Source organism: Ktedonospora formicarum (assembly GCF_016587355.1).
GTDB lineage: Bacteria > Chloroflexota > Ktedonobacteria > Ktedonobacterales > Ktedonobacteraceae > Ktedonobacter > Ktedonobacter formicarum.
Genome location: NZ_BNJF01000003.1, coordinates 172,819 through 230,489, shown reverse-complemented (window position 1 = coordinate 230,489; position 57,671 = coordinate 172,819). Strand labels below are relative to the sequence as shown.

Sequence of the window (57,671 nt, the reverse complement as noted above, 5' to 3'; positions counted from 1 at the left end):
TGGGAAAAAAATATGAAACGCGGTGAGCCAGGTGCGTAAGAGGAGAGCGAGAGCTGTGGCTGCTTCGCCTGGTGCGTGTGTATTACAGGTAGGAGCTGGAGCGACCTTGGGAAGATCTGCGTCAAGGAGCGTGCCGGCGAAGGGATGCGTGTGCTCCTTGACGCGTGCTCACAGTTGCGTTAGAAGCCCTGAGGGGTGAAGGGGAAGGGGGAGAGTCGTTGAGGAGGCCGAGGCTGATGGTAGAGGTGTGCGCGTCTTCGCGCCAGCGAGAGCGGACGTAGGGTCCCAACTGCACGATATGGAAGATGACCTTATGATACTGGCGTGGGAGGTCGGTAGGTGAGACGCCCTGCAGGAGCAGGGAGACGACCTCGGCAGGAAGGGCCTGGATCAAGGGCATCAGGGATGGGCTGCCCCCGTTCACGCAGGCTCGCCAGGGCTTTGAGGAAGGCATGGAGTTGGGGCGTGACGCGTCGTTTGGGGACAAAGAACACCTCACACCAGCCTGCGGCATTGCTCAGGTGCGCATGGAGTTCAGGGAGGTGGGCTTCACACTGAGCGTGGGCTTCCTGTCACCAGTACCCTACAATTCCAACTTCCAACGAGCTGGTACGTGCGATACTCGCTCAGCTATCGCGATCTGGAAGAGATGATGGTCGAACGCAAACTCTGCGTTTGAAAGCGTGCAATGACTCCTGGAAAGTGGATGAAACGTACATCAAAGTGAAGAAAATCTGGATGTACCTGTACCGGGCGGTGGATTCTGAGGGGAACACACTCGAGTTTCTTTTGAGTCCAACCCGCGATTCCAAGACGGCCAAACGCATCTTTCTCAAAGCGCTGCGTCCCGCTACAGATTCAACACCTCAAGCGCTTCCGCGTAAGGGGCGCATAGCTTCGGCTGACTCCATCACCATGTCAGTTCCTCGTGTAATCAACGTCGATAAAAACGTGGCGTATCCTAAAGCCATTGTCGACCTGAAAGCCACTGGAGTCCTGCCTGGGCATGTGGAATTGAGGCAGGTGAAATATCTCAACAACCTGATCGAGCAAGACCACCAGTTCATCCAACGCTTGACGAAGCCGGGGATGGGCTTCTTTTCCTTCAAAACAGCGTGGCGAACCTTACAAGGCTTCGAGATGATGAATATGCCGCGGAAAGGGCAAGTCAGAGGGGGTGAGCAAAGGAGTCATCAGCAGGCAAATTACCTTCATCGCGCACCAGTTTGTAGTGGCTGCCTAAGCTGAACCGGAAGCGTGGTTCACGTCCCCCTCATGTTTCTCCCAAAGTTTTTGCAACACAGCCCACTAGAGCCAGCCTTCCCACTGATGTGGGAAGGGCTAGAAGTGTGGAGCGACCCCCTGGACCCCCGTTGCTTGAGCACTGTCGCTTCTACACAACTATGCGATCTTGAGCAAGAACACGGAAGCGATGCGCTACAGGTATCTCGTTTTTCCCCACGCGAGAGGTGACAGGCGTTCGGTGAAAACGTCGCGTGTCTCGCCATGCTGAAGGCACATCAGTGTGCATCAAGGGGTGTTTTTTTACCACCTTTCCCTCGCATCATGCTGAGGATCTTTTGCCAACATGCATAGTTGTGTGGAAGTGTCAGTGCTTTAGCACGGGTAGTCCTCAGTAGAGATCCTGAAGCGCTTTCTCGAGGAAGGGATCATAGCCAGCGGCCAGATCTGCCGGCGTGGGATACACCTCATCGTCGGGCGGCACGCCGATGCCAGAGATAACCTCTCCGGCAGGTCCTTGCATAAATGCGACAGGCACCGTTACGACGCTCCCATCGTCGAGAAAGAAGTCACTGGACGGTCCAGAGGCTATGCCCGCCGTTCTTTCTCCTACCAGGTGCCCCAGGTGGAGATCTTGAATATCCATAGCGGTTGCCTCGCAGGCAGACCCGCAGCCGCGATCAATCAACGCAGCCAAGCGCACATGGTACAATGGGATACCATCATCCGTTCTCATCTCGGTGCGTTGCCCCTGCCTGTCAATAGTGGTTGAGATGATCTGGTTGTGGACAAACAGACTGGTAATGCGCCTCTGTTCTCCGGCATCTCCCCCGCCGTTCCCGCGCAGATCGAGAATCACGCCCTTAAGTTGCGCTCCGGCCTGTTGCATGGCGCGGTTGATCTGCTCATATACGCCTCTCTTAAACTGAGTGAAGTGCACATACAGGATGCCTCCAGGCAGCAGACGCGTGGAGACGAGAGGAGCGGCTGGATACGCGGCAGGAGCCAGGCTTACACGTATCGTGCTATCGGCACCAGGATGCTGTATCTGTAACTGGACCGGCCCCGAACCCGAGAGCGGGCTTATTACCGCCTGTACTGGCTTTTGATTGATAAAAGGGGGAAAGCCGTTGATCGTAACGATGGTATCGCCGGGTCGCAAGCCAGCCTGCTCCGCCGGGCTGCCGGGATCAACGCTGCGAATATAAAGCGGAGGCGAGCTTTGCGCGAACTGCTCGGGACTATAGAAAGGGAGATGAATACCCAACCCTGTCCGCGTGCCAGGTGGGGCAGACTCTCCGCCCTTATCCCTCGGGGGTGGCATGTAATTGGCATGGTCATCATGCAAGCCGTCCACCATCCCGGCAATTGCCGCTGCCACGAGGTCTTGCTGGTTCGACGATAGATGAGCGATCATCGTCGTATAGGTCCGCTCAAATACCTGCCAGTCCTCCTGTCGATCACCGGCCAGCGCGGGCAAGACAGCGCTGCGCTGGTCCTGATGCTGTTGAACAAGGTAGTTGACCATCCCGCTCATTGCGTGCTGGAGCAGGCTCCGGGGATCGAGAGCGGTTGGATAATTATCGAGAATACAGTTGTATGCCTGTTTGATGGTATGTATACTACTGGTAGCTGGGTTTTCGACTGACCGGGATTGCGTGCTGCACGATGAGCTTCCCGACACGATGGGAGGTGCCGCTGTCCAGGTGAGATACAGAAAACTTGCCACAAACAGCCCCACCACAATCGCGAGACGCACCAGCCTAGCACTATCCTGCCGCCACCATTGCTTCTCAGGGGGAGATGCCTTCATCTCTCCCCGGGCAAGCGCTGGTTTTTCGCTTACTTTATTCATAAGTATCTTCTCTTCTTACTATGAGACTAGTTCTCTCAAGACTTCTTTCCTTGTGAAGATCTAAGGAATGCCTCCATTATGTTCATATTCATGTCATCCTGATTCATTCCGCGAATAGTCTGGTCTGCCTGTTGCTGTGTTAACACATGCTGTTGTACCAGTGCTGCATGAGCCTGTTGAACCGCTGCAACCTCTATAGCATGGAGCTGCTCCTGTGAAATCCCTTGTGCCTGGGCAAGGTCGTTCAACCATTTTGTCGCCTGGGGTGAAGAGATCTCCGCTCCTCCATGACCGGCAGGAGTTTGCGTTGCAAGAACGGTAGAGTGGAAGTTGTCCCGTACCTGCTGCTCAGTCATATGCAAACCCTGAGCAAACTGCGCTCTCAGGGTTTGCCAGTACACAGCTGGGTAGTTCTCCCAGGGAGCCTCGCCGCTGCTATTGCTGCTCCCTTTTTTGTTTGTGCTTCCATTGTTTTGTGTTCTGCTCGGAGAGGCGCTGTTTGTTGTATACACCCGCCAGGCGACCACGAGCCCAGAGCTCAGGATGACGATCACGCCCAGCAGAAGGAGAAAAAACTTCAAGCGCAGGTCTGCCCGCCGCTGTGGCTTTTGTTGCAATATATTCGCTATTTTTCCTTCTTTTGCTTGTTCTTCATTATTCAGCATATCTTCAATCCTTCCATTTCTTCATCAAACTTCATTCGACCTTGAATAGTGCTGCTAATGTATGTTATTCATAGCGCAGGGCTTCAGCGGGCAAAATGCCGGAAGCGCGTTGAGCGGGGACGACGGCGCACACGAAAGACACCAGGCTGCAGCCCAGCAAGATGCCAAGCGTGGGAAACACCGGGATCGCGAAACTTTTGGAGGTTGCGTAGGCAATCTCTGAGACCAGCCACCATGCCAGTGTCGAGCCGATGACCAGGCTCACTAGCACGACAAAGCCTGTCTCCAGCAAGAACGAGCGCCGCACCAGGGCACGTGAAAAGCCCAGGGCGCGCAGCATGCCAATCTGTTGACGCCGCTCTACGACGGCACGGCTGGCGATCACTCCGATGATCAGTGCCCCAAAGACCATCCCGGTGATCAGATATGCGACCAAAAATCTGGTGATGCTCGTCGTATAGGCATTCTGCGTTGCCGCGAACTGTACGGCAGATGACAGAGAAGTATCGGTTGTCTGCTGCCCGATCCCGAGATTGTTCGTCATGACGAGTATGACCAGGAACAGCACCAAGCTGAGGAGAGAGATGGCGACCCCAGTACGGAAGCGAAACGTCAGCGGATACGCCATGCTGGGACGGCTAATTGGCGCCAGACCTCGCACCTGCCGGATGATGAGATGTAAAGCGGTTGCCAGGCTATCGCTGTTCACCATGACCACCACCACCATGCCAACAAGCGGCACGAGCATACTGAGCAGTACGTCGGGCAGGAAAGCTGAGAACTCGAACTGCTCTGGCGGCAGCGTGGTGGTAAAAATGAGGAGAAGCATCCTGGTCCCTGTCTGAAGGCCATACACAAACCAGCCCAGGCCGATAAGCGTTCCACCAAGCCAGCGGCCCAGTTCCGCTGGGAGACGGAAGGCGCTACTCAGCCAGATGAGCAGCAGCCCAGCGCCACCAATCAGTACCACAATGCTCAAATTCCCCAGCCAGCCCGCGCCCGGACTCTGTCCCAGGTACAGGGCCAGGAGCCCCACCAGCAGGCAAAGGGGGCCACGCACCACAAGTGCCCAGAGCAAACGCAGGATGGCAGCGCCGCGCCGCGTCATCGTTGGCGCGCTCGTCAGTTCGCCCAGAAGCGCCTTGAGATGTGTCTGCCTGGGAAGATCGTCCAGATTGCTGATTGCCGTCACAATGCTGCTATAGCCGATCCGCATGGCTGACAGATAGGTCGCCACCAGCGTCGTCAGCACGCCAAGGCAGACCACGGTCAATACGCTTTGCCAGCTCACCCAGAGCTGGAGTGGCACATTCGCGGACCTGAAGCTCAGGGAGGGTAAGCCGGAGAACGTGAGTAATTCAAGTTCCAGAATACCCATACCAAGCAGCATACCCGGGACTGCCGCCAGCAAGCTATAGCCGCAGCACTCGATCAGCAGGGTCTGGGTCAGGTGATGGCGTTGCAGACCGACCGCCCGCGCTATGCCCAGTTCCACCCGTCGATCCGCCGCCAGGAACAGGCACAACAATACCAGCAGTAATATACCCGCACTGACCAGCAAACCTGTACAGACCGGCAACAGCAGGTCAAATTGCCGCGCGGCAGACGAGTCCATGAAATCGCTTTTCCCAGCCACGGGATTCCAGCGCGCCTCCTCTACCCGCCCAGGGTTGAGTGGATGAATGAGTGTACTCTGAAAAGGAGTGGGAGTCTGAGCATGCGTATCCGTCGGTGTGTGAAAGAATTGCTCTAAGAAGCTGAGCGCGGCCTGACTCTGCTCCGGACCCCCAACGTTCTTGATACAGATAGTGTTTGGGGATAGCTGTCGATGGATGGATTGCTGGCTAAATTGCTGAAGTGTTGCCAGAGGGAGGATTATTTCTGGATAGGCCGCGTCGACAGCGAGTTCGCCACCAGTCACCACTGGATCATTTGAGAGAATAGCTCGTACCGTGACATTGAGCGTCGCGTTCTGCCCATTGAGCGTAATCTGTAAGTGATCACCCGGTTTGATGTCCAGATCCCTTGCGGCTGAATAGCTCAGCAACACTTCGTCGGAACGAAGATCCGTGATGGATACAGGACGTCCCTGGCTGTCTCTCAGCATACCATAGACTCCGTGAAAGTCAGGCGGTGCTGCCATAATATACTGATTGGTTCGGGTGATGTTGTTCCGTCGAACATGAAAGTTCGCCGCGAGAGGATTGAAGTAGACCGCCGTGGCTGCCTGTACGGCCGCTTGCTGCCGAATGTGCGTGAGGGCACTCTCCACCTGATCTTGCGTAAAAGGGCCGGTGACAGACTCATCGACATCGCCGACTTTTGTCAGGCGATCAACCACAATTGAGTGAGAGAAGCTATCTTGCAAGCCAAATGAGGTGGTAAGAAAAGCGGAAAAGAACATCAGGCCGCAGAGCATAATGAGCGTTTGCGCGCGATGTCGCAGGATGTTGCGCACCCCCATTTGCCATAGCAACGGATTGCTGATGCTCAGACCCACAAGTACGAGAAGGGCACCTCCTACCAGCGCGGCAAGCAGCAGGGCCTGTGTTGTGGGGGTGAAGCCAGAAAGGGTCATACTCATCGTTGCGCTCCTCTCTCCCCGAATGTGCTGACGCTTGCTTGCGCCTCAATGGGGATATCTTCTTGAATCAGGCCATCGGCCATGGTGATTACCCGATTGGCCTGGCGGGCAATCTCAAGCGCGTGTGTGACCCAGACAAAGGTCAGGCCCAATTTATGATTGAGAGTGAGCATCAAATCAATAATTTCCTGGCTGGTCACGCTATCAAGCGCACCCGTAGGCTCATCTGCCCACACAATCGAGGGTGTTGTTGCCAGCGCCCGCGCAATCGCAAAACGCTGCCTCTGCCCGCCACTCATCTCCGCCGGGCGATGGCTGGCCCAGTCGCGCAGGCCAATTTGCTCAATGCTTGCCAGCGCGCGGATGCGTGCCTCCCTGGCAGAGACACCGCTGACCAGCAGTGGCAACTCCACATTCTCCAATCCCGTGAGCACCGGCAGTAAGTTATAGGTCTGAAAAACAAAACCCATCTCGCGGGCGCGGAAGAGCGTGAGCTGGCGATCTGAGAGGTCGCGAATATCCTGGTTCGCAATTCTGACGGTCCCTTGCGTGACCCGATCCAATCCGCTCAGGCAATTGAGCAGCGTGGTCTTGCCACAGCCACTCGGCCCCATAATGGCGACAACTTCTTTGCGCTGGATGCGTAGCGTCACCCCCTGTAAAGCCTTCACCACGACCTTGCCAGTATCGTAGTGCTTGTGAACATCAATAGCTTCGATAATGATATTTTTCTGGTGTGTATCGCTGGATTGCTCCAATTCCATGCCTGATACCTCTTTCTTCGAATCCTTTGCTTGAGGCAATTGCATGCCCTGGGCAAAAGTGTAGCCAGGAGTGAAAGAAAAAGCTATCGAGAAACTCTGCACGTTTCTCTCGTCAAAGCCTGTAGTGAGATGTTGCAGAAATGTGCAGCAGATAAATGCAGAAATGTGCAGGCATGTTTGCTGAAATTGACGTGGTGTCCAGAAGCTAGCCATGTTATACTTGAGCAGAGTTTCTCCGCATTTTTGAAAAACGCTCTGAAAGGCGAACCTTGCAAGCACGAAGAGCGAGGAACACGATGACACATATGCTCTTTGATCTCTTCATCGAAAAAGAGGGGAAGAAGCCGGAGCAACAAGATCAGCAGAAGCGGTCGCTGAACTGGTTTCTTTTCTTCTGGCTCGGCTTCATCTATGTACAATATATGTTGCCGCGTACAACCACGCTGTTGCAACAAGAGGATAAAAAACTTTCATCTGTTCCCTCTGTTGAAGATCTCTTCCAAAAAGATACCAGAAGCGCCATCCTCCTAGCTCTTGTTGTTTTTACGCTCTTGATGGCATTTCATGGTAGCTTGCACTGGTTAGTTCTGTTTCGCAATAGCAAGGGGCGCTATCTGTGGCTCTATTTTCCACTCCAGATCGTGTGCATTGGGTTTATCTTCCTCATGGCTGATGGGGGAAGGGGGTCAGGTAATGCCTTTCTGGGATTGTGCCTCATGCTGGCTATTGAGGCCATTATCCTGCTCAAACGGATATCTCTGATCATTGCGGCAGCGGCAGGATGCCTGCTTTTTTACCTCGCTAATCAAGGGATGATCCTGCTGACCGTTGCGCAGCAGAACCTGCCTGTGGTCCCCAAACTAATCGGGGTACTCACGGAAAGTTCAGCCCTCATTCCGTTTGTCTGTGCCAGCGTCATGCTCTACATCCAACAAACCAGGGCTCACCAGAGAGATCAGAAACTCTTGCGCGAATTAGAGACAGCGCATATTCAGCTCGAAGACTACGCGGCACGCATCCAGGACCTGACGTTGACCACAGAGAGACAACGGATGGCCCGCGAACTGCACGATACACTAGCTCAGGGACTGGTCGGCCTAACGATGCAACTGGAGACCATCGACTCGCTCTTGATCAAGCAGCGTTGTGAGCAGGCGCGCACCATTGTTCAGCAGGCAATGACGCGTTCACGAGCCACGATCACCAGCGCGCGCGCCGCCATCACGGACCTGCGCACAGAACCAGCCATGGCGGGCGATATTCTCGCTGCCATTGAGGCCGAGGTGCAGCATTTCACCCTGGCGACTGGCATTCCTAGCACCTGTTGTCTGCAAACGAAGTTGCCAGACGAGTATCATGAGCATCTTTTGCGGATAACTCGCGAAGGGCTGACCAATATCGCGCGCCACGCCCAGGCCAGCCAGGTCTGGATACAGGCCCGTGTTGATAACGCAACGATCATCTTTGACATAGAAGATAACGGGATCGGCTTTGACCCCGCACAGATCACGACTGGTCACTATGGCCTGCTGGGACTACGTGAACGAGCGCGCCTGATGAACGGTTACCTGCTGATCAACAGCGAGCCAGGCCAGGGCACGACCGTACGCCTCAGCATTCCCTATAGAGAGAAGGTGGGACTATGAATGAAAAGCAGGAGGACATTCGCGTGGTGGTGGTTGATGACCATCTTGTCGTGCGCGAAGGACTGCGTATGATGCTGGAAATCGCCGGTGAAGGCTTTGTCCTGCTCGGCGACGCGGCAGATGGGGCCACGGCTCTGCGCGTGATAGAAGAGCTTCAGCCTGGTGTCGTGCTGATGGATCTGCGTATGCCCGGTATGGATGGTCTAGAAGCGATTATCCAGATACGAGAACGTTGGCCGCACATCGCGGTCGTGATCCTGACAACCTACAATGAAGACGATTTGATGCTGCGCGGGCTACGGGCAGGTGCATGCGGTTATCTCCTCAAGGACACCGACCGTGAAACCTTATTCCATGCTATTCGCGCGGCGGCTCGTGGTGATATGCTCCTGCAGCCAGAGACCATGGCTCGCATTCTGGCCCGCACCACTGATATGCCCCGCCCGGCAACATCAAGCGCCGAGGTAGATAAAGATAGCACATTGACCGAGCGTGAGCGCGAAGTGTTACAGGCGGTAGCACGTGGCGAACGCAGCAAAGAGATTGCCTCCCAGCTTGGGATCAGTCTCCGTACCGTCGGTTCACATCTCACGAGTATCTACACAAAGCTTGGCGTGGATTCGCGCGCCGCGGCGGTGGCCGCGGGTATTGAACGCGGTCTGCTTTCGCGATAACCTGAAGAGCAAACGCCTGACTCCCCTCTGGTTTTGCGAAGCAATTGACCAGCCCGCAAGAACCAACCGCCCTCCCAGAAACACTGGCGGAGGATATCCTCTTCTAGCTTTGCAGGACATCGACTCGTATATGCCTTGTCTTATGTGTAGGCTGGAAAAAAGCATCCAAATTACATGCGTCGATGAGAGCCAGTTCTAGCCCTCCTGGACGCCCTTTGGAGTGTTCGGGACGCTTGATGAGAGGAAATGGCGATATGCTTGTGGTGAGCGTCCACATGCACGGGTAAAGACACTATAAAAGTGGCTTAACGAGCCAAAACCGGAATCGGTAGCAATCTCAATAACAGAGCTCTCAGTGGTGGCAAGCAGCCGTTGGGCATGAGCCAGGCGATATTGCGTAATATATTCGACGATACTCACGCCAAAAGTCTTTTGGAAGAGACGCATGACTGAATGAGGGTGTAATCCCAGTTCTTGCGCAAGATCATCAACATGTATCGTGTGTTGATAGTGAGCCGCGATAAAACTTGCGGCACGTTCTGCACGTCGCCAATCAACGAGTGAAGTATGGTGAATACTATCTCCTTCAATGGAGACATCTGATGTTTTGATCTCATGTAGTAGATTTTTGCGTGACCATGCTAATCGACGCAAACAAGCTGCACTCTCTAGAAGCACAATCGCTCGTAACTCTTCACCAGCCTGGTGAAGATCGGTGCGCCAGCGCCGAAAGATACGCTGATCAAAATGGGCACACGCACCTACTTGATCATGTATGAGTATGCCGTCCATGATCTGCCCTGTGAATGAAGTGGGCAAGCTCCATTGCAGAAGATACCCCAGTGGAATGGTCAACCAATGTAATGTGGTCTGTTCTTCTTTCATGACCAGGCGATGAGGAATCGCTCCCCAGAACGCGGCTACTTGCCCAGCTTGAATAGAGATGGTTTTGCCTCCAAAGAGATAGGTGACTGCTCCTTGCTCCGCGAAATTGAGTTCTATTTCCTGATGACGGTGGAGCGGATTATCTCCTACCCCACTGGATGAACCGCTCGCTACACCGAGCACATCGTAGACCACCTGTCGCATAACCATCTTGCCCTTGAAGTGTTTGTGAGAATATCAGAACTATGCTTGTCAATGCAGGAAGATTGTGGCACGGCTTTCTGCTATTGTCAAGGTATCGTTGATTTCGTGATAGCTCAGGAAGGAGTGAAAAAGAATCACCTATGCAATTTACTCTTGACGATGAACCACGTTTCCCAAGAGGAAAACGATCAGGCATCGGGATTATTGGTTGCGGGCATATCGTCCAGACGGCACATTTACCAGCATATGAAAAATATGGCCTCAATATAGTTGGTGTCTATGACATATCTGAGCAAGCCATGCGCACTGTGCAGCAACGTTTTCATGTACGGCATGCGTTTGCCAGCGTGGATGACCTCTTCGCTTCATCGGATATCGAGGTTGTTGATATTGCTACCCACCCGGCAGAGCGAGCGGGTTTGATCCTGAAAGCATTACAGGCTGGCAAACATGTTCTCTCGCAAAAGCCTTTTGCATTGGATATGCACACCGCTCAGGAACTTATTCAGGAGGCAGAGCGTCGCCATCTCACACTTGCGGTGAATCAGAACGGACGTTGGGCTCCCCCGTGGCGAATTACGACGCAATTGGTCCAGCAAGGGGCTATTGGTGAGGTGTTAGCGGTGACACATCTGTTTGATACGCGCTTTGAGTGGGTGACCGGAACAGTGTTTGACACCATTCCCCACTGGGCCATTTATGACTATGGGCTCCATTGGATCGATAGTATTCATTGTTGGCTCGCTGATACTCCGCTTACCAGCATCCGAGCACGTGAATATCGGACTCCAGATCAGCCGATGGAGAGTAAAGCTGACTGGGGGATGTGGTGTGAATTTGTTTATGCGAATGGAGCCCATGCCATGATTAGAAGTGTGGGTTGTTCTCAAACCCAACGTGATGGACATCCCTTCTGGCTCCACGGTACACAGGGAATCATTCGTGGCAGTATTTTGGGCAAAGGGAATGATTTTGTCGAGCTTGAACGCGATGGTATTTCCTCTCGCTACCCTTTGAAAGGTCAGTGGTTCCCAGATGGTTTTGCGGGAACGATGGGGGAACTGCTTTGTGCCATCGAGGAAGATCGAGAACCGTACCACTCGGCTCGCCATACCTTACGCTCACTACAAATGACCCTCGCCGCTTGCCAATCAGCAGAGCACAATGGTGAGGTTGTTCCATATGAGGAGATGAAGAGATGATGACAACTTCCTGGCCTCAAGTAGGCATCTTTACATATGATTTCACCACCTTGCCTGCTCTCATACATTTTTGTCAAAGGCATCGTCTATCCTGTGTTCAACTCGGTGGCCCTCTCCTCGAGCAGGCGGTAGCCGATACCGCTTTCGCTGTCGAGATGCGTCAGCAACTGCAATCGCATAATATCAAGATTACTGCTCTCGCAGGATATCGGAATCTGGTTGTCCCCAACGAGGTAAAACGCATGACCAATCTGACTTTCCTCAAGGAATGCTTACGCCTCGCTCCGCTCCTGGGTACGCCAATCGTTGCGACCGAGACAGGCACCTACTCAAACGAAAGTGATTGGCTTGCATCCTCGGTTAACCAGAGTGTGGAGGTTCGGGAACGTTTATATGTAACGCTTGAAAAACTCCTCCGAACTGCTGAACAATATGGTTCGGTTCTCGCCCTGGAAGGATATGTGAATAATGTGATCCATACCGTAGATGCCTTGGAAGAGGTGCTTGTTCATTTTGCTACGCCACATTTGCAGGTCGTCCTTGATCCCTTTAATTATCTCTCGCGTGACCTGTTACCTCAGAGCGAACAGGTTGTTTGCGATTTTCTCGCTCGTTTTGAGCAGCATTTCACCCTCGCTCATCTTAAAGATGTCAGCGCAGACGGCGCAGAAGTCGACACGCCAGAATTTGGGTATGGCGTCTTTCCTTTCCGCCCGTACTTTACCTTTTTAAAACATCGTCGTCCGGATCTCCCCCTCATTCTGGAGCACTTGCCCATGGAACATCTTTCATCTGCACTGATGCGGCTACATACCCAGATACAAGCGCTGGCCTAGAGCAGTAGACCAAGACGTTTCCAATCAGTAAGAGGGCGAGGAGTCATTGAGCGAGCGATGTGGATGCTGACCATGAAGCAGCAATTATAGTATGTATGTCTCTTTGTTGAGAATTGTTTCCTCAAAGAGACACATGTTTTGCAATCCCACTGTTTCATGACCGTGCGAGCAATCTGGTCAGGGTAAAGGGAGCCTTGTTACGCAAACAACAGGGAAATGTTGGTGGTATGGGCTACTCTTTGGGGATTTGGATGTGATTGATATTGATCACATCACGCCCAGGAGCGAAGATGGAATTCCCAAATAGACACAAAGAGAGCGAGCGGTAGATGTGCTTCACAAAATGGTTTTGAGTTGAAATGGGTGGTTCTTTCTCCTCGAAGTTGGGTTTTCTAATTACTCTGGTAAAAAGTTTGGCGCAAGATGAGCTAGGCCCTCGGTCATGACCAGTAAGAATTGATGCGTCATCTCATCAGCAGACAGGGGAAGTTCACCATGCCTCCACTCCTCTACAAGCCCAAAAAGCGCCCAACTGATTGTTGAAGCAATAAGTTCTGGTCGCACTCCTTGACTCATCGGGAGTCGCTTTGCGGTCTTAAGCCATCCATGGATGAGTGCTGCCAATTCTTGTTGCACTGCTTGTTTGGAAAGCGTTGCAAATCGAACTTCCCCCAGGTTGCACTCTTGGTGTAACTCTTGGAGAGCAAGAAAGATGCCCCGGACTAACGCCTGCAAACTGTGACGATTCCAGCCAGGATTGGGTGGCAGATACGCCGCAATCTCCCGCTGGAATTGCTCACGAACAATGGAATCCATGAGTGCATATTTATCGGTGAAGTGATCATAAAACGTGGCGCGATTGATCATAGCACGCCCGGTGATCTCCTGGATGCTGATACTCTCGATGCTTTTTTCCCTGAGCAGTTCCCGAAACGCGTTTTGGAGGAACTGGCGCGTTCGCCTAACCCGAGGGTCCAGAGGTGGTGTGGTCTGTGACATCTATCTGACTTCCCCAACTTTTTGTCCCTGGTGTTGGTTAACCAACACCAGGGCCACATTGTGTGTTGATCGTTTGCACAAGGCACGGTAGTATTATACCCAACAGTTATGGTTTATACCATAGATGCTGGTCATCCTACACCTGTCGTTGAAAGAGAGAACGATATTCATGGGTATTGCACTTTGGATCAGTCAAGTGACTGTCGCACTTGTTTTTTTCGTGATTGGAGGGCTCAAAACTATTAGGAGCACAAGGCCGGGGAAGAAAACTGGAGACGCTGATGCCACTATTCCTCTTCCCATGCGTTTGCTTGGGGGTGCTGAAGTTTTAGGAGCATTGGGACTCGTTTTGCCAGTTGCAACGGGGATTGTACCAGTCTTAACGATTGCCGCAGCAGTGTGTCTCAGTATTGTGATGGTTGGTGCCACCATTCACCATCTGACCCATAAAGAGTCGCCGGGCTTAACGCTAGCCTTGTTCGTGCTGCTCATCTTTATTGTCATTGGTCATGTGATTTGGGTGCCGTTGGTCTAACAATGCTCTCAAGCTGTGTTCCCACATGTTCCCAGAGATGATGTATAGGTGGCAAGCCCTCAACCGAACTCGTCGAACAAACATTTGGAGGTTTTTCATGGGATGGCTGTATAACATTTCCTACTTCTTCGGGGGGGGCTTTTCTCATCAATGCGCTGCCGCATCTGGTCAACGGGTTAACGGGACGAGCATTTCAAAGCCCCTTTGCGAAACCGCTTGGTTAAGAACTGACGTCTTCAACGGTCAATGTTCTGTGAGGATTGCTCAACCTGGTGATCATGTATTTTCTGCTTTGCCGAGTCGGCATCTTTGATATCCGTGCTCTCGATCAGATCAGTGTCTTGGGCCTGGGTGCGTTGCTTATGGGCCTGCACTTGGGGCGCCACTTCGGGAAGTATCACGAAGGCAATGATCCTCACGGTCGTTTGGTACCAAACGACCGTGCGCAGAATAAAACGGATCTTCCGCAGAGTTGATGAAAAATACAGTTTGATTGCTTATTATCCGAAAATTTAATGCCTCTTTCGTTCAAGCCCTACCTGATCGAACGTTGGAATGATGAGTGTCGTAACGCCTTTGAACTGTACAGAGAAATCGTAGAAAGAGGATATACAGCCTCCATGTCCAATGTGAGCCGTTTCCTCAAGAATTTGCGTACGACAAAAAGGAAACCAAGAGGTTTCAAACGGGTTGGGCCGACTCCAGCAACCATTGCCACCAAAAAGATGCACAAGTGCGTCCGCTACCGACGGCTTTGCAAGTGGTGCGATGGATGACTTCACAGAGGAACAACGACTCGATTGGCAAAATGCCTATCTAGCACGACTGTGTGAAGCCGACCCACTCATTGCTCAGACATGTACTCTGCTTCAAGATTTGCCACCATGCTTCGAGAGCGGCAGGGAGCGCGGGTAGATACCTGGCTTGCGCAGATTGAGCAGCAAGAAGTTTCCGAGTTGAAGAACCTTGCTCGGGGGCTCAAGAAAGATTATGCTGCTGTCAAAGCTGGACTCACCACCTTCGCGACAACACTGGTCAAGAGCGATACCTGGCCTTTTGCCAGGTATTGATCTTTTAGATATGCTGTATCTGCTCTCTTTAAAGCCCCTGTATGAATCAAAATCTTTCTTAAATGGCCCCTTTCACCTATCTGAAAATGGCTCTTTTAACAGGTCCTTTATCAGAATATACTTCTTGGTGTCAGTACAAGACAAGAGCACGAGAGCTGCATTGCAGAAAGAAGAGAAAACAGTGATCGACAAAGAATAACGCATACAAGCGATCGCCATTACCGCCTTTGGCGGCCCTGATCAACTCAAGCTTGTGGATCTGCCTGTGCCACCCTGTAGTCCTGGGCAAGTCCTCATCAGCGTCCAGGCAGCCGGCGTCGGGATGTGAAAGTGCGGCGAGGAAGCGTCGTATTAGATGGGCAACAGTTTCCGCTCGTGCTTGGTTGGGAATCAGCAGGGATCATTGCAAAGGTGGGAGAGGCAGTCACAGGATAGGATGTGGGAACCCACATGATCTGCGCAACCTACTAGGTCGGCATTGGTCATTCTGCTTCTGCCGTGGCTGTCCCTGCGAATCTCGTCGCTTGATGCCCTGCACGCATCTGCCCTTCCCGCCAACGGGCTGACCGCTTACCAGGCGATTTTCGAACAGCTGAAGATCCAACCGGGAGAAACGCTCTTGATTACCGGTGCGGCGGGAGGAACCGGCACGTGTGCTCCAACTGGCTGCGCACGTTGGAGCACACGTCATGGTCACTGCAAGGAGCGAGCACCACCCATACCTTCAGCAACTGGGAGCAAGCGAACTCATTGATTATACGCAAACGGACTTCGCGGAGGCTGTCCACACGGCTCATCCTGAGGGCATCGATGCGGTCCTGGACTGCGTTGGGGGAGAGACAGCGGCAAGAAGTATGCAGGCGGTACGCGAGAGGGGACGGCTCGTCACCATTGTCGACCTTGAGCAGGTGACACCCACCTGTCATATTGACACGCACGTATTCTACATCCGCCCTGATGGGCGACAATTGGCCGAACTGACGAAGCTGGTGGAACCATGGTCAGTTGACGGTTCACCTTGATCAGGTGTTTCCCCTCGCCATGGCCAGGCAGGCTCATGAGCGACTGGAGACGCGGCACCATCAAGGAAAAATCGTGCTCAATGTATCAAGATGAAGACCCTCTATGGTCAAGTCCTAAAAAACCATGTGGAGATATTGTCAACGCAAGGGAAATTGTTGAGTTTATCGTCAGAAATTCAGGAGAGAAGTGGACGCCGGCCCAAAATCTTCTCGGAAGAAAGCCCTCTGAAAGACCTCAAATGAAGGTTCAGTGGTGAAACCTCATCAAGAGAAAAATGGAAGTTGACAATACCCGCGATTGTCGCCTGGGGAGAATGATTCAGGAAGAGGTCCTCAGCCAAGAAGCATTACGCCATCCTATCTCCTCCTACTTTCTCTCTACCGAACAGGAAATCAGCGCAGCCCTTGAGCAGACCCAACGTGCGGGAGCGCTCAGCGAGACCATCGACACGACCGATGTGACGACAACGCTCGTCGCCAGAGTGCAAGGAGGACATCTCGCACTATGACGTTGGATGTATGTGGGCAGTGACTTTGAGCAAAAACAGGGTACGGAAAATATTTCGCATGGCTCAAGAACCCGTTTTCCTTATTTGTTTTCTTGGAGAGGCGGTTTCCCGTTGTAAAGAAGCGCTGCAACGGATAGCCATAAAAGCCGCCCCTGAAATGGCCCAGGAGCAATGAGCATCTTCCCTGGGCCATTTCAGGGAAAAGCACGTATTGCATACACACACTTTTTCATAGCTTGTTACAACCGATGTGGCAGAAGAGGGATCATCTCCATTGCATGATATTTCTTGAGGTTCAAAGCGGGAAAACCTCTTTGCCACCAGGGATGGGGATACGTGAAAGGGAGACAGACAGTATGATGTTCAACCCACAAAGCAGCGAGTCAAGCATGCTCACATCGCGTGAAACGCTCCTCAGCACGCTTGAGGCGCTTCCCGATGCGTTGTTTGTTGTCGATGACGCCACAACGATTGTGTATGCCAATGCGAGCGCGCAGACCATGCTCGGCGCATCACGAGAGCAATTCCTGGGGAACCTCTTCTGGCGCGGTGCTCCACAACTCGTGAGCCCCTCACTCTATCAGGCAGTACTCAAGACCAGGCAGACCCAAGAGCCGACCGAGGTGGAGTATTGGTCTCCCATAACCCAGACCAGGCTGCACGTGCAACTCACTCCGACTATGGGGGACTCACCTTGCAGTTCCACGAAGTGAGAGCACGAGCTCGACGTCAGGAGATGGTTCCCCTCAGCGAACAGCTCTACACTGATATCCTGGAGACTATCGCTGACCAGCTCGTGATCTTAACCCCTGATGGGATAGTCCTGGCCATCAGTCAGCGCCTCTTAGAGGACGCACACCTCAGGCGAGAGGAAGTGGTTGGGAACCCGTTCACCGAAACTCCCTGGTGGTCATATGCTCCACCTGTCCAGCAGCAATTACGCGCGGCGATTGAACAAGCCAGTCGGAGAGAAATCGTGCACTTTGAGACCAGGATACGCCCGCAAGAGGGGTGGTATCTGGATCTTGCAGTGACGATGACTCCACATCTGAATGCTGACAGACAGGTCGAGTACCTCATCTATACAGGACTGGATATCACCGCGCGCAAACGAGCCGAAGAAGGACTCCGTGTCCTGGTTGATGCCATCCCCCAATTCGTCTGGATGAGGCGCCCCGATGGCTCTTCTGAATACGCGAACCAACGCTGGCGTGACTATACCAATATGACCGCCGAACAAGCTCAAGGGAATGGCTGGCTCCAGGCCATCCATCCCGATGACCAACAACGCATTCTGGAGGTGTGGCAGAGCGCCGTCCAGGCAGGCGGGCCCTATGAAGCGGAACTGCGCCTACGCCATGGCACGACCGGAGGCTATCGGTGGTTCCTTGCCAGAGGAGTGCCGTTCAAAGATGCGCAGGGCACGATCCTGAAGTGGTTTGGCACCAACACTGACATTGAGGAGAAGAAACAGGCTGAACTGCAACTCAAAACCAGTGAGCAGAACTTTCGCACGCTCGCCGAAATGGTGCCGCAACTGGTGTGGACCATGTGGCCCGACGGCCGTCTAGACTACACGAATCAGCGTTATCGCGACGTAACGCTGACCAATCTTACCCTCGAAGGAGACGATATATGGCGTCAGTTCGTGCATCCAGAGGACATTGAGCGGACACTGGCGCTCCGTCACCAATTACTTAGAACAGGGAATATCTACGAGAACGAATATCGTCTTAAGGATGGACGGACTGGAGAGTACCGCTGGTATTTAACCCGTGCGCTCCCAGTCCGCGATGAAACGGGTCAGATCATCAAGTGGTTCGGCACTGGCACTGATATTGATGACCAGAAGCGCATCGAGGAAGCTTTACGCCAGAGTCGGGAACAAGCGAACGCCCTGATGAACTCTAGCATTATCGGGATCTTTGTCGGCGAAAAGGAGCAGATTGTGGATGCCAACGACACCTTTCTGCGCATGACTGGCTATACACGAGAAGATCTCCGCGAGGGGCGTATGAACTGGATGCAGATGACCTCTCCAGAGTATCTAGCTCGTACTCAGCAGGCCGAGCAGGAACTTGATGCCCAGCAGTCGCTGACGCCCTATGAGAAAGAATACGTGTGCAAAGACGGCAGTCGCCTTCCCGTGCTCGTGGGCGGGGTCCTCTTACAGCATCACTCATTCCAGGTGATTACCTTTGTGCTGGATAACTCGGCGCGCAAGGAACTCGAACAACGCAAAGATGCCTTTATCAGCATGGCCAGCCATGAACTGCGGAATCCACTCACGGCCTTGAAACTGCAGACCTCCTTGCTGCACCAGCAACTGGTCAAGCAAAGCCTCCAGGCTCCAGCTCTCTCTAGCATGCAAACCCAGATCAACAAACTTATCCGGCTGGTGGAAGACTTGCTGGACGTCTCCAAAATCCAGGCTGGCAAACTGGGGTATCGGCAGGAGAGAGTCGATCTCGACGCCTTGCTCCATGAGGTGGCCGACACGATGCAACAGATCGAGGCGACGCATACCATTGTGGTACGTGGCGCAACTTCCTGCTCCCTGGTGGGAGATAAAGACCGGTTGGGACAGGTCTTCACCAACCTGCTCAGTAATGCGATCAAGTACTCTCCTCATGCCCGGACTATCGAGATGGATCTCTCCGCCTCCGACGAGGCGGTCACGATCCGTGTGCAGGATCACGGCCTGGGCATCCCGCGCGAAAAGCGCGACAAGATTTTTGACCGGTTCTATCGGGTCGCTGATCCCAGGCAGAAAGCGATCCCCGGCCTGGGCGTGGGCTTGTATATTGTCTCGGAGATTGTGAAACACCATAGGGGAACCATCACCGTCGAAAGCGAACCGGGAAAAGGGTCAACCTTTCAGGTGATGCTTCCCCAGAAAAGAACATGAGGAACGCACACGAAGACTACCCAACAACAGGTATGCAGCGAGGTTGTCATTGTCAAGAGTATTCTCATTGTCGAAGATGATCCCGTTCTTGGGAACCTGCTGCCGGAAACGTTCCAGCAGGAGACGGCCTATCAAGGCTATCTTGCTTCAAGTGGCGAGAGGGCGCTGATGATGCTTTCAACCATCACGCCTGCATTGTTTCTGCTCGACTACCAACTCCCCGGGATGAATGGGCTGGAACTCGCCGACCACCTGCGGCGCCGAGAAGGAGGGAAGCCGAGGTTCAGAGAGGAGCAGCTCAGGTTTTTCCCTTTCTGAGTAGATCCTGAGCAGAATCGTTTTGACGCAATGCGTGTGTAACAGAAAAACACACAGTCTTTTCAGATCGCTATAGGTTCAAACGCCCTGTCACCTTGCGTACGTCCGCAAGACCAGATAGGATGATAGGGAAGCTTTACGAGAGAGTGACGAAATCATCCCAACCGCTCCGGTATTGAGGGGAAAGGAGTAGACTATTATGACCACCAATCTTCGGCTCGATGACCAGTTCCCCGATTTTGAACTGCCGAATCACCAGAACGAGCCCATGCGACTCTCCCACTTCACTAAGCCCAGTTTCCTCGACACCCACCTGGGGTTCCAGGACGGGTATCCGCTGATCCTGGTCTTCTTTCGCGGGTTCTTCTGCCCGCGTGACCAGCAGCAGATGCGGCAACTCGTGGAGTTCCAACGCGAACTGGCGGTGAATTATGGCAAGCTCGTGGCGGTAAGCGTGGATCCACCGCTCGTGCAAGCCGCGTTCCGAGCAGGCCTGGGGGCGCAGTGGACGTTCTTGTCGGATGAACAGCAGGTCGTCATCAAACAGATCAACATTCTCGACGAGACGGAAGGCGAGTATGCCTATCGTGCGCAGCCGTACACGTTTGTGCTGCGGCCAGACTTGCGCATCCACACCATTTATAATGGCTGGTACTTCGTGGGTCGCCCCACGACTGAAGAGCTGCGACGGGATCTACGCGCGATCATGGAAACCCGTTCCGATTATCGCTACGAGGCGTATGACACGCCAGAGGTGCGGCGGATTCGTATTCCCCAGCAGGAGTGGCTCAAGGGAAGTCCTGCATTGGGGGAGAACGGCTTGCCGATAGCCCAAGGAGTCGTCCGCTGGTTTGACCCCAACGCGGGGATCGGTATCATCGTGAGAGAAGAAGCAGGCGAGGAGATCTTCTTCCACTTCACGGCGCTTCCTGGACAGGGCTACCGCACGATCAGAGCCGGCGTTCCAGTACAATTCGAAATTGTCGAGGGGAGGGCCGGCCTGGCCGCACGGAATATTCAGCAAATCAATCGGATGTGTCAGAATTGAGAAGGAAAGAGCGAACAACGTGTGTTCGATACACCTCCTCTCCATTTCTCTCTGCTTCAGCAGTTGGCATCAGAGCCTTCAAGGTATCGAGACGTTGGCAAAACATCGTGCGTTGTTGAGAGAGAGACACAGACTGTTTCATCGTCATGCGGACACGGAAGAATTGGCGTAGCTCATCAAAGGCCCGACAAAAACGGCCTGAATCCCTCAACCCATCAAGGGAAAACTTACCAATTGTTTGGTCCCAAGGAGTATGCTTATACTGAGGCATTTGCGAAGGTTTCGGAGATCTTGGGGCAAAACATCGTTTACGAACGAATATCGTTTGAAGCGTTCTACGAGCTAAGGTTAAAGAGGGATTCGCCCTACAAGGCGCAGCATCTCTTTGGAGTTGCACAAGATCACGCGGCGGGCGTTTTCTCCGGCACAGACGGAGTGATCGAACAAATCACCGGGCAGCCGCCTATGGGCCTTGAAGAATTTATCCGGAAACATCGCGCGGCGTTTGAGTAACACACTCAAGGGGTACATGTTATCGAGAACGCACAGGAAAGAGAATGAGAGAGACAATGACCACGACGCGTCGAGGCGAATATACATTCTTACCACAGGAACACATTCTATTTGGAGCTGGGAGCATTCAACACCTGGCGGATGAGGTTCAAAAATATAAGGGGACGAAAGCCCTTCTCATTACCGGAAAAACATTGGCGACAAAGACCGATGTTATCCAACAAGTCTTGCAGGCACTTGGCACACCATCGGCAGAAGTCTTCCACGAGATCGGTGAGCACGCTCCGATGGCAGCGATTCAGAGAGCAATAGAGCTGGCACGAGAAAAACACATCGATCTCTTGATCAGTGTTGGCGGAGGGAGTCCGATTGATGCGGCCAAGGTAGTAGCATACTCGCTCGACGAAGGGCATCATCAGTTCCTGCCACATATTGCCATCCCCACGACACTCTCAGCCGCGGAATTCGCCAAGGATGCGGGCTATACAGATGAAACTCAACAGCGCAAAACGGGGGTGAGCGATCCAGGACTGATCCCCCGCAGCGTCATTCTGGATGCAGAGCTGACGCTAGCAACTCCCCCGCGCCTGTGGATCTCGTCTGGTATTCGCTCCCTGGACCATGCGGTTGAAACACTCTACGCTCCAGGCGTTCATCCCATCAATGATGCGCTGGCGCTTGAGGCAATACGAAAACTCTTTGTCTACCTGCCTCAGTCCCAGGCGCACCCTGAGGATGTAGAGATACGTACTGAGCTACAGTTGGCGGCGTGGATGAGCTTCTTTGGCAGCACAAATGCACCAATGGGACTCAGCCATATCCTCGGGCGTAGCATAGGGGCAACCTATCATGTAGCGCATGGAATCACCTCCTGCATTACCCTCCCAGTTGTCATGAAGGCTATGGTGGAGTCGCATGCCGCACAACTCAGTCGCATTGCCCAGATTCTCCAATTGCCAGGAGACGATCAGGCAACGCAAGCGATACATGCCGCGATGGCTGTGGATGATCTGATCGCTCGCCTGGGCTTACCACGGCATCTCCGCGAGGTCGGTATTGGGCCAGACAACCTGCGTTCGATCGCCATCTACGCAGTCGGAGGCCAAGGGGAAAAAGCAGAATTCGCAGAAAAGATGCTTCAGCAGATGTTCTAGTACGAGTTAGCGGTGCGAAATGACTCCACAGGCCGCTTGAAGCCCTATTTAGGTGTTAAATTGATGGGCTTGGTATTGTCAACTTAACGAATAAATGGAAGAGCTCTTGGGAAAAGAGGAGGAAAAAGCTGAGGATTGGAGAGGAGAAAGAGCGGTTAGGTGACTTTCCCTGCGGTCACCTGGCTCCACACCAGGAAGCGATCCTGCATGCAGGTGCGGTAATCTCTGGCCGCGGGACGATGGCGTTTGGGATGAAAATGATCAAAGATCGGACCAAAGGTGGAAAGGAACCGTTGTACATGCCCAGGAGATTTGAAACGCCGCATGAGGTATTCTCGCTGTCTCGTTGGTTGGTGCGAGCGTTCTGCTCGGTTGTTCAGCCCTTTGTGCTGCAGGTGCTCGACGCTTCGCAAGATCTCGCGTTTGGCCACTCCATAACTCTTCAGCTTATCGGTAATGATCACGCGTGGGACGTATTGGAGCCCTTTGAAGAGCTTGCGAAAAAAGCGTTTCGCCGCGTGTGTATTTCGTCGGCTTTGGACAAGGATATCGAGCACATTGCCATCCTGGTCCACAGCTCTCCAAAGGGAGTGCGTTTTCCCGTTGATCTTTGGGTTCACTTCATCCATGTGCCACTTGTCGCCACAACGAGGACGGCGACGACGCAATTCGTTGGCGTAGGTTTGCCCAAATTTGAAGCACCATTGCCTCACCGTTTCATAGGTCACCACGATCCCGCGCTGGGCCAGGAGTTCTTCGACATCGCGAAAGCTGAACGAGAAGCGGAAATACAACCACACCGCGTGGCTGATAATTTCCGGTGGGAAGTGAAAGCCTTTGTAGTTGTGAGCAGTGGCATTTGTTTTCATGATGCTATTCTAGCACATTGCTCAGCTGCACTACCAAATTGACAATACCTTGGGGGCGCATACCAGAAACAGGCGATGCGGGCATACATCCCTCGAAAGTTATGCACACTCACTTTCTCGCGTGTGGCTCGCTGCACGTTCCCTCTCCCCTGTACCTCAGTACACCACACACATCAGCCCAAACAAACCAGCAGAAGCGGCATCCTCTCCGGGTTCCCCCTTCAATACACGCCCTATCTGTGCATCGGCTTCTTCCTGGGTCTCTTTCACATTTCCAATACCCAACACGCTTTGATGTTCCCTTTTCCCGCCTATTTATTTATACATACGTGTATCTCTCTTTTTCTCATTCCTATGATAGCCTGTTTAATCGCCACTGCGCACTTTTCGCTCTTCTCTTACTCTGCTACTATTTTTTCTTTTGTCTCTCTCTTGATGGATCTCGTTTGCGGGCTGAGGAGTATACGCTTGCGTTGAATGAGAAACCATTCAGCAATGATGAGCGATACGATCCATGAGATCCAGGTACCACTGGCATATATATCAGTGGATGTGACAGGCTCAGGGACGTTCCCTGTTGTGATTTTGAGATAGACTATTCCACCAACAAGCCAGAGACGCAAGGCAACTGCACTAAATGTTAAGGCATAGTTGCGGATCATCCAGAGACGATGCAGTTGAATCTGCCCACGGCGAATCGAAACATACGCTTGAACCGCACTATAGCACCAGATTACAGCTAAGAAAAGAAAACTCGCTTGTGCTACGAAACCAGATGTCGAAACGAGAGCAGAGAAGCATGCAAAGATACTCCCAAGCATAACCGAGAGAAGATAGACACGCCCTATTAGGCGGTGAATAATTGGAGCACGCGTGCGAATGGATGCAACAAACTGAAAAGGACCCAGAAGCAGAGCGAGTCCTCCAGTTAGTCCATGGAGGGCAAGAACGACAAAATGGGAAACCACGCCCCTATTGAGAGGGATGAGACTGACGGTAGGATCAAATGTCACATAGCGGCCTGCCACAAAAATGGCAGTGCTAACAGCCAAGAAGGTCAAGATTCCCCAACCGATATAACGACGAATAGGCCGAGAAGCTGAAGCCAGCGGAGATGTACTCATCCGTTCCTCTTTCTGCATCAGTTGATACTTATTGAGCAGTAACTTACAAATGGTGATCCATTCCATTCCGTATGATTGTGAGTGGTCACTATCATGGAAAACCAACCTCTACTACCTAAGCATTAGTAACCCAGAAGTCGACGAGCCGCTTCGTCTTCAACGGCAAGCTCGGCAAGATCCATTGCTGCTGCAAGCATTCGAAACATTCCTTCAGCATAAAAGAAATGCGCCCTTTCGGTGGTCACGGTTGGCAGATTCTCTATTTGTAAGAAGATCTCTATGCTTGCCCGACGGATAACTTGTCGGATTTGAGGGTCATGACAGGCTGCATACCCCTGAAGTAATATAAGCAGTTCCTCTCGTTGAACCAACAACTGGTTCCAGCTTTCTGCCATCGCCTGCAATGGTGCTTCAGGATGGTTTTTCCCAGTTGCGATCATTTTTCGTTTAATACGCTCGAGGACGCGCTCGATGGACGCAATGAACAGCTCCTTCTTTGTCGGAAATAGGCGAAAAAGATTAGGATGCGAGATATCTGCCCGTTCAGCAATCGTCACGGTTGAGGCACCGTAGAGGCCTTTCTCACTGAACTCAGTGATAGCAGCAGCCAGAATATCTTCCCGCCGTTGTTGTGCAGTTACTCTTGTACGCTTTCCAAATGTCTTTTCCATATTGATAGTGTACACTCACAATCAATATTTGTCAAGACTAGGGGTTCTCTCAAATTCTTGTATAATACGAACATCAGCTTCTGGAGGAAGTGAGGCCGTTCAAATCCTTGCTGGCAGTGACCGCACTCCTGGGATCGACGAAGCCTCAAAACATGCCCTGGCTCACGCTCTGCCTGCCGAGGCCGTCTCCCTGCTCCCACAGGGCGTCTCACCTACCGACCTCCCACGCCAGTATCACAAGGTCATCTTCCATATCGTGCAATTGGGACCCTATGTGCGCTATCGCTGGCGCGAAGACGCACATACATACACCATCAGCCTCGGCCTCCTCAACGACTATCTCCCCTTCCCATTCACCCCTTAGGGCTTCTAACACCTGGGCGAGGTTACGAGAACGAACACGCCGGTACGCCCGACCACGAGCACACGCATCCTTCGCCAACACGCACCTTGACGCAGATCTTCCCAAGGTCGCTCCATCTCCTGCCAGTGATACACACACGTCAGACAATCCCCTCGAACGCGAAAAAAGATTCTTGGTATTGGTACAACACAGAAGCATGTTAAAAAAAGACCCAGTTGACGCTTTCCGCTTCGATTTGGAGAAACTTTACGTCTTCTGTCCCCTGATTTGATGTTGTAAAGAGAACGAATTCTATGATTTCTTTCCCAGGTTTCTCTGACGGAAGAAGACGAGCATCGTGAATTTCATCTTGTTCACAATCAAGAGAACCCGTACTGACGCTATAGTGAGAAACGCCTGTAAACACAAAGGTGAGAGGCATAGGATCGCTCTTGTTTGGGAATGGCCATTGCCCATCATCGCAAATATCCACTTCTACTATCAATTTGCCTTGCTCAGGGAAAAAATGGAGGCTGTTTATCGGACTATCATGTAAACTATAGTGCTCTTGAAATGCACTCAATCTCATCAACATCATTTTTCTGCACATCGAAACGAGAAGCAAGGGTTCAAGAATGTATCACTCGCTCTCACAAAGCTCTGTTTGAGAAGCTTTTCTGGTTCTCGTATCCGCTAGCTTACCAGATAGGTCTACTGCGAACTACTTCTTTACAGCCTCTCAGCCTGACACATGGTAGAAGACGAGCACGCCAGCGCGTGCATCTTGAAGCGGATCTTCTCCAGGTCGCCCCAGCTCTTGCCAGTGACACACACACGCCTGGCAAAGCCGCCGCAGCTCACGCGCTGCCCAGCCTCTTACGCACCAGGCTCACAGCATTTTCAAAACATGTTCCCACCACCACACCGGTCTCACACGCATCAACGCGACGGCTCCAGACCCGCGTCAAGCGCCAACTCACACAAGAGGCTCTCAGAGCGCCCATATCAATGCACGCTGCACCTCCCTCGACCCTGGAGAGCGCCACCGATACGATACATACGGCCCATGCCCACGCACCCTCCGCACGTCAATCTACCCCTCCTCTCGCAGGCCCCTCCCTTGCCCCCACCGCCGCAATTACCGCTTCACGTTACGCACCGTTTCGGAAAGAGCGCATGAGCCAAATATGCTTCACAGGTTCATGATGCCCTCCTCGTCTCAGCCCTCAACTCGCGTTCCGATGGTCTTTGGACTCGGATGGATCGTGATGATCCTCAAGCTCTCCGAACCCGCATTGCTGAACTTGTGAGGCACATTGGCTGGCCCGATCACGGCGTTTCCTGCCTCGACCTCTAACGTACTCTCACCCACCGTGAACGTGGCGCGACCCTCCAGAACGATAAAAATCTCGTCGTACGGGTGGTAGTGCAGCTTGGGTCCTCCATCAGGCGGAAGCTGCATCCAGAAAAATGAAATGGGTATATCTCCATAGTCCTTTCCTTGAAACAGGTAGCCATTCTGAAGCTGCTCTTTGGGAAGAATGGTTGCCATAGGTTCTTTCTCCTTTGCTTTCTCTTTGTTGAAAAAATGAACTATTTCTCCTCCTACACTTCCTATCCTCTCGTCTGGTGCCCTAAGAATGAGGGTACAGGTTCCAGTATAGCGACCTGAGATGGCAGAAAGGTGAACTTTTCCCGTACTTTTGTCATCAATTTGTCACCTTGCTGGTGATTGTTCTGCATTGCAAAAAATTGACGTACACTCTCCTCTCACAGTCGACAACTCATCCATCCTCTGTGAAGCATAGGTTGGCAGTATCTGTTCAAGCAAGTGGAGCATTGATCAGATGCATGACATTCCGCCGAGACACGTGAAGGGAAGAGGCAAAAAAGCAGGAATGGGGATGTGACCTTGCGCGCCCTCGCCGACCGAGAGATCGAGAACAGTTTCCTTTCAACTTAAACCACTTTGTGAAGCAATTCTTGCTATTGTATCTATGAAGCATGTCGCGCCCCTTTTTGCCGCAAAGTTCTACAAATTTCAGGGAACCCCATCGGTGAGTCAGGTTAGAAGAAAATGCTCAGCTCCTCTCCACGCGATGGCTTGATCTCAATGGGACAGGGTTTCCTTCCTCTCCAAAAAATGGTCAGAGCAAGCCTGTGCGAACCGAAGAGGGGCACATGAGTCAAATCTCAGAAGGAGATCTGGTTCGGTGAGTTCCACTTCCATAACCACTAATCGGTTTTCTTGCACAAGCGCATCAATGCGTGCATAGAGGAGCGGGCGGGGCAGCGCTTGATAGATTTCCTCAGCCTGTTCAGACAGAGCGGGTGCCGGCACGACATGCAGGCATGTTCCCCCATACACCGGTTGTACCCGAAAATCATTCTGCTGAGGGCGTTTTAAGACGGTATGGCTTAATGTTCCCCCCAGAAAGACAAAAGAATATTCTCCCTCCCGCTGGACCTCATGCAGAAAAGGCTGGAGCATCAGCCCTTTCTGTTGGGCAAGCGCAGAGAGCGCCCCGTGAGCCTGATCAATTTCCGTGGCCTGAATTCTCCAGACATCCGAAGCACAGGCCCCTACTATGGGTTTGATAACCGCTTCCCGCCATGGCAGTTGCTTGAGGAGAGCCGCAAGAGATGCGGTTTCCCCTTGTTCTATCCAAAAGGTGGGAATTGTTGGGATGCCAAGTTGTGCCAGATCACGTAAATAGGTTTTCTGCACGTTCCACCGCAGTGCTGGAACAGGATTCCAGATCGGAACCTGCAAGGTTTCCAGATGGTCGAGCCAGGAGAAAAAGGACTCCAGGCAGCGATGATAGTTCCAGGTCGAACGCAACACAATACTCTCAAACTGCTCCCACTGGGCGGTGGGATCGTCCCAAGCGACCGCCAGAGGCGTCAATCCGCGCGCCTGGAGTGGCTCAATAAGCAACTGGTCATCAGGACTCAATGCTGGTGCGTCACTAGAGGTCACCAGAGCAATAGATGTCATACAGGTCTCTCTTCTTCCTCAAAAAGTCTGGCAGCGGCATCGTAAGAGCGCACGAATTGAGAGGAGCGCGACGAGCGCGCTCCTCTCACAAACCCTTAGATGGTAAGCATTAGCGACGTTTGGTGAACTCCATAATCCAGTTGGTATCCCAGGTCTCTCCGCCATCCAGGGAAAAAGCCTGCTGCCAACGCAAGGAGGTTTCGGTAAAGTTGTCCAGAATGTAGCGGACATGGACCGGCTTGCCATGCAGGTGAATGACTTGCTCGAAGCGGCCCACGCCATCCTGAAATTTGCCCACCAGAGGAGTAAAGTCTGCTGGCTGGTAATTATCGAGCCAGACCAGCGACCATTCCTGCGTCGTTGGATCGAACGTCCGAACGTTGAGACCTTTCGTCACCCGTCCGTCTGGGTAGTGACCTTCATAATGATCTACCATCACGCGATCATCACAGTACTTCGCCCCCATCCCGGCAACGCCTGGGAATTCTTCCCACTCCGCCTCGTGATTGTCATCAGGATGATCATAAAGCGAGCGGATCTTTCTGCGTTTATTCACCACATCCCAGGTATGCAGCCAAAAATCGAAATCATGTGTTCCAGACATGGATCGTTCCTCCAAAGAATGTTCTTATGGAGACAGTATACTGGCTTATGCGGACATATTTGACCCTCATTGGTTCTGACCAAAAGCCAGGGGTAAAAAAAGAGAGAAACTCGTTGTGTGAGAAGAAAAGAAAATGACATTGCTGACCAAAGGAGTTCTCTCTCATGCATGTGCAAATATCGCTCAAACTGGGATATTGTCAACTTATTCGCGTGCGCCCACTAACGGGCGGAAGTGTTGTCTAGAAGGACTCCATTTGGAGAACGATGGAAGGGTGAAGCGGCATGCGTCGAGGAGTGGCACTCTTCGAGGTGTGAAGGCCGCTGACAATGTACCGATATCTGGAACTGACCAGAGAGATCGGGCTCACCCTGCGGCCTATGCTGACGCGAGGAACCTCTGTATGAAGCGTCGTCAGTTGAAAGAAGTGAAATCGGTTGAGACACTTCAGCCAAAAGGCGACGGTGTTGGTCTCACCTGCTGCGAATACAGGTGGGGGAGTATCCCGATGTGGATACGAACTTTCGTGAAAAAGTAGACCACAAAACACCTGGCGTAGAGGAGGCAGCTACGGGTTGTGAGAACACATCCGAACGGAATTGGGGAACTCTGCAACTGCTTGACCTGAAAGGGACGCGAGAATGCTAGCGTGCAGGACAGAGGGCGGAGGCAGCGTAGTAGTCAAATGACGACCTGCAATGGGTTGGGCAAGGCGAAGGTCTGCCAGGAAAGTCACCGACTCAAGTAGACCTACATATACCAAAATGTCGGTGGGAAGCCACTTGAGCGTGGTCTACCAGGAAGACAGGGCTTTGGTCTTGCATGGGAAGGGTTCAAAATGGGTCACAGGGACAAGTACGGAAAGCGGAGTGCGGGGAAACTCGCCCGCTCCGATTGGAACGGGGGAAAGGCCGAGAGGCCCTACCTACCGTTACAGGGATAGCATATATTGATGTGCTAGAATGAAGTGAGGCATTGAAATGCAAAGAAAGATGGGAATGCCTCTGGGATGATGCGGCCAGTTTCACCCCTGTCACCTCATTCCATTGCTGGAATCGGCCCTGTCACAGGGGACAATCTTCTTCGGCACGCAAACGGTGGCGTCGCAGCTGGAAATACCCAGCAATGGGCGCGATCAGCAGAGAGGAAGCGTTGGGCATGCTTGGCTGATGTGAAGCGCCGCATCTTCTTTTCCCGCAGTCTCGTGGGTTGGTGGGAGTTCTCGGCTCGATGGTTCAGTCCTTTGTGCTGCCAATGCTCCACGCTTGGCAAGATCTCGCGTTTGGCCGCGCCATAGCTCTTGAGTGTATCGGTGATGATCACGCGTGGAACAGAGAGTAGCCGTTATCCGAAACTGACCCACATACGGACAAGCCCTATCTGGCGTTCGGTTCCTGCTTCAACGAACAACGTGCCTGGATCTACCAGGTCTTACAGGATCTCCACAGGCGTCCCTTCCGGTGTCACTCACCGTACGAGGAGCAATTCTAGCAGAAACGAGGGACGAACGCAAGAGCAACAGATGTCAACAGAAAGGGATACTTGTCCACTCTTCAAGAAACTTGTTTTAGCCCTTTGAGCAGTTTGCGGAAGAAGCGTGTGACTGCCTTTGTGTTGCGCTGGCTCTGCACGAGGATATCCAACACGTTGCCATCCTGATCTACTGCTCACCACAGATAGTGCTTCTTGCCCCTGATGGGAAGGAAAACTTCGTCCAGATGCCACGTGTCGCCACAGCGAGGATGATGATGGCGCAATGCATTGGCGCACATTTGCCCAAATTTGAGACACCATTGCCGGACCGTCTCATAGGTCACGACAATTCCTCGTTGTGCTAAAAGCTCTTCCACATCGCGAAAACTGAGCGAGAAGCGAACATACAACCAGACAGCATGACCGATAATTTCGGAGGGAAAACGGAAACCTTTGTAGAGGAAAGCTGCTTCATTCTTTTTCATGCATCGATTGTATCATACCGTCCTGCTTTTTGGAGGCTTTCCGTTTAAATTGACAGTACCGCTCTAGTCCATGCAGCGTTTTCCTTGAGAGTGATTTGGTTTTTCTATTCTGTAAGGGAAACTTTTCTTTTTTAACCCCTTTGTGAGAAATGGAAAGCCCTGCAAAACCATGCGCTCACCTTGACAGACGAACCACCATTACCTATCCTTTAACATATATGACGATGATTATATAAAGCTCAGGCGAAAGAGAAAGCATGAACAAAAGCTTTCTCCAGGCAGCGCCTCTTTGCTGCTGATTCTGTCCGTTTTCGAGAGCGGAGCAAAGCCTCTTCTGGATGGAGGCCCGCCAGCGGAAGGGTCAGGCTTTGAGAGCTCGCTCAAGGGTTGATCTCCGCGCTTTTGGTCACGCTGCGCTCTGGTAGCTAGAAGAAGAGGTCGCGGTTGCGGTGGCCTTTCTCCTTATGGACCAGCACCCTCCAGTCTCAGCATGATGCCCAGGATTGATGGGGCTCTTTGGTGTCATCACTGGTGTGAACGAGAGTACAAAGGAGAAGAAACAGATGAAAGCAATTCAATTCACTCACTATGGTGAGCCGGCACAGGTGCTGACCGTTCAGGACCTGCCCCTGCCTGAACCCGGAAAGGGGGAGGTGCGTGTGCGTATCCTGGCAAGCCCCGTCAACCCCTCAGATCTGCTGTTTGTACGAGGCCACTATGCCGGGGTGCAACCCTATTTTCCCTCTCCTGTGGGATTTGAGGGGATTGGCATCGTCGATGCACTCGGTCCGCATGCAGACCACCCTGTTCCTGGACAACGCGTCGCGGTGATCAATGGAGAGACTGGTGGCAACTGGGCCGAGTATGCCGTGGTGCCTGCCCATGCGCTGCTGCCGGTTCCTGACCATCTTCCGGATGAGCAAATTGCCTCCTTCTTCATCAACCCGGCCTCAGCCATTCTCATGCTACGTCACATCCTGGCTATCTCCAAGGGCGAATGGCTGCTCCAATCGGCAGCCGGGTCCGAACTGGGACGCATGATTATCCGACTAGCCCAACGCGATGGCATCCGCACGGTGAATATCGTCCGTCGCCGTGAAGCGGTAACGGAACTGGAGAACCTGGGAGCCGATGCTGTCATTGTGTCTACAGAAGGGCCCATTGACGAACAAGTGCGCAGGATCGTCGGTTCACAGGGAGTGAAATATGCCATCGACCCGGTGGTCGGAGAAACCGAAACGCAGATGTACCAGGCGCTGGGCGATGACGGCCGGATGCTGGTCTATGGGTCCCTCACGGGAGAACCCATCCGCGTCGGGGCTGACCCACGGTTCATTCTAGCAGGCTGGCGCATCCTGGAAGTGTTCTGGCTTGGCTACTGGTTGCCCCGGCTGGATGAAACAGCACGACGTCAATTGGTGCAGGACATTGTCACGCTGCTGCGCGAAGGGATTCTCACGACCTCCGCGGCCCAATCCTTCCCTCTTGACGAGATTGGCGCGGCGGTCATCCAGGCAGAAGCCGTAGGCCGACAAGGGAAGGTACTCCTCGTCCCTGAGAAGCAGTAGATCTTTCTGCTAACAAAAAGAGGCTTTCAATCAAGGAACGTCTTCCTTGATTGAAAATGCCCTCGGTTGCCATATTCTCTAGAGGAGGAAGCACCCATGACATCATTCTCAACCCAAAGCTCAACGCTTACCTATGATGTGTTTGCTTTAAAGCGTTCCAGTCTCACCCGTGATATCCCACCAGGGACGGAATCGTTGCAATGGGTCGCCAATACGGCCACGCTGATAGCAGGTTCCCAGGATGCCGTTCTGGTTGATACCTTTGTGACCGTTGACCAGAACCAACAATTGGTGGAGTGGATCAAGAAGCGCGGGAAACACCTTACCACGATCTATCTGACCCATGCGCATGGTGATCATACCTTTGGGATCAAGATCGTCCAGGATCATTTTCCGAACGCCAGAGCTGTTGCCACGCCTGCTGTGGTCCAGGTAATGCACACGCAACTTGATCCCGCGTACCTGAACAGCTTCTGGAAGGCACGATTTCCGGGGCAAATTCCGGAGCCTCTCGTGGTTCCCGAAGCTCTAGACAGCGAGACGTTTGAAGTCGAAGGGCAGCAACTGGTCGTGATCGACGACGGGTTTACCGACACAGACCCTTCCACGTCTCTGTGTGTCCCCTCCATCGGCCTGATTGTGGCGGGAGATGCGGTCTACAATGGCATTCATCCGTACCTGGCGGAGACAAGCGAGCAGAGTCGACTCAATTGGATCGCGGCTCTTGACAGACTTGAGGCTCTCCAACCCCGTGCCGTGGTGGCGGGCCATAAGAATCCCGAGAATGCCGATGGTCCTGAGCATATTGCAGCGACTCGACAGTACATTCGGGATTTCAACCGTTTGGCCCATGAAACGACAACGGCTCGTGAACTTTACGACCAGATGCTCTCCCTCTACCCCGATCGCGTCAATCCAGGTTCCCTCTGGGCTTCTGCAAAGGCTGCCAAAGCAGCAGAAGGAGCGAAACCATGACGAAAACGGGCGCTGCCCCCCTCCAGCGGATGCCCTCACCGCGTGGCAAAACGCCTTTTTTACCAGGGATGCCAACGCGTTCGCCGAGGAATTTGCCGAGAACGTTGTCCTGGAAGCATCTGCCCTGCGCGAGCCGGTCGTGGGTCGTGAGCGAGTCAGGCAGTTGTTGTGGACCACAGCAGAGATCTATGAGTCGTTAGTGTTTACCGACCAGGCGCGTAGTGGCCAGCGGTGTTATGTCGAGTGGGTCGCGACGGCGTTCGGCGGTAAGCCTCTCCGTGGCTCCACGATCCTGGCCACCAACCAGGAGGGCAAGATCGACCATGTCGTGATCCAACATCGTCCTTTAGACGGGTTGCTCGCCTTCTCCGCGGAACTGGGCAAGCGCATGATTGGCGCGGAGGATGCCGGGCTCTTTTGGAAGGACAGTGCAGGCTGAGCGAAGAGGGTCCATCTGCTCTCCTCCACTCCGCGCTTCTGTGGGCCTCGCTCCCGCCATGGAAGAGGGCGAGGCGGTTTGAGGCCACAACAGGCGGCTTCTGGCACCTCCTCCGCTCAGATACTGAGAACGGCATTCCTAGCTGACCTGTAGTTGGATGAGACAACCTGCTCTGGCCTGGCAGCGCTTGCGCATACCCCGCCGTGAGCCGCCGTGTGGCGCGAGCCGATCCAGGAACAGAGAGAATCCGATGACTGAAAGGAGACACTCCGATGACTGAGAGCGAAACGCGCGGCCGTGAGCTTCACTGGGAGGTGTTTGTCACGCCAAGCCTCCCTCTTGCAAACCTCGACCCGCCTCCAGGCGAAAAGCAGCGGCTCTGGTCGCCGACCTCGGCGACGCTCATCTGTGGGGAAAGGGACGCCGTGCTGATTGACGCCTTGCTCACTGTCGCGCAGGCGCACGCTCTGGGAACGTGGGTCGAAGCGCACGGCAAGCGCCTGACCACCATCTACGCGACACACGGCCACGGCGACCATTTCTTTGGCGCGACGACCCTTCTCCAGCGCTTTCCGCGCGCCCGCCTAGTGGCGAGGCCAGAGGTCGTCGAGACCATGCGCCAGCAAGCAGCGCCGCCATTTCTCGCATCGTTTTGGGAGTCACGTTTTCCCGGGCAACTGGCCGATCAGCTGGTGCTGGCTGAGGCCCTGACCGAAAACGTGCTGGACCTGGAGGGGAACGAGTTGGTCGTCGTGCTCCTCGGACATACCGATATGGACCACACGACATGCCTACATGTCCCGTCTCTTGGCCTGGTGGTCGCAGGAGATGCCGTCTACAACGACGTCCATCTCTTTCTTGCCGAGTCCAACGCGCACACGCGCCGCGAGTGGCAGGCTGCTCTGGACACCATCGAAGCGCTCCGCCCTCACGTCGTGATCGCTGGCCATAAGCGACCGGGAGCCGATGACGACCCCAGGATCATCGAAGAGACCCGGCAGTATATTCGCGATTTCGACCGACTTGTCGGAACAACTACAACGGCCCGCGAACTTTACGACCAGATGCTCTCGCTCTATCCGGAGCGGGTCAATCCCGGTGCCCTCTGGTCATCAGTGAGTGCCCTGAAACCGGAGGAAGGGCAGACGGCCTGAGCGTTGCGAACCTGGTAAAAAATGGACAGGGTTCTGACGATTCTGGTCGATCTGTGTGAAAGGCATGCTCGCCGCAGAGCGCGTGAGAAAGGTGAACACCATGAGAAGCGATGTGACGTTTGATGCGGAGGGAACCAGCCTGCGTGGCTGGTTATATCTGCCGGAGCAGGCCCCCCCTTTTCCCCTGGTGGTCATGGCTCATGGATGGGCGGGGGTGAAAGAACAGTCCCTGGACCTCTTTGCCGAGGCTTTCGCCGACGCTGGTCTTGCCACGCTGGTTTATGACCAACGCAATTTTGGGGCCAGTGATGGCCTCCCCCGGCAAGAAATTGATCCCTGGGCGCAGGTTCGCGATTATCGCCATGCCATCACCTTTGCTCAAACTCTTCCCCAGGTCAATCCCCAGCGGCTCGGCATATGGGGATCGAGCTACAGTGGAGGCCATGTCCTGGTCGTCGGGGCCATTGATAAGCGGGTCACATGTGTGGTAGCCCAGGTTCCCACGATCAGCGGGTGGCGCAATAGCTTACGGCGCTATCCCGGTGACACATGGACTGCCATGCGGAAACGCTTTGAGACCGACCGGCACACGCGTTTCAGTGGAAAGGCTCCGACAATGGTTCCCGTTTTTGACGAACTCTCCCCCGCAGATATTGGGACGCTTTCTTCCAGTACCACTGAGATTGTCCAGCCCATCGGCAATGATGGAGGAATCTGGCTGCGCTATATGTCAAAAGAACGCAGCGCCACCTGGCGCAACGAGATTACGCTCCGTTCGCTTGAGATGTACGCGGAATATGAGCCTGGCAGTTACATTGAGCGCATTGGACCAACGCCACTGCTCGTGATCATGGCTGATGCTGATACGGTCACGCTGACCGACGAAATCCTGGCGGCCTACGGGCGGGCCTGCGAACCAAAACAACTGTGCCTGGTGCCTGGCGGCCATTACGACATCTATGGAAGGCAGCGCCTAACCGCCAATGCAGCCGCTCGTGAATGGTTTCTCCAGCACTTGCAGGTCGCGCAGTAATCTGCAGGCAGAAGACGCGCAAGAGAGAAGAGGCGCTCCAGTCGACGATCAGTGCAAGCACAGGCAAAAACAAGTGCAGGGTACCCAGATGAGCCGCTTTCCAGGCGGCAAATAAGGCCAACTGGATCTGGGGCCAGAGACCGAAAGCCAGGGATCTGGATGCATAAACCGCTACCGGTAAATGATCGAGAAGCTGACATGGAGGGGAAAAGCAAAGAAGAATGGTTTCGTGCAGGAAGGAGGACAATCCCGTGAGTACAGGTACCATCACCACACAAGACGGAACAACGATCTTCTACAAAGACTGGGGCGCGGGCCAGCCTGTCGTCTTCAGTCACGGTTGGCCACTGAATGCTTATGCCTGAGACGATCAGATATTCTTCCTGGCCTCTCAGGGCTATCGCGCCATTGCCCATGACCGGCGCGGCCATGGACGCTCCAGCCAGCCCTGGGAGGGCAACGACATGGACCACTACGCCGATGATCTGGCGGCGCTCCTCGACACGCTCGACCTGCGCCACACCGCCCTGGTCGGCCATTCTACTGGTGGCGGCGAGGTCGCCCGCCATATTGGTCGTCACGGCGCCGACTGCCTCTCGAAGGCCGTTCTGGTGGGCGCGGTGCCCCCACTGATGCTCAAGACTGCCTCCAATCCCGGCGGGCTGCCCATCGCGCTTTTCGATCAGTTCCTGGCGAGCATTACCGAGGACCACCCACAGTTTTACAAAGATATGAGCCTCCTCTTCTACGGAGCGAATCGGCTGTTCGAGCCCGCGCAACCCAAACGCGGCCGCCGAACAGAAGAGTGCGCCTGCGGGTCGAAGCCGTCTTATGGATCACCCACGCAGGCTCCTCCTGATGCCACCTTCCTGAACGCTTTGGGCCGTGGGAGACTGTTGTCTACCAGTATCGGCGCTGGTGTAAAGAAGGGCTCTGGGAGCGGGTTCTCCAGATTCTCCTTCCTCTGGATGAGGCTTTTGCGGCTCGCCTCTCTCTTCCCGCTCCCTGACGGACTAAGTGGGGCTGTAGTACATTCTCCTGGTTTGGGATCAGGCTGGTTGGCACAAAAGTCGAGAGTTTCAGGTTCCCCAAGGGTTGTATCTGTTCTTTTTGCCATCGCATTCATCCGAACTGCAGCCTGCTGAACGGCTCTGGCCTCTCTCCAATGAGCCGCTCGCCAATCGGATCTTCAACTCACTCGATGTATGAGAGCAGGTCCAAGCCGAGCGTTGAGGCTGGCTGCAAGCTCATCCTGAAGTCATTTGCAGACATTGATGGCCTGCTTCTTTCGACACTACTTAAACAGTTTTGATATAAGTCGCTTTCCCAACGCTCAGCACTTCGATTTATGAGCAGGAATGTGCCCTAATAAATTGGTTCTGAAAGGTATGGATGCCCTGCTCTGCTGTGGCGCGGAGGGCGGGTGGTAATTTACCCAAATTTGACGTTTCGCCATTGGCTATTGCCGCTGGTACAGTAATCGTTATTGCACTTATAAGAATTGTAGACAGTGCAGCTACACCAATAGACTGCATTGTCTGGCGAGTGGCCTGGATCAGCGGTGTCGCGCGATTAATGCGCTTCATCGGCACATCCAGCAAGGCAGCAACCTGGCTATTTTGAATAATGAGCCCGACCGCAATGCCGCGAAGGGCAACAATCAGCATAATAAGCTGGATACTGGTATTCAGCTCGATATGTGCCAGTTGGTAGGTAGTGAAAGTAATTAGCAGAAAGCCTATTAGAATTGGCATGCGCGGACCGAAACGATCTGAGATCTTCCCCGAGATGGGGCTGATGATAGCTGCAGTTACAGCCATTGGCAACAGAATCAGACCGGTTTGAAAAGCGCTTTCACCACGGAGAATTTGTAGGTACAGAGGCAGGAGAAATTCTGCGCCAAAGAGTGCAATCGTACCGACAAGATTAGTGATATTGGCGAGAGTAAAACTGGGAATCGCATACAGGCGCAGATCCAGGAGAGGATCTTCCAAACGCAATTCGACCAATGTGAAAATGATCAGGCTCAGCAGACCGCTGCCCAGTGAGATAAGAACCTGTGGTTTGGCCCAACTCATGCCTTGTCCGCCTGAGATCGATGCAGCATAGAGAATCAGACCAAAACCAAGCGCTGAGAAGATCATGCCCAGGATATCCGCTCGTACTTTCTTCGAGCCTTTTACGTTTCTACCCGACCCAGCGCAGATGGTTGTGCGACCATGCCACCTCATAAGGCGCGTATGATGGGTATCGTCAGCTTCTGTTTTTCCTTGATGAGCTTTCTCACTCAACCACCATTTGAGGTCGCCTCCTTATGATGTTACGACATGATATTCTTGCAACCAGGCATTGGTCTGGATCAGGTAGTCGAAGAGGAAGTAGGCATTTTCGCCCCGCTTCTGCTCATCGGGATGCTCTGCGAGCTGGCGGAGAAACGCTCTATTGACGAAGGTGTTGACTGGTGCATTGGCAGTATTGAGAATCTCCAGCGTCCAGCGGCGTACAGCCTGGGTATAGGCTGGATCGAACGAGATTGGATACGCGCTCTTACGGCGCATACGTACCTCCTCGGGAAGCAATCCGCGAAAGGCGCGACGCAGGATGCCTTTCTCGATATGATCGATGGCCTTCATTTCCCAGGGAATATTCCAGACATATTGCACCAGGCGGTGATCGCAGAAGGGGACGCGTACCTCCAGGCCAGTCGCCATACTCATGCGGTCCTTACGGTCCAGCAGCAGGCGCAGGAAACGCGTCATATTCAGATAGAAGATCTCGCGGATGCGGGTGTCACGTGAAGACTCGCCCTCAAGGCGTGGAACCTCGGCCAGAGCCTCCTGATACAACTGTTGCATGTGCTCATGTGGATGGAGTTCGTGGGCCAGGGCTGGCGAGACGAATGGCAACCCCATCTGCATCAATGGAGTATTACTCCCGGGATTCATGCGCGCGGCGATCCAGGGGAAGGTCGGCGTATTGAGCGCATGCTCCTGGTGGAACCAGGGATAGCCGCCGAAGATCTCATCGGCCGACTCGCCCGAGAGCGCCACCGTCGCGTTCTGCTTAATGGCTTTGAAGAGCAGATAGAGCGAGGTCTCCATTTGGCCCATTGTCGGTCGGTCGTGGGCACGCATCGGCACCAGCAGGTTCCCGATGAGTTCCTCAGTCGAAACCATAATGTTATGGTGATTGGTTGGTAGGTCGCGCGCCACCTGTTCGGCATAGGGACGGTCGATGCTTGGGCGAAAAGCATTTCCCTCAAAATGCTCTTCGCTATTGACGTAATTGATGGCGTAGGTATTGAGCACCTGGTTTTCCCTCTGGAACTCGCGCGCCGCCAGCGAGGTCACACCACTGGAGTCCAGTCCACCAGAGAGGAGCGTGACCACGGGGACATCAGCAATGAGCTGACGACTCACGGTATCGCTCAGGAGCGAGCGAATATACTCGGTGGTCGTCTCCAGGTTATCGGTGTGAGGCCTGCTCACGAGCTGCCAGTACTGGCGAACGTGTGTGCGCTCGCGCGTAAAGGTTGCACAGTGACCTGGGCGTAGCTCCTGAACATCGCGGAAGATGCCACCACCGGACAAAAAGATCGAGACAAAGATGGCCTTCATTCCCTCGTCATTCAGGATAGGCTCGATCAGTGGATGTGCCAGCAGAGCCTTGATCTCTGAGCCAAAGACAATGGTGCTGCCTACCTGGGCATAGAAGAGCGGTTTGACTCCCAGGTGATCACGGGCAATGAAGAGTTGCTGGCGCGCCTCGTCCCAGATAGCAAAGGCGAAGATGCCATTCAAGTGGTCAACACAGTCTTCCCCCCATTCGACATAGGCATGAAGCAACACTTCGGTATCGGAGTGCGTACGAAAGACATGATCGCGTGCTCGCAGTTCCTCGCGCAGCTCGCGGAAGTTATAGATCTCGCCGTTATAGGTCAGAGCATAGGTCTGCTCCCCCCGTGTAAAGAGCATAGGTTGTTTGCCGCCAACGGGATCAATAACGATCAGACGGCGGTGTGCCAGCGCGGCGTGGGAGGAGAGCCAGTAGCCCTCGCGATCTGGCCCACGCTCTTTTAATGTACAGGCCATCTCCTTCAGCACCGCTTGCTGCTCCGAGAGGTCCTGTTCCCAATCGATCCATCCAGTGATACCGCACATAGAAGAAACTCGCTTTCCAGGTGGTAAAGAAGCTGAAATTTCAACCGATTTTCAAGCGAAAACCTGGGAAATCGGCGCACATGGGAGAAATTGACCATTCAGAATCTGGGAAAACCACTCTTTATCTCGCTTCATTCATCGCAAATGGCGCCAATTGGCACCTTTTGCGATGAGGGTATCAGGCCATCCTGAGTAGTTAAGGTTTCTCAGGGACGAGGAGCACTTTTCCCTGCCGGTCTGTGGCTTCTGCCTGGGTGACCGCTGTGCCTATCTTGTCGAGAGGGAAATGTTGGGCCGCGGAGGTCGTGAGAATTCCCGCACGCTGCAGTGAGACCCTCTCCTGCACCAATTGACGTCGTGTGGCTTCATCCAGTCGGGGAAACCAGTAGCCGAGCCAGAACACTTCCAGGGTGCGCCGGCCTGCCAAGGTGAAGCGGGGATCAGCTCCGACACGGATCGGCTCACCGGTAAGGGAACCATAGACCAGCATTCTGCCCTCTTCACCCAGCGCCTGATAGATCCGGGTTCCGGTTTCTCCAGCCACAGGATCGATGGCATACTTGACGCCCTGTGGGCCTACAATCTGGCGCACCTGCTCGTCAATCGGTCCCTCGGTGGACACGATCACCGCGTCAGCCCCCAGTTGCTCCAGCTCAGCCACTGCTTCGCGGCGGCGCACGACGTTGATCGTACGGATGCCATCATGTTTGGCCAACCTGATGATCATGCGCCCCAGTTCAGAACCGGCTGCCGATTGGAGCAACCATTCCCCTTTGGGAATAGCCAGGACGTGGCGAAGCATGAGGATGGCAGAGGCCGGGTTGATAATAGAGGTGGCTGCCTGGAGATCAGAAATATCATCAGGGACTGGAAGCAGAGAGAAGGCTGGCACCACAACATATTCAGCCCAGTTGCCACCCTTCCCATTGATGACCACGACGCGCTGTCCAGGGACAAGGCCGCTCACCTGTGGCCCGAGAACATCGACAATGCCAACCCCCTCAAATCCGGCAGGTGATGGGAAATGGGGTTGCACCCCGGCATAGTGGCCTCGCACAAACAGCAGGTCCGAGGGGTTAATGGGACTGGCCAGGATACGAACGCGCACTTCACCCTCTCCTGGTTCTGGGAGAGGGCACTCCTGAACCTCAAGGACCTTTGCAGGCTCACCATACTGCTTAAATCGAATAGCTTTCATCCTTCTATGCTCCTTAGTTTTTTCTGGTTCGTGATATCTCCACATTTCGCGCTTGGAGAGCAAGCGCCGAGCGACAAATGGCTCCTCGCATATGTGTTTGCTTTTTCTTACGCACGTGCTTGCTCTAGCGGGTGAGCAGAGAGACCGGAGGCAGGTTGTTTTCCTACTTCCACAACCCACTGTCTTTCATCTGTTCACTGTCAACATCTGCTATGCTACAATGAGCACTGTCAAAAGGGACAGCGTGCCAAGCGGGAGGACCTGCAAGCACATGAGAGGTCAAGAGGCCCTCCTCTATTAGTGTGGCTTCGCATAGAGCGTACCTACGATATGACTCAGTATACTGGCAATGGCCGAGGAAAACAGTACGCATCAGGTCCCATTTCACGTCCCATATCTCTACCCTCCTGCAGTTCGTTAGAAGGAGTCTGCTCATGAGTCGGTTCTTGCACAAAGAACGCGATTACGTCTTTGGCCAGAGAATGTTGACTCTGCGCACCAGCATCGGGCTAACCCAAAAGGGCTTGGCAGAGCTGTTGGGGATCACACGCAAAGCCATCTGCCGCTGGGAGGCAGGTGAGACGTACCCGAACGCTATACACCTGCAAGCATTGCTGGCCCTCGCTCATCAGCAACACGCCTTTCGTGCAGAACAGGAGGAAGAGGAGATGCGCACTTTCTGGAGTACGGCTCACCAGAAGATGCTGCTTGATGAGGAGTGGCTACACAAGTTGCTCTGCCACTCAGCCTCCCATCCGAGCACTGGCGGGAAGGAACCAACTTCTGTCGCTGGCTTGCACAATGCCCCTGAGAGGGAACCACAGGTGGATTGGGGGGAGGCATTCGATGTCCCCTGCTTTTATGGGCGTCAGAAAGAATTGGCCACGCTCGCACGGTGGATTGGACAAGAAGGCTGCCGGATCGTCAGTGTACTGGGCATGGGCGGCATTGGCAAGTCGGCGCTGGTCACTACAGTGATGCACCAGATAGCGAAACAATTCGAGGTCGTAATCTGGCGCTCTCTGCGTGATGCTCCTGACTGTAAAGGGCTCTTGGAGGAATGCTTGCAGGCGTTGGCCCCGCATTTGCTGCAAAAGACGCCCGATACTCTAGAAGCACGTCTTCGCCTCCTCATGGAGCAATTGCGCACCAGGCATGTACTTCTGGTGCTGGATAATCTAGAGACGCTTTTGGAGGAAGGTCGAAGCACAGGCCGTATGCGTGCAGGCGCTGAAGGATATGCCCGACTCCTGTGCCAGATGGGGGAAACAGCACACCAGAGCTGTCTGTTGCTCACCAGCCGCGAGAAACCGGCGGACCTCGTGCCCCTGGAAAGCAAACGCTCCTCGGTGCGCGCCTTGCGTTTGTCAGGATTGGATGCTCTGGCAGGCGCTCAATTGCTGGAGGAAAAGGACGTCGGGGGCACGGCGCACGACCGAAGACATCTGATCGAGGCGTACCAGGGCAACCCTCTGGCCTTAAATATCGTGGGACAGACCATCGTGGAACTCTTCAGGGGTGAGATCGTCCCATTTCTGCGACAAGGCGAGGTGATCTTTGGAGGCGTGCGAGAGCTGTTGGATGAACAATATAATCGTCTCTCGGTGCTCGAGCGGACCGTATTCTTCTGGTTGGCCATTCTGCGTGAGCAAGTGAGTCTGGAAGATCTGCTGACAGCCTTGCACCCATCAAGGGCTTCTGCACAGGTGCTCGAAGCCCTTGATGGACTCCTCCGCCGCTGCTTGATCGAGCGTGGGCAACACCCAGGCAGCTTCACACTGCAATCGGTGGTACTGGAATATGCAACCGAGCGTCTCATTTCAGAGGCAATGAGCGAGATTGAGCAGGGCAGGCTCGCCAACCTCATCTCTTATGGGCTGTGCCTGGCTCAGACGAAGGAATACGTACGCCAGATGCAGGAGCGACTGCTCGTCGTTTCTCTGCTGACCAGACTGCGGTACATATACCTGGAACAAGCAGATCTGGAGGCACACTTGCTCTCATTGCTTGACGAGCTGCGTAGCTGGGATCATCTGGCCCAGGGATATGGGCCAACCAATCTGGTAACACTGTTGCGTGTACTGCGAGGGAATTTGAGTGGTCTGGATTTGTCGAGACTTTCCCTTCGCGGAGCGTTCCTGCAAGATGTCCAGATGCAAGATACCTCCCTGATTGGAGCTACCTTGTACGACACCGTCTTCACCGAGTCTTTTGATACGATCAGTGCAGTGGCGATGAGCCCCGATGGAGACTTCTGGGCGACGGGCAGCAGACGAGGGAAGATACAAGTATGGCGGCAGGGTGGGAAAATCCTTCATCTGGCCTGGCAGGCGCATACTGACACAATACGATCACTGGCGTTCAGCCCGGATGGGGCAACGCTGGCCACGGGAAGTTGGGATGGGACCCTCAAATTGTGGGAGGTAGAATACGGCGCCGGGCTCTGGGTAAACAGGCTTGCTACGAAGATCCACTATCTTGCCTTTGCTCCCAATGGGCGGACGCTGGCTAGTGGCGGAAATGATGCGACCACGCAGCTCTGGGACGCGACCACGGGTCTCCTTCTGCGGGCTCTTCCCAGCCAGACAAGTCCAGTACAGGCATTGGCTTGGAGTTCGGATGGACGCCTGCTCGCCAGTGGGAGCCAGGATGGAACCATATGGATATGGGAGCAGCCTGAGGTTCAATCTGAAGCCAACGTGCAGATGCTCACGGGACATGCTACCTGGGTCACTGGGATAGCTTTTGCCCCCGACGGACGTACCCTGGCCAGTGGAAGTATTGATCAGACCGTGAAACTATGGGAGGTGGGAAGTGGGCACTGTATTCAGACATTGGTAGGGCATGCCCAGCCGGTGTTTGCGCTTGCGTGGAGTCCGGATGGGCACCTACTCGCCAGTAGTGGGCAGGATCGCATTATCAGGCTCTGGGACGTCGAAGCCAGTAGATATCGAACAGCACTGTATGGACACGAGGCAAGTGTGTACTCGATCGCGTTCACTCCCGACAGCCACTATCTGCTCAGCGGCAGTGCTGATAGCACTTTACGACTCTGGGACGTCGAGCAGAAGCTGTGTGTCCAAAATCGGCAGAGTTATGCGGTCTCTCTGTATGATGTTGCCTGGAATCCCGATGGCACAAAAATTGCCAGCGCGGGGACCGATACCCTGGTGGCGATCTGGGAGGTGGAGAGCGTGATGTCACCGAGCATCCTGCGCGGGCATAGCTGGGTGGTGCGTGGAGTGACGTGGAGTCCCGATGGACAGATGCTTGCTAGTAGCAGTTGGGACGGCACTATCCGAATCTGGGATGCAACTACAGGAGTTGTCATACAGACCATACAGAATCCCGACCACGCTGGTACCTTGATCTTCGGTGTAGCCTGGAGTCCCGATGGGAAGTGGCTGGCCGGTGCAAGTACGATTCGTGGAGTGCAGGTATGGGAGGTGAACACGGGCGTCCGAAAATGGGTGGGGCTGACACATGCCTCAGCGACCCAGGTGGCATGGAGTCCCGATGGGACCCGGTTGGCCAGTGGTAGCGATGATGGCTGTGTCTGTCTGTGGGACATAGTGAGCGGTAGGTTGCTACGCCGTCTCCCTGGACATTATGGGATGACGAAGAGCCTAGCGTGGAGCCCTGATGGCAGACAGTTGGCCTGGGGATCTGGCAGTCAGAGGCAGGATGGAAGTGGGGAGATCTTCGTGTGGGATGTCCATAGTGGGCAACACATACAGGCGTTTGGAGAGCGCATGGAAGAAGTCTCCGCGCTCACGTGGGCAACGAGCGGAGAAATGCTCATCAGTGGTGGCAGTGATGGTATGGTACGCTGGTGGGATGTACAATCCAAAGAATGTGTGCGGCAACGAAAGGCGCATCAGGGGACTGCCCAGTCCCTCAAGACCAGCCCAAATGGGTACTGGTTAGTCAGTTGTGGAGACGATGGGGCAATTCATCTCTGGGATCTTGAGGGTGGCAATCTGCGACGCACGCTGCAACGAGATCGCCCCTACGAACGACTCAATATTACAGGCATTCGGGGTCTTTCCGAAGCGCAAAACATGTCATTGCATGCATTGGGGGCGGTAGAAGAAGCAAACATTGGCAGATAAAGGCATTTGCTTTCCGGTGACATACATTTTCCACATAGCCTCCACCATATAAATGACGAGTGATAATGTCAAGAGAGTTGGTTATCAGATATCAGACATCTCTGTTTCTATAGCGGCTTCTCTGGCGATCAAGAGGCGTGTTGCACAGCCCTTATATGCCAACACGTCTATGGAGTTTCCTGCGCCCCTAACAGGCGCAACGACACTTTCTGAGCTTGCGTTACTCCCTTCACTCCGCTGATTTCCATCCGCTCATAGGGGCGATCTCGTTGCAGCGCGCGTCGCAGATGGCCACCCTCAAGATCCCAGAGGTGAATTGCCCCATCGTCTCCACAACTGGCAAGCCACTTTCCATCATGACTCACCTGGAGTCGCTGGATTGTTCCCTGATGCGCCTGGCATGCCCGTACGCATTTCCCACTGCGCCTGTCCCACCAACGCAATATTCCATCGCTACTACCACTAACCAATATCTCTCCAGTCTGACTCCAAGCCAGCGCATAGACGATCCCTACATGTCCCGCCAGGACTCGCACGCGTTCTCCACTGTGCATTTCCCACACGAACAACTCTCCGTTCTCCCTGCTCCCTCCGCCCGAGGCAAGCCACTTTCCATCACGGCTCCAGGCGATGTCATTCACTTTGCCAAGATGTCCCCTGAGTTGCCTGAGCCATCTCCCATCCGAGGAATTCCACACCGAGAGGTTGCCATCATCGCCAGCGCTGGCAAGCATGGCCCCATCGGGGCTCCAAGCTACCCGGCGGGCAGCAGCTGGCTGTTGACGAGTCACCCATTGGCGGGTGCCAGTGGAGACCTCCCACATCTGGATCTCGGGTCGATAGGTGCCACACGCGAGATGCTGTCCATCGGGACTCCACGCAATTCCATAGAAGGAGGTGTAGGCATCGTCAGGATCTCTCATGATCTGATGGCTTTCCCCCGTAATCGTGTTCCAGATGTAGATGGCATTATCCCACCCACTACTGGCGAGCCATCGCCCATCTGGACTCCATTCCACCCCGAACACAAGGTAGCGATGCCCCTGGAGCTGTTTGGGAGGGGTGAGCCCATTTACATCCCAGATCATCACCAATCCGTCAGAACTTCCACTGGCAATTCTGGTGTCATCAGGACTCCAGTCGATGTCATAGAGCGAGATCGCGTAGCCTTGCAAAGTCTGCTCACTCTGCCCACTTTCTGTGTCCCACATTCGTATGGTGCCATCCGTACTCCCGCTGAGCAGTTTACGGCTGTCGGGCATGAAGGCGAGAGAGAACACTAGGTCTGTATGCCCCTGAAGGACCATCCGACAGGCGCATTGTGCCATATCCCAGAGCCAGATCGTGTGGTCGAAGGCCACGCTCGCTAGCGTCTGTCCATCAGGACTCCAGGCCACCGTTTGCACCCGATCGGTATGTCCCACAAGTGTCTGGATGACGTCTCCATTGGCAACATCCCAGAGCTTGATGGTATGGTCCCAGTTTGCACTAGCAAGCCTGCTCCCGTCGGGGGAAAAGGCCAGCCCCATGCCCCAGTTGGTATGTCCCTCAAGGCACGCAACACAAGTGGTTGACTTGCCCTGTCTCCTCTTCCAGAGCCGGATCTGACCATCGAAGCCGAAACTGGCGAGCAAGTTCCCATCGGGACTCCAGGCAAGGGCGAAGACCGCATGAAGATGCGGGAGCGTTTCAAGAAGTGCGCCCGTCTTCCCGTCCCAGAGCTGGACAGTTGCATCTATTCCGCCGCTGGCAAGCAGGCTCCCATCTGGAGAAAAGGCGAGACCGGTGATATTGGCGGTATGCGAGCCCGACCAGAGCAAAGCGCCATGCTCCACTTCCCACACGTTGACCATCCCATCATAACTTCCGCTGGCCAAAAAACTGCCATCTGGGCTGAAAGAAAGAGATCGGATGATATCGGAGTGCGCTCGCCAGACCCGGTGCAGTGTTTGTTTATCCCACACACAGATTTCCCCTCGCCTGCTGCCAGCAGCCTGGTATTGCCCGTCATGATTGATCGCCACAGACCAGACGGACCCAAAGGTCGATGTCCAGGCACACTCTTGCAAGGTCGCCCCAGAGATGGTGGTGTCCTGCATCTCAATCCCTTGTAAATAGGCCCCTCGAATCAAGAGGTGAGACAGGTCCAGGCCACGAAGATGTCCACGCTGCTCCTTCAGAAGTGCCAGCACGTTAGCCGGTCCATACCCCTGTGCGTAGTTAGCTCGCGTGCGTAATTGTTTCAGGAGCGAGAGCAACTGGTCCTCGAGCTCCGTACGCTTCGGATACACACTGCGCAGTTCGAGAAGTAGTGGCACGACAATGAGGCGCACCTGAGTCTGCCGAACGTGGGCAGGGAATCGGGCCAGGGTGAGACTCTGCTCGATCAGGCGGACGAACTGACCCTGCTGTATCTCTCCGCTTGTTTCTTCAATGAGCTGTGCGGTTGCATATTCAAGCACCACCGATTGCAGGGCTACGCTGCCTGGGCGTAGCCCTCGCTCGATCAGTGAGCGGTTGAGCAGCGCCACTACCGCTTTCAGTATCGTGGCGCGTGGTAGTGGTGTGGCAAACAGCACCAGTAGTTCTTCCAGGCTGACCGGCTCGCGCAGCATCGCCAACCATAGCAGCACGCTCTGCTCAATTGCAGAGAGGCGGGCGTATTGTTCCCTCAGTAGCTGGCGTATCCCACCAAAGACTACCTCGCCTTGCTCCAGGAAAGGGGCGATATGTCCGTCGAAAAGCTCCACTATGGCCTGCGCAACAATTTTGAGTGCCAGGGGGTTGCCTGCATACGCTTCAATGAGTTGTTCCTGTTCAGCCGTGGTGCCTGTGACTCCTTTTTCCTCCAATAACTGTTGGGATGCTTCTCTATCCAGCCGGGCGAGGCGCAAGGCGCGAACAGGAGATTGATTGCCTTCCATCGGCACGAGGTCGTCTGGTTTCTCTCGACTGGTCAACAGTAGACAACTCTGGTGCTCTGTTGTTGCTACTCGGCGCAGCACCCTGGAGAAGCCTTCGTAGCCTGCGCGCATGCTCCCACTATCCTCACCATCCTCCAGGAACGACTCCAGATTGTCGTAGACCAGCAGAACGCGCCTGGTGCGCAAGCATCCCAACAGAAGGTCCTGGCGTTTTTCGGGGCTCATAGAGGTGTCACTCAGCGCCTGGGGAGCAAGGACCTGGAGGCAACTATCGAGTAGTGCTTCGCAACTTGGGACATCGCGGAGGGAGCGCCAGATCACGACTTCGAAGCGCTCAGCTACACGATGCATCACTTTTGTCGCCAGCGCCGATTTACCAATGCCACCTTGACCGAGCACACTAACTACTTGACAGCGCTCATCAACCACCCACGTAGAGAGCAAATCCAGTTCCCATGCGCGCCCATAAAAGTTCGTCACTGCGAGCGCCTCACCCCAATCGACGCGGGATGTGCCCTTGGAGAGAGATACGGGAGCGTTGGCAGCGACACTAATCTCCTCATTGAGCTGGGATGCAGGTCGCGCCTGTATGTGAGACAGGTGCTCCCGAAGCCAAGCTTCATCGAGGAGTGCCTTCTGGTGGGCTGATTGCCAGAGAGCTCGAGTTTCCTCTGCTTCGCGTTCGGCAGGCCAGATCTGGCGCTGGATAGCAAGGACCACGAAACGTTTTAAGTGATCGACACTCGGATAGGTGAGGCCTCCCTCCCAAGCGATCACAGCGCGGCGCCTGACGCCAAGCTGGTCAGCTAATTCGGCTTGCGTCAGTGCAAGCTTGGTGCGCAGGGTCAGCATAACCTGGCCAAATGAGTAGTCCCGCTCGCGATACGAGGATCCCTTCATGAACGTTCCCTTTACCTCCCCTTCTCATAAGTACTGCAATGTGAAGGAATGTGTGGTATGAAAGTGTCGTGATGTTCGGTGACACACGCATATGCTGCTTAGTATACTACAAAACAGGAGCAATCTTGTCAGGGGACAGGACGCGCTTGGATTGCTTTACTAGGGGGTCGTGATGCAAGGGGCAGAGCCACCTTCCAAGCCGATCAGGCGTGTCTATCTGGATGGCGTGTTTGTACCTTCCAATTGAACTCCTTTGACTTGTTCAGAAGTGCACTGTTTATCTGTACTCAATTTGACGGAGAAAATAACGCTATGCCAATGATTGATATCTACGCAGTTGCTGGTACATTTGCTAATACGAAGCAACTGGCAATAGATGCAGCAAATACGGTAAAAACGATCGAGGGGGTGCCTGATATCCCAATGTTCCGGAAAAACACAGCTGCATTTGTGCATGAGTTGCCGAAAGGCACACTCGCCAATGTGGAGGGTGACGAAAACTATGTACGCGTACAAGTATTGACAAACGAAGGTGCCCTCGACCGTGAAAAACAACTAGCTGTTGTAGAACAGCTTACAAAACTTGTGAGCACTGCTGCTGGTGACGAAACACTGAAAGAGCGCACGTGGGTGCTCTTATCAGAGGCGAAAGAAGGTGGTTGGGGGCTTTGGGGTCATGCACACACGAATAACGAATTAGTAGTTGCTGCAAGGAACGAAATCGCAAAGCTACAATCTGCGTCAAGTTAAAACCGTCAAGAGAGAGCGAAAGAACAATGGAGCAACTTTCTAGGTCTAGGATGCACCGGCTTGCTCACACGCTCATCAGAAGGATAATTCATTTATGACTCAGCACGCACCAGGGCAAAGCTGGATTTCAATCGTCAGAAAAAATGGCACCGCCGAATTCAGCAAGGCTTTTGCTCCAAATCCAACTCTTTGACGCTTCGGTACTCAACGGTCCATGTGTCGGCGTAGAAACCAACGCGGCTTTCTTCGCTGCCACAGCCGGCGGCATGTATGAAACCATAGAGTTCACACACGAAACAACCAATGGCATGAAAATGTATCTCGAATGGCAAGGAAAAGCCTTCAGAAAATATGTTAGCGGAACCACGATTCTCACGCGCAACAATGAGGGATTGATTGAAAATATCTAACTTTACCATAGTCCCTTGCAAGTGGTCGTGGAGTTTTCCCCCGAATTGGCAACGCGTCTGCAAGGGAGCGTAGATCAGGCACTTTGGATAAGGAGGAGACCCTGCTCAGTTCTGGTGCCAATTTCCCTCCTCTGGGCGCCTTCCTGCACCTGCTCATCACCGGGCAAGGTTTGGCCTGGATCGATCCCGAGGCCTTCCCCCAGCACTTTGCAAACGACATTGATCCGGTGGAGGCGCGAGCTCTGGCGGTAGCTCAGGTGCCACCCAACGTCAGTATCTTTAATACCCCCGCTGGGCAGCCAGCGTGGAAATCTCTCCCAGCGTGGTCGCTGTTTGGTTCGGAGGATCGGATGATTCATCCTGAGCAGCACCGCTGGATGGCACAGCGGAGTAAGGCAACGATGCGAGAGATATTATCGAGTCATGTCCCATTTCTCTCACCTCCTGAGGAGGTGGCTGACATCATTTTGCATGCTGCCAACACGGCCGCCCCTGCCATGACTCATCCCTCAAAATTCGGGATGAATAAAAAGGACGAGGGTCAGAGGCTTGCCAGAGAGCGCTGATGGCCCAGCGGAGTCGAGAAAGCGGGACTGCCATCTGGCGGTCCCGCTTGCCTCCAATGAGTTGCCAGATTTCGCGTTCTTGCCCAGTGCCATCACGAACCACATGTCCCTTTTTCCAGCGGATCAGAAAACGCACTTCTGCTTCTTGGATATAGACAACACTCATCACCATCAAACATGTAATTGCTACCTTTAAGCTGCTGCATGAACAGGTGATAAACGCATCCGTTATCCGAAACTTGCCCAAAGATGGACAAGCCATATTTCGCGTTCGGTTCCTGTCGTTTTTCTTTCCCTCTTGATATGCGAATGCTGTAGGCGATGTTGATAATATCGGTCAATATCACGTTAAGTGCGTGCTATCCCATAATTTATTTGCCCACGCATTCGTTCATCAGTATAACAAATAAATAGTTGTGCTATCGAGAGCAAACGCCTTTCGCGGCAATGAGGCGAACACCTTGTATGTGTCACAGGCTCGAAACAGGTGTCGGGCCGCATATTCTTGCGTAAAATAACAACGTTTCAGAAAATCTGGTAGCGCTCATCACAGAAGTAACACCGCGAAATAGTTTTCGCGCAGTACATTATTATAGAAAGAGGTGGGTGCAATGACACAAATGCCACTTCCCCATCCCGAAGCGTTACCACTGAAAATGCGTACCAGCAGCAGACAATGGAAGTGGGATGTTCTCTTGAGCAGCGGACAAGGTGGGCGGTCCCCCACAAATAGTGCGTCAGGCGAGAGGGGAAATAAGTGGCTCAGAGACAAACAAGACATTGTCACACAGCCTGATGAGTCGATACTGCTATGAATTCAACTGAGAGCAATATTGCCACCACCACATACCAACCCTCGTTTGGAGCAGCGAGGGACGGTCGCTACTGTGATTGAACTTCTCACCAGCCCTCCAGCACCAGCAGAACGCTTACAACCAATTGGACGGCCCCGCTGGCATCACTGATATCGAGAGCCATAGAGAACAAAGGAGCATAGAAGGATGAAAGCTATTCGATTCAAGCAGTATGGTGAGCCTGCAAAGGCCCTTGAGGTTCAAGAGCTTCCCATCCCAGAACCAGGAGAGGGAGAAGCGCGCGTTCGCATCCTGGCCAGCCCCGTCAACCCGTCTGATCTGCTGTTTGTGCGCGGACACTACGCAGGAGTTCAACCACACTTTCCCTCGCCCGTCGGCTTTGAAGGCGTTGGTGTGGTGGATGCTCTGGGTCCGCAGGTGCGTCATCTCGTTCCTGGACAGCGGGTAGCGGTCATCAATGGACAAGGGGGCAACTGGGCTGAATATGCCGTTTTGCCGGCCCTTTTCCTGCCTCCAGTCCCCGACGATATTCCTGATGAACAAGTAGCCACCTTCTTTATTAACCCGGCCTCCGCCATTCTCATGCTTCGCCATATTCTGGCTGTTCCTCAAGGTGAATGGCTGCTCCAATCGGCGGCTGGGTCCGAACTGGGGCGCATGATTATCCGGATGGCCAAACGCGATGGAGTTCGCACGTTGAATGTTGTGCGCCGCCGCGAAGCAGTGGCAGAGTTGGAACAACTGGGGGCCGATGCCGTGATTGTGTCCACCGAGGGGCCAATAGACGAGCAAGTCCGCAGGATCGTTGGTCCACAGGGAGTCAAGTATGCCATTGATCCGGTGGTCGGAGAAACCGGCACTCAGATATTCCAGGCTCTCGGCGACGATGGCAGAATGCTGGTCTATGGATCCCTCACCGGTGAGCCGATCCGCGTCGGAGCCGATCCGCGTTTCATTCTGGCTGGGCGCCGCATCCTGGAAGTGTTCTGGCTCGGTTACTGGTTTCCCAGGCTCGATGAAACGGCACGACAGCAACTGATCCAGGGCGTTGTCACGCTCATGCGCGAGGGGATTCTCATGACCTCGGCGGTACGAAGATTCTCCCTTGGCGAGATCGGTGCAGCCGTCGCGTATGCGGAATCAGTAGGCAGGCAGGAAAAAGCGCTCCTCGTGCCTGGAAAGCACTAGGACACGGAGCCAATGAGGAGGTAACGTTTCCGATATGGAAAATCACCTCGTGATACTGGTGTAGGAGGTCGGTAGGTGAGATGCTCTGCAGGAGCAGGGAGACGACCTCGGCAGGGAGAGCCTGGGCCAGGGTCTCAGAGATGGGCTGCCCCCGCTCACACCGAGAGGCCAACGGTAGAAAAATGCTTAGCGTCCGTTGAACATGCAGGGGATAGGAACCTACTGCATGGGAGTATACCAGGTCTGTATGGGGTCAAATGGCTTTGTCCGTTCTGGGGGCAACAGCAGGTGTTCCGTACAGACAGCCCGATATCGATCATTGGGACGCAACCCTTCGGGCAGAAGATCAGGTAAGGTCTCCATGTCAAATGCTCTGTTGTCACGTACATCATAGATTTGACTATTGCGGGCGACCCGTCCGCATTTTGGATCGCATTCACCATTCACTGGATATTCACACTTGGATGTACAAACGACCACTTTTGCGCCATATCTACGGGCATCGACCACCAAGCCAAACTGATTGCCGCTTGCCCCTTGATCAAGTCCTGCCGCATACACTCGCTCAATACCAGCCAAAGCCCACCATCCCATGATGTCACGATAGAGACCTGCTATTGGCTGGCGCTGATGATCAAAGCCAAACATGAACCACTCTTCCAGAAAAATAGTCTTGATGCCGCGCAGCACAAGCTCCTCAACCGGAATATCACCAAGCGATTCTACCGTTGTACAATTTGGAGTGAGAGCCGCGTTTGCACTCACTATATAGCCACGAGGAGCTATAACCACGTCTCGAACATCTACTCCCGGTCTATATGCCTCATAAGGAATCCCGAGGTGAGTAAGTTCGCCCATCTTGCCATAGAGTCGCGTCGTTTTCCCAGCCCCCATAGGCCCAGTATAAACGGTTACTTCCGGCAATACCCTCATCATTGATAAGACCCTGACTACTCAAAATTCAGAGCTTTCGCATCTGTTATCTGTAAAATGGCGAAGTCTTTACAGTAGAACCATAAGAAAATGCAGCTCTACCAATGTGGCGATCCGTCAGACTGCCACTTTCTCCATGAGAAACGGAGCTACTGATCAAAACCCGCACGCGTAGTATATCACCTCAAAGGTGAAATGCCTACCTGTGCTGACTATTTCGGTTATCCTTTTACCAGGAGACGTTGTCTTGACTTTGCCTCTGGTCTGGCTTGAAGGGTTCACTCCAGTTTCAGGGTGCGCGTCTCTTCCTTGAGAGGTGAGTACGTGGCGGCGCATATGCATATGTATGTCGCGAAGGCGAGAGGCTCGTGTGGGTTGTATGTGAAGGGGAAGGTGCAAGCACGTGAGGAGGATGAGAGAAATGTGTCCCTTTTGGTAAGTGTTTGGTGAAAGGCAAAAAGAATGGCCACCACCTGTGGCCTGTTGCAAACGACATATCAAGTATACCTGGTTTTGAGACGAAAGTCAAGCGAGCGTTGTTGTGTGGGTGTAGTTCATTTTTTTGCAACCCCCTACGATCCCCATGGTCGCACGACATTGCGTCCCCAACGTCTTTGGGCTTGGGTGCGCCCTTTGGGGGAAACAGGACGCGGAGGTGCTGGGGGAGAGGGAAAGCAAGCGAGGAGCAGAGGCAGAGGCAGGCGCAGCCATGTGAGCCACAAGCGCGTCTTAGCTCGGACCACTCCTGCTGCTCGCCGCTGGCTTGCACGCGTTTGGCGGCTCTGGTGCCAGCCTCCCCGAATCAGATGCCACCCTTGCAGCCAGCGGTCGCTGCCCAACGTCGTGCGCAAGGCCAGCATGGGATTGACGTTTTCCCGCTTCCAATGCATGCCTGCTCCTTTGAGACGAGCCTGGACCACGAGCTTGTTGCCACTCTCTGCCATCCCCGAGCCAATGGGCCAGCCCGCCCGTTGATAGGTCGGAGAGTCCATCTGGCCCTCTCGCTTGCGCAGGTACCTCAGCTTCTCGTGCATGTCTGGGGCTGCAAACGTGAGGCAGAGCTGCTCTAAGGTGGCCAGAACCGTGCGTGGTCCCTGCTGCTTGAGGGTCTGCAACTGCTCTTGCAACCACGACGCTGAGAGGACGGCTCCCTGACTGCGAGCCAGTTCCCCCAACTCACTCACATACTGGGCGGCATGCGCAAAATCGAGAATGCGTATGGCATCAGCTCGATGCCCTTGCACGAAGCTCTGAATCCACTCCGCCCCATCCTGCAGCGCTGCCACCTCGCCGGCACGCTCCACTCCTCGTCGGCGCATCTCGTAGGAAGCCAGATCGGCAAACGTGTTGGCATCGCTCAAGCGGGCAAAATACGAGAGATGCTCACCGTGGGCGACCTGCTTCTTTTTTCCCTCGCGCACCTCGGCGATGGTCACCATTTTGACTTCGGCCCACTCCTTTGGCCGGATCGGCACCAAGACGCCATCAGTCGCCAGTGCCAAGCGGGAATGGACTGGTTCCTGGCTTGAGGAGCCGGTCAGAGGATGCGCCTGCTGATCCTGCCACTGCTGCAGGCACGTTCCTGCCTCCTCGGTGAGCCGTCGCACCGTGCTCGTGCTCACGCGCACGCCCAGCAGCGTTTGCAGGTGCTTGGCCGCCTGGGCAAATGGGACAACGGCTCCCAAGAGCAGCAGTCCCTGATGGGCATGCGGGGTCAACCCACTGCAGGGCAGGTCCAACTCCTCATCGAGGGGGAAAAAAGCCGCTTCCACACTGCGGGCACGTTCCATAGCTGCGTGAGAGCTTGACGTCTTTTCCTCCTTGCGTGCTCAGGATCCGTTCGTGCTTGCCTCGCGCTTGCAACGGCATGCCACAGTGTGGGCAACGGGGCCGTTGCCCTTGTTCTTGTCCACTCCAATCGCGCTTCTCACTGTGCTGGGCCAGGTCAACCAGCATGTGGGCGCGCAATCCTGAGAGTCGGGCATCGAGTTCCTCTTCAATCTCCTTGAAGGTGGCTTGGGGGTGCTCTTGGCGCCAGCCTTCCATCTCTTCAAAGACGCTTGCACTCAGCGCACGCCAGACGTCTGCGAGCGGGGAATGTCCCATGTGGCAACCTCCTTGTTTGGCTTCTGCTCTTGCTTTCTATTGTATCATCTCTTGCCCTCCCTGCATCCATGATGGCGCTTGCAAAAAAATGAACTACACCCTTGTTGTGTGGGGTGCGATTCAGATTTTTGCATTGTTGCCAAGACGAGTGTTATGAGAGAAAGTTCGCCGCGCTCACCTTGAAAACGAGCGCATCTTGGCTCCCTCGCCTTCGCACGCTCATAGTCGCGTTAGAAGCCCTGGGCGTGAAGGGGGAGGGGGGAGAGTCTTGAGGAGGCCGAGGTTGGAAGATGGGGAGCTCATTGTGGCAGAAGAAGATGGGGAAGGAGCCGCTCTCTAGAAGGCGGCTCCTACAGGTGTCATCGCCAGCAAAGCCCCGCCCAAGGATATTAAGGCACAACTACAAAATCAGGAGTGGATCTATCTCGATTATTGGTGGGAACGCAATATTGCTGATGCCATAGTTCGTTACTCTTCTCTGGATTGAAGGCTCCAATCTGGCACGGTCTCAGACCTGTATACAGGATGCCATTTTGGATGAGTTCTGGAGCGGCATCGACCTTCTTGATCCATGCTTGTGCTCCATTCTCACTGTGTAAGGTGAGCAGGTACGAGGTATTCTTGTTCTTTTGAACATCATAAACATCGTAACCAAGGGAGAGTAGCCCATTGCCAGCAACCAATTTGCTCCTTCCATTGTTGAGAACATCTTTATGCCAGATGGGCCGCCCCTCCGCATTCAATGAGGAGATGGTCGTTTTTCTTTGGCCTGCCTCAGTCTCTGCGATGAAGTAGATGTTCTCCTCTAAGAAAATGGATTGGAGGATCAGTGTTGCTGAGTGATAGAGCCATCGCTGTGTACCCTGTGCAGCGTCAAATGCATAAATGTAACTATCTGGTTTCCCTTCTATGAGTCCATCGATGGAACATGAATGAGCATAAAGCGTATTGCCGATGATCTGTATATCAAGAAAGGTCATATCCTGATCAATTTGTACGATATTTCTGATCGTTTTGCCAGTATCTGCGCTAATCATAAAAAGCCTGTTGGCGACGATACCATAGATCGTACCATTGCTCACAGCCACTTGCCCATTTTCGGTTCTGCTCGTATCCAGCCTCTTGCTATCATAGATCCAGCGCACTTTGCCTTTGTTGGCATCCAGAGCTGTAACGGTGCCAGTGCCTTGGGTAATCACATAGACCAAACCGTTGGCGTAGAGAGGTTGTGACAAATAGC

Annotated in this window: 52 protein-coding genes and 8 pseudogenes (1 of these 60 running past the window's edge); 33 read left to right on the top strand and 27 right to left on the bottom strand. The window is 53.9% G+C overall.

All coding sequences use genetic code 11. From position 1 onward, the window contains the following. Positions 1-121: 121 nt before the first annotated feature. Complete coding sequence (locus K3T82_RS27325; protein WP_220196724.1) at positions 122-487, bottom strand: hypothetical protein; 366 nt, start codon at positions 485-487, stop codon at positions 122-124. Positions 488-595: 108 nt separating this feature from the next. Here K3T82_RS27325 and K3T82_RS27320 point away from each other — a divergent pair. Next, positions 596-1,248, top strand: a pseudogene (locus K3T82_RS27320) (IS6 family transposase); the annotation flags it as partial. A gap of 385 nt (positions 1,249-1,633) precedes the next feature. Here K3T82_RS27320 and K3T82_RS27315 read toward each other — a convergent pair. From K3T82_RS27315 to K3T82_RS27300, 4 genes are all read right to left on the bottom strand, one after another. Continuing rightward, entirely contained in the window at positions 1,634-3,097 is a 1,464-nt protein-coding gene (locus K3T82_RS27315; protein ID WP_220196723.1) for a S41 family peptidase, read from the bottom strand. Positions 3,098-3,132: 35 nt separating this feature from the next. Further along, entirely contained in the window at positions 3,133-3,762 is a 630-nt protein-coding gene (locus K3T82_RS27310; protein ID WP_220196722.1) for a hypothetical protein, read from the bottom strand. 64 nt (positions 3,763-3,826) lie between these two features. Next, entirely contained in the window at positions 3,827-6,346 is a 2,520-nt protein-coding gene (locus K3T82_RS27305) for an FtsX-like permease family protein (RefSeq protein WP_220196721.1), read from the bottom strand. Continuing rightward, positions 6,343-7,110, bottom strand: coding sequence for an ABC transporter ATP-binding protein (locus K3T82_RS27300; RefSeq protein ID WP_220196720.1), 768 nt, complete (start codon positions 7,108-7,110; stop codon positions 6,343-6,345). The genes K3T82_RS27305 and K3T82_RS27300 overlap by 4 nt, the downstream gene beginning before the upstream one ends. A 296-nt stretch (positions 7,111-7,406) precedes the next feature. Here K3T82_RS27300 and K3T82_RS27295 point away from each other — a divergent pair, with 296 nt between their 5' ends. Both K3T82_RS27295 and K3T82_RS27290 read left to right on the top strand, forming a co-directional pair. Then, positions 7,407-8,756 carry a sensor histidine kinase gene (locus K3T82_RS27295; RefSeq protein ID WP_220196719.1) on the top strand — a complete coding sequence of 450 codons (1,350 nt, stop codon included), beginning with the start codon at positions 7,407-7,409 and terminating at the stop codon, positions 8,754-8,756. Then, the gene (locus K3T82_RS27290; protein ID WP_220196718.1) at positions 8,753-9,430 is read left to right on the top strand and encodes a response regulator; all 678 of its coding nucleotides are present in this window, start codon (positions 8,753-8,755) and stop codon (positions 9,428-9,430) included. The genes K3T82_RS27295 and K3T82_RS27290 overlap by 4 nt, the downstream gene beginning before the upstream one ends. 195 nt (positions 9,431-9,625) lie before the next feature. On the opposite strand, the gene K3T82_RS27285 is transcribed toward K3T82_RS27290, so the two are convergent. Beyond that, positions 9,626-10,519, bottom strand: coding sequence for a helix-turn-helix domain-containing protein (locus K3T82_RS27285; RefSeq protein WP_220196717.1), 894 nt, complete (start codon positions 10,517-10,519; stop codon positions 9,626-9,628). 140 nt (positions 10,520-10,659) lie between these two features. On the opposite strand from K3T82_RS27285, the gene K3T82_RS27280 reads away from it, so the two are divergent. Next, positions 10,660-11,721, top strand: coding sequence for a Gfo/Idh/MocA family protein (locus tag K3T82_RS27280; protein WP_220196716.1), 1,062 nt, complete (start codon positions 10,660-10,662; stop codon positions 11,719-11,721). Next, complete coding sequence (locus tag K3T82_RS27275; protein WP_220196715.1) at positions 11,718-12,557, top strand: sugar phosphate isomerase/epimerase family protein; 840 nt, start codon at positions 11,718-11,720, stop codon at positions 12,555-12,557. Before K3T82_RS27280 ends, K3T82_RS27275 begins: the two co-directional genes overlap by 4 nt. Before the next feature lie 396 nt (positions 12,558-12,953). On the opposite strand, the gene K3T82_RS27270 is transcribed toward K3T82_RS27275, so the two are convergent. Next, the gene (locus tag K3T82_RS27270) at positions 12,954-13,556 is read right to left on the bottom strand and encodes a TetR/AcrR family transcriptional regulator (protein ID WP_220196714.1); all 603 of its coding nucleotides are present in this window, start codon (positions 13,554-13,556) and stop codon (positions 12,954-12,956) included. 169 nt (positions 13,557-13,725) lie between these two features. Between K3T82_RS27270 and K3T82_RS27265 the strand changes: the two genes are divergently transcribed. Continuing rightward, a complete protein-coding gene (locus K3T82_RS27265; protein ID WP_220196713.1) occupies positions 13,726-14,091 on the top strand; it encodes a DoxX family protein in 366 nt (121 codons plus the stop codon). Between the two features lie 236 nt (positions 14,092-14,327). On the opposite strand, the gene K3T82_RS27260 is transcribed toward K3T82_RS27265, so the two are convergent. Then, complete coding sequence (locus tag K3T82_RS27260) at positions 14,328-14,492, bottom strand: hypothetical protein (protein WP_220196712.1); 165 nt, start codon at positions 14,490-14,492, stop codon at positions 14,328-14,330. A 483-nt stretch (positions 14,493-14,975) separates the two neighbouring features. Here K3T82_RS27260 and K3T82_RS27255 point away from each other — a divergent pair, with 483 nt between their 5' ends. The 8 genes and pseudogenes from K3T82_RS27255 to K3T82_RS27230 all read left to right on the top strand — a co-directional run bounded on the left by K3T82_RS27255 (position 14,976) and on the right by K3T82_RS27230 (position 20,966). Then, positions 14,976-15,161 (top strand): hypothetical protein, encoded by a 186-nt coding sequence (locus K3T82_RS27255; protein WP_220196711.1) that lies wholly within the window; start codon positions 14,976-14,978, stop codon positions 15,159-15,161. Between the two features lie 324 nt (positions 15,162-15,485). Next, positions 15,486-15,596 (top strand): hypothetical protein, encoded by a 111-nt coding sequence (locus K3T82_RS50125; RefSeq protein ID WP_420799347.1) that lies wholly within the window; start codon positions 15,486-15,488, stop codon positions 15,594-15,596. Positions 15,597-15,814: 218 nt separating this feature from the next. Beyond that, positions 15,815-16,183, top strand: a complete 369-nt coding sequence (locus K3T82_RS47995) for a zinc-binding dehydrogenase (protein ID WP_236031595.1) — start codon at positions 15,815-15,817, stop codon at positions 16,181-16,183. A 19-nt stretch (positions 16,184-16,202) separates the two neighbouring features. Next, positions 16,203-16,277 carry a hypothetical protein gene (locus tag K3T82_RS47990; RefSeq protein WP_236031660.1) on the top strand — a complete coding sequence of 25 codons (75 nt, stop codon included), beginning with the start codon at positions 16,203-16,205 and terminating at the stop codon, positions 16,275-16,277. Positions 16,278-16,458: 181 nt separating this feature from the next. Further along, on the top strand, positions 16,459-16,692 hold the full coding sequence (locus tag K3T82_RS27245; RefSeq protein WP_220196710.1) for a hypothetical protein: 234 nt from the start codon (positions 16,459-16,461) through the stop codon (positions 16,690-16,692). A 359-nt stretch (positions 16,693-17,051) separates the two neighbouring features. Beyond that, positions 17,052-19,600: pseudogene (locus K3T82_RS27240) on the top strand (PAS domain S-box protein). A 48-nt stretch (positions 19,601-19,648) separates the two neighbouring features. Then, positions 19,649-19,918, top strand: coding sequence for a response regulator (locus tag K3T82_RS27235; protein ID WP_307811249.1), 270 nt, complete (start codon positions 19,649-19,651; stop codon positions 19,916-19,918). Between the two features lie 199 nt (positions 19,919-20,117). Further along, positions 20,118-20,966, top strand: coding sequence for a cold shock domain-containing protein (locus tag K3T82_RS27230; RefSeq protein WP_220196709.1), 849 nt, complete (start codon positions 20,118-20,120; stop codon positions 20,964-20,966). 70 nt (positions 20,967-21,036) lie between these two features. Here the strand turns inward: K3T82_RS27230 and K3T82_RS50120 are convergent. Beyond that, positions 21,037-21,168 (bottom strand): annotated as a pseudogene (locus tag K3T82_RS50120) (IS6 family transposase); the annotation flags it as partial. Positions 21,169-21,257: 89 nt separating this feature from the next. On the opposite strand from K3T82_RS50120, the gene K3T82_RS50115 reads away from it, so the two are divergent. Continuing rightward, entirely contained in the window at positions 21,258-21,479 is a 222-nt protein-coding gene (locus K3T82_RS50115) for a hypothetical protein (protein ID WP_236031594.1), read from the top strand. A gap of 44 nt (positions 21,480-21,523) precedes the next feature. Next, positions 21,524-22,633 (top strand): iron-containing alcohol dehydrogenase, encoded by a 1,110-nt coding sequence (locus tag K3T82_RS27220; RefSeq protein ID WP_220196707.1) that lies wholly within the window; start codon positions 21,524-21,526, stop codon positions 22,631-22,633. Positions 22,634-22,788: 155 nt separating this feature from the next. Here the strand turns inward: K3T82_RS27220 and K3T82_RS27215 are convergent, their stop codons facing one another. The 4 genes from K3T82_RS27215 to K3T82_RS27205 all read right to left on the bottom strand — a co-directional run bounded on the left by K3T82_RS27215 (position 22,789) and on the right by K3T82_RS27205 (position 25,297). Further along, a complete protein-coding gene (locus tag K3T82_RS27215) occupies positions 22,789-23,502 on the bottom strand; it encodes an IS6 family transposase (protein WP_220196706.1) in 714 nt (237 codons plus the stop codon). 156 nt (positions 23,503-23,658) lie between these two features. Then, entirely contained in the window at positions 23,659-23,790 is a 132-nt protein-coding gene (locus K3T82_RS49220; protein ID WP_268886679.1) for a hypothetical protein, read from the bottom strand. A 110-nt stretch (positions 23,791-23,900) separates the two neighbouring features. Beyond that, complete coding sequence (locus K3T82_RS27210; protein WP_220196705.1) at positions 23,901-24,626, bottom strand: DUF2306 domain-containing protein; 726 nt, start codon at positions 24,624-24,626, stop codon at positions 23,901-23,903. A gap of 122 nt (positions 24,627-24,748) precedes the next feature. Then, a complete protein-coding gene (locus K3T82_RS27205; RefSeq protein WP_220196704.1) occupies positions 24,749-25,297 on the bottom strand; it encodes a TetR/AcrR family transcriptional regulator in 549 nt (182 codons plus the stop codon). Positions 25,298-25,325: 28 nt separating this feature from the next. Here K3T82_RS27205 and K3T82_RS27200 point away from each other — a divergent pair, with 28 nt between their 5' ends. Next, complete coding sequence (locus K3T82_RS27200) at positions 25,326-25,661, top strand: hypothetical protein (RefSeq protein ID WP_220196703.1); 336 nt, start codon at positions 25,326-25,328, stop codon at positions 25,659-25,661. Positions 25,662-25,860: 199 nt separating this feature from the next. Here K3T82_RS27200 and K3T82_RS27195 read toward each other — a convergent pair whose 3' ends face one another. Beyond that, positions 25,861-26,223, bottom strand: coding sequence for a hypothetical protein (locus K3T82_RS27195; RefSeq protein ID WP_220196702.1), 363 nt, complete (start codon positions 26,221-26,223; stop codon positions 25,861-25,863). Between the two features lie 194 nt (positions 26,224-26,417). Between K3T82_RS27195 and K3T82_RS27190 the strand changes: the two genes are divergently transcribed. Next, on the top strand, positions 26,418-26,846 hold the full coding sequence (locus tag K3T82_RS27190; protein WP_220196701.1) for a hypothetical protein: 429 nt from the start codon (positions 26,418-26,420) through the stop codon (positions 26,844-26,846). 13 nt (positions 26,847-26,859) lie between these two features. Here the strand turns inward: K3T82_RS27190 and K3T82_RS27185 are convergent, their stop codons facing one another. From K3T82_RS27185 to K3T82_RS27175, 3 genes are all read right to left on the bottom strand, one after another. Next, positions 26,860-27,192 carry a cupin domain-containing protein gene (locus K3T82_RS27185; protein ID WP_220196700.1) on the bottom strand — a complete coding sequence of 111 codons (333 nt, stop codon included), beginning with the start codon at positions 27,190-27,192 and terminating at the stop codon, positions 26,860-26,862. Between the two features lie 558 nt (positions 27,193-27,750). Then, positions 27,751-28,638: an ATP-grasp domain-containing protein gene (locus tag K3T82_RS27180; protein WP_220196699.1), complete on the bottom strand. Its 888-nt coding sequence runs from the start codon at positions 28,636-28,638 to the stop codon at positions 27,751-27,753. Positions 28,639-28,747: 109 nt separating this feature from the next. After that, on the bottom strand, positions 28,748-29,242 hold the full coding sequence (locus K3T82_RS27175) for a DUF1579 domain-containing protein (protein WP_220196698.1): 495 nt from the start codon (positions 29,240-29,242) through the stop codon (positions 28,748-28,750). A gap of 510 nt (positions 29,243-29,752) precedes the next feature. On the opposite strand from K3T82_RS27175, the gene K3T82_RS27170 reads away from it, so the two are divergent. Next, a complete protein-coding gene (locus K3T82_RS27170; RefSeq protein ID WP_220196697.1) occupies positions 29,753-29,890 on the top strand; it encodes a hypothetical protein in 138 nt (45 codons plus the stop codon). Between the two features lie 390 nt (positions 29,891-30,280). Here the strand turns inward: K3T82_RS27170 and K3T82_RS27165 are convergent. Beyond that, positions 30,281-30,571, bottom strand: a pseudogene (locus K3T82_RS27165) (DDE-type integrase/transposase/recombinase); the annotation flags it as partial. Between the two features lie 230 nt (positions 30,572-30,801). After that, positions 30,802-31,200 (bottom strand): annotated as a pseudogene (locus K3T82_RS27160) (IS6 family transposase); the annotation flags it as partial. Between the two features lie 563 nt (positions 31,201-31,763). Between K3T82_RS27160 and K3T82_RS27155 the strand changes: the two are divergent. The 3 genes from K3T82_RS27155 (at position 31,764) to K3T82_RS27145 (ending at position 34,182) form a co-directional block, all read left to right on the top strand. Further along, positions 31,764-32,768, top strand: a complete 1,005-nt coding sequence (locus K3T82_RS27155) for a zinc-dependent alcohol dehydrogenase family protein (protein WP_220196696.1) — start codon at positions 31,764-31,766, stop codon at positions 32,766-32,768. Positions 32,769-32,864: 96 nt separating this feature from the next. Next, a complete protein-coding gene (locus K3T82_RS27150) occupies positions 32,865-33,743 on the top strand; it encodes an MBL fold metallo-hydrolase (RefSeq protein WP_220196695.1) in 879 nt (292 codons plus the stop codon). Beyond that, on the top strand, positions 33,637-34,182 hold the full coding sequence (locus K3T82_RS27145; protein WP_220196694.1) for a nuclear transport factor 2 family protein: 546 nt from the start codon (positions 33,637-33,639) through the stop codon (positions 34,180-34,182). The genes K3T82_RS27150 and K3T82_RS27145 overlap by 107 nt, the downstream gene beginning before the upstream one ends. Positions 34,183-34,298: 116 nt before the next feature. Here K3T82_RS27145 and K3T82_RS47975 read toward each other — a convergent pair whose 3' ends face one another. Next, on the bottom strand, positions 34,299-34,712 hold the full coding sequence (locus K3T82_RS47975) for a hypothetical protein (protein ID WP_236031671.1): 414 nt from the start codon (positions 34,710-34,712) through the stop codon (positions 34,299-34,301). Between K3T82_RS47975 and K3T82_RS27140 the strand changes: the two genes are divergently transcribed. The 5 genes and pseudogenes from K3T82_RS27140 to K3T82_RS47965 all read left to right on the top strand — a co-directional run. Continuing rightward, positions 34,608-35,336 (top strand): MBL fold metallo-hydrolase, encoded by a 729-nt coding sequence (locus tag K3T82_RS27140; RefSeq protein WP_236031658.1) that lies wholly within the window; start codon positions 34,608-34,610, stop codon positions 35,334-35,336. The two genes, K3T82_RS47975 and K3T82_RS27140, sit on opposite strands and share 105 nt — an antisense overlap. A gap of 100 nt (positions 35,337-35,436) precedes the next feature. Next, a complete protein-coding gene (locus K3T82_RS27135) occupies positions 35,437-36,369 on the top strand; it encodes an alpha/beta hydrolase (RefSeq protein ID WP_220196692.1) in 933 nt (310 codons plus the stop codon). Between the two features lie 221 nt (positions 36,370-36,590). After that, positions 36,591-37,130, top strand: a pseudogene (locus K3T82_RS50110) (alpha/beta fold hydrolase); the annotation flags it as partial. A gap of 113 nt (positions 37,131-37,243) precedes the next feature. Then, positions 37,244-37,378, top strand: a pseudogene (locus K3T82_RS50105) (hypothetical protein); the annotation flags it as partial. 20 nt (positions 37,379-37,398) lie between these two features. Continuing rightward, positions 37,399-37,578: pseudogene (locus K3T82_RS47965) on the top strand (transposase); the annotation flags it as partial. A 137-nt stretch (positions 37,579-37,715) separates the two neighbouring features. Here the strand turns inward: K3T82_RS47965 and K3T82_RS27125 are convergent. The 3 genes from K3T82_RS27125 to K3T82_RS27115 all read right to left on the bottom strand — a co-directional run bounded on the left by K3T82_RS27125 (position 37,716) and on the right by K3T82_RS27115 (position 41,727). After that, positions 37,716-38,660, bottom strand: a complete 945-nt coding sequence (locus K3T82_RS27125) for an MFS transporter (protein ID WP_220196691.1) — start codon at positions 38,658-38,660, stop codon at positions 37,716-37,718. A 21-nt stretch (positions 38,661-38,681) separates the two neighbouring features. Then, positions 38,682-40,529 (bottom strand): asparagine synthase (glutamine-hydrolyzing), encoded by a 1,848-nt coding sequence (asnB, locus tag K3T82_RS27120; protein ID WP_220196690.1) that lies wholly within the window; start codon positions 40,527-40,529, stop codon positions 38,682-38,684. Positions 40,530-40,725: 196 nt separating this feature from the next. Further along, positions 40,726-41,727, bottom strand: a complete 1,002-nt coding sequence (locus K3T82_RS27115) for a zinc-dependent alcohol dehydrogenase family protein (protein WP_220196689.1) — start codon at positions 41,725-41,727, stop codon at positions 40,726-40,728. 434 nt (positions 41,728-42,161) lie between these two features. Between K3T82_RS27115 and K3T82_RS27110 the strand changes: the two genes are divergently transcribed. After that, complete coding sequence (locus K3T82_RS27110) at positions 42,162-45,839, top strand: WD40 domain-containing protein (protein ID WP_220196688.1); 3,678 nt, start codon at positions 42,162-42,164, stop codon at positions 45,837-45,839. A gap of 167 nt (positions 45,840-46,006) precedes the next feature. On the opposite strand, the gene K3T82_RS27105 is transcribed toward K3T82_RS27110, so the two are convergent. After that, positions 46,007-49,663, bottom strand: a complete 3,657-nt coding sequence (locus tag K3T82_RS27105) for a WD40 domain-containing protein (RefSeq protein ID WP_220196687.1) — start codon at positions 49,661-49,663, stop codon at positions 46,007-46,009. Positions 49,664-49,975: 312 nt separating this feature from the next. Between K3T82_RS27105 and K3T82_RS27100 the strand changes: the two genes are divergently transcribed. From K3T82_RS27100 to K3T82_RS27080, 5 genes are all read left to right on the top strand, one after another. After that, entirely contained in the window at positions 49,976-50,413 is a 438-nt protein-coding gene (locus K3T82_RS27100; protein WP_220196686.1) for a tautomerase family protein, read from the top strand. Positions 50,414-50,556: 143 nt separating this feature from the next. Continuing rightward, positions 50,557-50,823: a hypothetical protein gene (locus K3T82_RS27095; RefSeq protein ID WP_220196685.1), complete on the top strand. Its 267-nt coding sequence runs from the start codon at positions 50,557-50,559 to the stop codon at positions 50,821-50,823. A gap of 83 nt (positions 50,824-50,906) precedes the next feature. Continuing rightward, positions 50,907-51,389, top strand: coding sequence for an alpha/beta hydrolase (locus tag K3T82_RS27090; protein ID WP_220196684.1), 483 nt, complete (start codon positions 50,907-50,909; stop codon positions 51,387-51,389). A 611-nt stretch (positions 51,390-52,000) separates the two neighbouring features. Beyond that, positions 52,001-52,204 carry a hypothetical protein gene (locus K3T82_RS27085; RefSeq protein ID WP_220196683.1) on the top strand — a complete coding sequence of 68 codons (204 nt, stop codon included), beginning with the start codon at positions 52,001-52,003 and terminating at the stop codon, positions 52,202-52,204. Between the two features lie 186 nt (positions 52,205-52,390). Then, positions 52,391-53,392, top strand: a complete 1,002-nt coding sequence (locus K3T82_RS27080) for a zinc-dependent alcohol dehydrogenase family protein (protein WP_220196682.1) — start codon at positions 52,391-52,393, stop codon at positions 53,390-53,392. Between the two features lie 219 nt (positions 53,393-53,611). Here the strand turns inward: K3T82_RS27080 and K3T82_RS27075 are convergent, their stop codons facing one another. The 3 genes from K3T82_RS27075 to K3T82_RS27065 all read right to left on the bottom strand — a co-directional run. Beyond that, positions 53,612-54,328: a hypothetical protein gene (locus K3T82_RS27075; RefSeq protein WP_220196681.1), complete on the bottom strand. Its 717-nt coding sequence runs from the start codon at positions 54,326-54,328 to the stop codon at positions 53,612-53,614. A gap of 569 nt (positions 54,329-54,897) precedes the next feature. Beyond that, a protein-coding gene (locus tag K3T82_RS27070; RefSeq protein ID WP_220195399.1) for an ISKra4 family transposase occupies positions 54,898-56,431 on the bottom strand; the annotation gives its coding sequence in 2 pieces (ribosomal slippage) (positions 54,898-56,085 and positions 56,087-56,431; 1,533 coding nt in all). 389 nt (positions 56,432-56,820) lie between these two features. Then, positions 56,821-57,671, bottom strand: partial view of an outer membrane protein assembly factor BamB family protein gene (locus K3T82_RS27065; protein WP_220196680.1) — the 3' portion only. 439 nt of this gene lie beyond the right edge of the window; 851 of the gene's 1,290 nt are visible here — the last part of the coding sequence; its start codon lies beyond the right edge, outside the window; its stop codon occupies positions 56,821-56,823.

Excerpts from the sequence above, each read along its gene's own strand:
- K3T82_RS27155 (WP_220196696.1), top strand. The coding sequence starts at position 31,764 with ATGAAAGCAATTCAATTCACTCACTATGGTGAGCCGGCACAGGTGCTG.
- K3T82_RS27270 (WP_220196714.1), bottom strand. The coding sequence starts at position 13,556 with ATGTCACAGACCACACCACCTCTGGACCCTCGGGTTAGGCGAACGCGC.
- K3T82_RS27215 (WP_220196706.1), bottom strand. The coding sequence starts at position 23,502 with ATGAAAACAAATGCCACTGCTCACAACTACAAAGGCTTTCACTTCCCA.
- K3T82_RS27095 (WP_220196685.1), top strand. The coding sequence starts at position 50,557 with ATGGCACCGCCGAATTCAGCAAGGCTTTTGCTCCAAATCCAACTCTTT.
- K3T82_RS27290 (WP_220196718.1), top strand. The coding sequence starts at position 8,753 with ATGAATGAAAAGCAGGAGGACATTCGCGTGGTGGTGGTTGATGACCAT.
- K3T82_RS27150 (WP_220196695.1), top strand. The coding sequence starts at position 32,865 with ATGACATCATTCTCAACCCAAAGCTCAACGCTTACCTATGATGTGTTT.
- K3T82_RS27285 (WP_220196717.1), bottom strand. The coding sequence starts at position 10,519 with ATGCGACAGGTGGTCTACGATGTGCTCGGTGTAGCGAGCGGTTCATCC.
- K3T82_RS27305 (WP_220196721.1), bottom strand. The coding sequence starts at position 6,346 with ATGAGTATGACCCTTTCTGGCTTCACCCCCACAACACAGGCCCTGCTG.
- asnB (WP_220196690.1), bottom strand. The coding sequence starts at position 40,529 with ATGTGCGGTATCACTGGATGGATCGATTGGGAACAGGACCTCTCGGAG.
- K3T82_RS27180 (WP_220196699.1), bottom strand. The coding sequence starts at position 28,638 with ATGACATCTATTGCTCTGGTGACCTCTAGTGACGCACCAGCATTGAGT.
- K3T82_RS27100 (WP_220196686.1), top strand. The coding sequence starts at position 49,976 with ATGCCAATGATTGATATCTACGCAGTTGCTGGTACATTTGCTAATACG.
- K3T82_RS27110 (WP_220196688.1), top strand. The coding sequence starts at position 42,162 with ATGAGTCGGTTCTTGCACAAAGAACGCGATTACGTCTTTGGCCAGAGA.
- K3T82_RS27220 (WP_220196707.1), top strand. The coding sequence starts at position 21,524 with ATGAGAGAGACAATGACCACGACGCGTCGAGGCGAATATACATTCTTA.
- K3T82_RS27315 (WP_220196723.1), bottom strand. The coding sequence starts at position 3,097 with ATGAATAAAGTAAGCGAAAAACCAGCGCTTGCCCGGGGAGAGATGAAG.
- K3T82_RS27080 (WP_220196682.1), top strand. The coding sequence starts at position 52,391 with ATGAAAGCTATTCGATTCAAGCAGTATGGTGAGCCTGCAAAGGCCCTT.
- K3T82_RS27105 (WP_220196687.1), bottom strand. The coding sequence starts at position 49,663 with ATGAAGGGATCCTCGTATCGCGAGCGGGACTACTCATTTGGCCAGGTT.
- K3T82_RS27275 (WP_220196715.1), top strand. The coding sequence starts at position 11,718 with ATGATGACAACTTCCTGGCCTCAAGTAGGCATCTTTACATATGATTTC.
- K3T82_RS27175 (WP_220196698.1), bottom strand. The coding sequence starts at position 29,242 with ATGTCTGGAACACATGATTTCGATTTTTGGCTGCATACCTGGGATGTG.
- K3T82_RS27205 (WP_220196704.1), bottom strand. The coding sequence starts at position 25,297 with ATGGAAAAGACATTTGGAAAGCGTACAAGAGTAACTGCACAACAACGG.
- K3T82_RS27075 (WP_220196681.1), bottom strand. The coding sequence starts at position 54,328 with ATGATGAGGGTATTGCCGGAAGTAACCGTTTATACTGGGCCTATGGGG.
- K3T82_RS27115 (WP_220196689.1), bottom strand. The coding sequence starts at position 41,727 with ATGAAAGCTATTCGATTTAAGCAGTATGGTGAGCCTGCAAAGGTCCTT.
- K3T82_RS27300 (WP_220196720.1), bottom strand. The coding sequence starts at position 7,110 with ATGGAATTGGAGCAATCCAGCGATACACACCAGAAAAATATCATTATC.
- K3T82_RS27135 (WP_220196692.1), top strand. The coding sequence starts at position 35,437 with ATGAGAAGCGATGTGACGTTTGATGCGGAGGGAACCAGCCTGCGTGGC.
- K3T82_RS27255 (WP_220196711.1), top strand. The coding sequence starts at position 14,976 with ATGCTTCGAGAGCGGCAGGGAGCGCGGGTAGATACCTGGCTTGCGCAG.
- K3T82_RS27310 (WP_220196722.1), bottom strand. The coding sequence starts at position 3,762 with ATGCTGAATAATGAAGAACAAGCAAAAGAAGGAAAAATAGCGAATATA.
- K3T82_RS27295 (WP_220196719.1), top strand. The coding sequence starts at position 7,407 with ATGACACATATGCTCTTTGATCTCTTCATCGAAAAAGAGGGGAAGAAG.
- K3T82_RS27245 (WP_220196710.1), top strand. The coding sequence starts at position 16,459 with ATGGAAGTTGACAATACCCGCGATTGTCGCCTGGGGAGAATGATTCAG.
- K3T82_RS27280 (WP_220196716.1), top strand. The coding sequence starts at position 10,660 with ATGCAATTTACTCTTGACGATGAACCACGTTTCCCAAGAGGAAAACGA.
- K3T82_RS27085 (WP_220196683.1), top strand. The coding sequence starts at position 52,001 with ATGACACAAATGCCACTTCCCCATCCCGAAGCGTTACCACTGAAAATG.
- K3T82_RS27230 (WP_220196709.1), top strand. The coding sequence starts at position 20,118 with ATGACCACCAATCTTCGGCTCGATGACCAGTTCCCCGATTTTGAACTG.
- K3T82_RS27185 (WP_220196700.1), bottom strand. The coding sequence starts at position 27,192 with ATGGCAACCATTCTTCCCAAAGAGCAGCTTCAGAATGGCTACCTGTTT.
- K3T82_RS27265 (WP_220196713.1), top strand. The coding sequence starts at position 13,726 with ATGGGTATTGCACTTTGGATCAGTCAAGTGACTGTCGCACTTGTTTTT.
- K3T82_RS27210 (WP_220196705.1), bottom strand. The coding sequence starts at position 24,626 with ATGAGTACATCTCCGCTGGCTTCAGCTTCTCGGCCTATTCGTCGTTAT.